56 protein-coding genes, 3 tRNA genes and 1 pseudogene are annotated in these 55,367 nt (G+C 74.0%); 49 read left to right on the forward strand and 11 right to left on the reverse strand.

The features are described 5' to 3' along the window. The first annotated feature begins 278 nt into the window (after window positions 1-278). Both ACA514_RS24710 and ACA514_RS24715 read left to right on the forward strand, forming a co-directional pair. A complete protein-coding gene (locus ACA514_RS24710; RefSeq protein WP_375043604.1) occupies window positions 279-512 on the forward strand; it encodes a hypothetical protein in 234 nt (77 codons plus the stop codon). A 158-nt stretch (window positions 513-670) separates the two neighbouring features. Continuing rightward, window positions 671-949, forward strand: coding sequence for an HU family DNA-binding protein (locus tag ACA514_RS24715; RefSeq protein WP_151542535.1), 279 nt, complete (start codon window positions 671-673; stop codon window positions 947-949). A gap of 57 nt (window positions 950-1,006) precedes the next feature. Here ACA514_RS24715 and ACA514_RS24720 read toward each other — a convergent pair whose 3' ends face one another. Together ACA514_RS24720 and cofC are read right to left on the reverse strand one after the other, a co-directional pair. Next, complete coding sequence (locus tag ACA514_RS24720; protein WP_344285345.1) at window positions 1,007-1,219, reverse strand: hypothetical protein; 213 nt, start codon at window positions 1,217-1,219, stop codon at window positions 1,007-1,009. A gap of 10 nt (window positions 1,220-1,229) precedes the next feature. Next, window positions 1,230-1,916, reverse strand: coding sequence for a 2-phospho-L-lactate guanylyltransferase (gene cofC, locus ACA514_RS24725; protein WP_375043605.1), 687 nt, complete (start codon window positions 1,914-1,916; stop codon window positions 1,230-1,232). Between the two features lie 85 nt (window positions 1,917-2,001). Between cofC and ACA514_RS24730 the strand changes: the two genes are divergently transcribed. The 4 genes from ACA514_RS24730 to ACA514_RS24745 all read left to right on the forward strand — a co-directional run bounded on the left by ACA514_RS24730 (window position 2,002) and on the right by ACA514_RS24745 (window position 6,002). Next, window positions 2,002-2,955, forward strand: coding sequence for a lysophospholipid acyltransferase family protein (locus tag ACA514_RS24730; protein ID WP_375043606.1), 954 nt, complete (start codon window positions 2,002-2,004; stop codon window positions 2,953-2,955). A gap of 17 nt (window positions 2,956-2,972) precedes the next feature. Continuing rightward, window positions 2,973-3,962, forward strand: coding sequence for an NAD(P)H-dependent glycerol-3-phosphate dehydrogenase (locus ACA514_RS24735; protein WP_375043810.1), 990 nt, complete (start codon window positions 2,973-2,975; stop codon window positions 3,960-3,962). 86 nt (window positions 3,963-4,048) lie between these two features. Continuing rightward, window positions 4,049-5,173, forward strand: a complete 1,125-nt coding sequence (locus ACA514_RS24740; RefSeq protein WP_375043607.1) for a D-alanine--D-alanine ligase family protein — start codon at window positions 4,049-4,051, stop codon at window positions 5,171-5,173. A gap of 133 nt (window positions 5,174-5,306) precedes the next feature. Then, window positions 5,307-6,002: an acetamidase/formamidase family protein gene (locus ACA514_RS24745; RefSeq protein ID WP_375043608.1), complete on the forward strand. Its 696-nt coding sequence runs from the start codon at window positions 5,307-5,309 to the stop codon at window positions 6,000-6,002. Here ACA514_RS24745 and ACA514_RS24750 read toward each other — a convergent pair. Beyond that, window positions 5,999-6,712, reverse strand: a complete 714-nt coding sequence (locus ACA514_RS24750) for an enoyl-CoA hydratase-related protein (protein ID WP_375043609.1) — start codon at window positions 6,710-6,712, stop codon at window positions 5,999-6,001. The two genes, ACA514_RS24745 and ACA514_RS24750, sit on opposite strands and share 4 nt — an antisense overlap. 80 nt (window positions 6,713-6,792) lie before the next feature. Here ACA514_RS24750 and ACA514_RS24755 point away from each other — a divergent pair, with 80 nt between their 5' ends. The 8 genes and pseudogenes from ACA514_RS24755 to ACA514_RS24790 all read left to right on the forward strand — a co-directional run. Further along, window positions 6,793-7,368 carry a TetR/AcrR family transcriptional regulator gene (locus ACA514_RS24755; protein WP_375043610.1) on the forward strand — a complete coding sequence of 192 codons (576 nt, stop codon included), beginning with the start codon at window positions 6,793-6,795 and terminating at the stop codon, window positions 7,366-7,368. 110 nt (window positions 7,369-7,478) lie between these two features. Further along, window positions 7,479-8,372 (forward strand): metal-dependent hydrolase, encoded by an 894-nt coding sequence (locus ACA514_RS24760; RefSeq protein ID WP_375043611.1) that lies wholly within the window; start codon window positions 7,479-7,481, stop codon window positions 8,370-8,372. Further along, complete coding sequence (locus tag ACA514_RS24765) at window positions 8,369-9,400, forward strand: PDR/VanB family oxidoreductase (RefSeq protein ID WP_375043612.1); 1,032 nt, start codon at window positions 8,369-8,371, stop codon at window positions 9,398-9,400. The genes ACA514_RS24760 and ACA514_RS24765 overlap by 4 nt, the downstream gene beginning before the upstream one ends. Before the next feature lie 74 nt (window positions 9,401-9,474). Beyond that, entirely contained in the window at window positions 9,475-10,968 is a 1,494-nt protein-coding gene (locus ACA514_RS24770) for a protein kinase (protein ID WP_375043613.1), read from the forward strand. A 241-nt stretch (window positions 10,969-11,209) separates the two neighbouring features. Next, window positions 11,210-11,283: transfer RNA gene (locus tag ACA514_RS24775), tRNA-Leu, on the forward strand. Window positions 11,284-11,288: 5 nt separating this feature from the next. Further along, window positions 11,289-11,361 (forward strand) — tRNA-Leu (locus tag ACA514_RS24780). 27 nt (window positions 11,362-11,388) lie between these two features. Continuing rightward, window positions 11,389-11,470: transfer RNA gene (locus ACA514_RS24785), tRNA-Tyr, on the forward strand. A 29-nt stretch (window positions 11,471-11,499) separates the two neighbouring features. Further along, window positions 11,500-11,613 (forward strand): annotated as a pseudogene (locus tag ACA514_RS24790) (DUF1264 domain-containing protein); the annotation flags it as partial. Window positions 11,614-11,683: 70 nt separating this feature from the next. On the opposite strand, the gene hpnR reads toward ACA514_RS24790, so the two are convergent. Continuing rightward, complete coding sequence (gene hpnR / locus ACA514_RS24795; RefSeq protein ID WP_375043614.1) at window positions 11,684-13,159, reverse strand: hopanoid C-3 methylase HpnR; 1,476 nt, start codon at window positions 13,157-13,159, stop codon at window positions 11,684-11,686. 133 nt (window positions 13,160-13,292) lie between these two features. Between hpnR and ACA514_RS24800 the strand changes: the two genes are divergently transcribed. Further along, on the forward strand, window positions 13,293-13,898 hold the full coding sequence (locus ACA514_RS24800) for a TetR/AcrR family transcriptional regulator (protein ID WP_375043615.1): 606 nt from the start codon (window positions 13,293-13,295) through the stop codon (window positions 13,896-13,898). On the opposite strand, the gene ACA514_RS24805 is transcribed toward ACA514_RS24800, so the two are convergent. Then, window positions 13,895-14,371 (reverse strand): DUF3515 domain-containing protein, encoded by a 477-nt coding sequence (locus ACA514_RS24805; RefSeq protein WP_375043616.1) that lies wholly within the window; start codon window positions 14,369-14,371, stop codon window positions 13,895-13,897. The two genes, ACA514_RS24800 and ACA514_RS24805, sit on opposite strands and share 4 nt — an antisense overlap. Beyond that, complete coding sequence (locus tag ACA514_RS24810; RefSeq protein WP_151542521.1) at window positions 14,358-14,591, reverse strand: Lrp/AsnC family transcriptional regulator; 234 nt, start codon at window positions 14,589-14,591, stop codon at window positions 14,358-14,360. Before ACA514_RS24810 ends, ACA514_RS24805 begins: the two co-directional genes overlap by 14 nt. A 187-nt stretch (window positions 14,592-14,778) precedes the next feature. Here ACA514_RS24810 and ACA514_RS24815 point away from each other — a divergent pair, with 187 nt between their 5' ends. The 3 genes from ACA514_RS24815 (at window position 14,779) to thiD (ending at window position 17,707) form a co-directional block, all read left to right on the forward strand. Continuing rightward, window positions 14,779-15,699 (forward strand): thiamine-phosphate kinase, encoded by a 921-nt coding sequence (locus tag ACA514_RS24815; protein ID WP_375043617.1) that lies wholly within the window; start codon window positions 14,779-14,781, stop codon window positions 15,697-15,699. 101 nt (window positions 15,700-15,800) lie between these two features. After that, complete coding sequence (locus ACA514_RS24820; RefSeq protein WP_375043618.1) at window positions 15,801-16,829, forward strand: cellulose binding domain-containing protein; 1,029 nt, start codon at window positions 15,801-15,803, stop codon at window positions 16,827-16,829. A 65-nt stretch (window positions 16,830-16,894) separates the two neighbouring features. After that, the gene (thiD, locus tag ACA514_RS24825) at window positions 16,895-17,707 is read left to right on the forward strand and encodes a bifunctional hydroxymethylpyrimidine kinase/phosphomethylpyrimidine kinase (RefSeq protein WP_375043619.1); all 813 of its coding nucleotides are present in this window, start codon (window positions 16,895-16,897) and stop codon (window positions 17,705-17,707) included. A gap of 65 nt (window positions 17,708-17,772) precedes the next feature. Here thiD and rpmB read toward each other — a convergent pair whose 3' ends face one another. Then, window positions 17,773-17,967: a 50S ribosomal protein L28 gene (gene rpmB, locus ACA514_RS24830; RefSeq protein WP_067632165.1), complete on the reverse strand. Its 195-nt coding sequence runs from the start codon at window positions 17,965-17,967 to the stop codon at window positions 17,773-17,775. Between the two features lie 202 nt (window positions 17,968-18,169). On the opposite strand from rpmB, the gene ACA514_RS24835 reads away from it, so the two are divergent. From ACA514_RS24835 to ACA514_RS24855, 5 genes are all read left to right on the forward strand, one after another. Continuing rightward, complete coding sequence (locus tag ACA514_RS24835) at window positions 18,170-19,753, forward strand: DAK2 domain-containing protein (protein ID WP_375043620.1); 1,584 nt, start codon at window positions 18,170-18,172, stop codon at window positions 19,751-19,753. Between the two features lie 33 nt (window positions 19,754-19,786). Continuing rightward, complete coding sequence (gene recG, locus ACA514_RS24840) at window positions 19,787-21,976, forward strand: ATP-dependent DNA helicase RecG (protein ID WP_375043621.1); 2,190 nt, start codon at window positions 19,787-19,789, stop codon at window positions 21,974-21,976. A gap of 62 nt (window positions 21,977-22,038) precedes the next feature. Then, window positions 22,039-22,107, forward strand: coding sequence for a putative leader peptide (locus ACA514_RS24845; RefSeq protein ID WP_353070652.1), 69 nt, complete (start codon window positions 22,039-22,041; stop codon window positions 22,105-22,107). A gap of 64 nt (window positions 22,108-22,171) precedes the next feature. Then, window positions 22,172-23,032 carry a HEAT repeat domain-containing protein gene (locus tag ACA514_RS24850; RefSeq protein ID WP_375043622.1) on the forward strand — a complete coding sequence of 287 codons (861 nt, stop codon included), beginning with the start codon at window positions 22,172-22,174 and terminating at the stop codon, window positions 23,030-23,032. A 271-nt stretch (window positions 23,033-23,303) separates the two neighbouring features. Then, window positions 23,304-25,046: a serine/threonine protein kinase gene (locus ACA514_RS24855; RefSeq protein ID WP_375043623.1), complete on the forward strand. Its 1,743-nt coding sequence runs from the start codon at window positions 23,304-23,306 to the stop codon at window positions 25,044-25,046. A gap of 55 nt (window positions 25,047-25,101) precedes the next feature. Here ACA514_RS24855 and ACA514_RS24860 read toward each other — a convergent pair whose 3' ends face one another. Further along, entirely contained in the window at window positions 25,102-26,076 is a 975-nt protein-coding gene (locus tag ACA514_RS24860) for a hypothetical protein (protein WP_375043624.1), read from the reverse strand. Between the two features lie 258 nt (window positions 26,077-26,334). Between ACA514_RS24860 and rsmD the strand changes: the two genes are divergently transcribed. The 26 genes from rsmD to ACA514_RS24990 all read left to right on the forward strand — a co-directional run bounded on the left by rsmD (window position 26,335) and on the right by ACA514_RS24990 (window position 52,037). Then, the gene (gene rsmD / locus ACA514_RS24865) at window positions 26,335-26,901 is read left to right on the forward strand and encodes a 16S rRNA (guanine(966)-N(2))-methyltransferase RsmD (protein ID WP_375043625.1); all 567 of its coding nucleotides are present in this window, start codon (window positions 26,335-26,337) and stop codon (window positions 26,899-26,901) included. Window positions 26,902-26,985: 84 nt separating this feature from the next. Continuing rightward, window positions 26,986-28,440 carry a penicillin-binding transpeptidase domain-containing protein gene (locus tag ACA514_RS24870; RefSeq protein WP_375043626.1) on the forward strand — a complete coding sequence of 485 codons (1,455 nt, stop codon included), beginning with the start codon at window positions 26,986-26,988 and terminating at the stop codon, window positions 28,438-28,440. A 151-nt stretch (window positions 28,441-28,591) separates the two neighbouring features. Next, the gene (coaD, locus tag ACA514_RS24875; protein WP_375043627.1) at window positions 28,592-29,074 is read left to right on the forward strand and encodes a pantetheine-phosphate adenylyltransferase; all 483 of its coding nucleotides are present in this window, start codon (window positions 28,592-28,594) and stop codon (window positions 29,072-29,074) included. A gap of 120 nt (window positions 29,075-29,194) precedes the next feature. After that, window positions 29,195-29,836: a DUF177 domain-containing protein gene (locus tag ACA514_RS24880; protein ID WP_375043628.1), complete on the forward strand. Its 642-nt coding sequence runs from the start codon at window positions 29,195-29,197 to the stop codon at window positions 29,834-29,836. Between the two features lies 1 nt (window position 29,837). Then, entirely contained in the window at window positions 29,838-30,017 is a 180-nt protein-coding gene (rpmF, locus tag ACA514_RS24885) for a 50S ribosomal protein L32 (RefSeq protein ID WP_151545395.1), read from the forward strand. 355 nt (window positions 30,018-30,372) lie between these two features. Continuing rightward, complete coding sequence (gene rnc, locus ACA514_RS24890; RefSeq protein WP_375043811.1) at window positions 30,373-31,188, forward strand: ribonuclease III; 816 nt, start codon at window positions 30,373-30,375, stop codon at window positions 31,186-31,188. Further along, window positions 31,181-32,074, forward strand: a complete 894-nt coding sequence (mutM, locus tag ACA514_RS24895; RefSeq protein WP_375043629.1) for a bifunctional DNA-formamidopyrimidine glycosylase/DNA-(apurinic or apyrimidinic site) lyase — start codon at window positions 31,181-31,183, stop codon at window positions 32,072-32,074. The genes rnc and mutM overlap by 8 nt, the downstream gene beginning before the upstream one ends. 30 nt (window positions 32,075-32,104) lie before the next feature. Continuing rightward, a complete protein-coding gene (locus ACA514_RS24900) occupies window positions 32,105-32,413 on the forward strand; it encodes an acylphosphatase (RefSeq protein ID WP_375043812.1) in 309 nt (102 codons plus the stop codon). Window positions 32,414-32,591: 178 nt separating this feature from the next. Next, entirely contained in the window at window positions 32,592-32,789 is a 198-nt protein-coding gene (locus tag ACA514_RS24905; protein WP_021598747.1) for a hypothetical protein, read from the forward strand. A gap of 347 nt (window positions 32,790-33,136) precedes the next feature. Then, window positions 33,137-36,805: a chromosome segregation protein SMC gene (gene smc / locus ACA514_RS24910; RefSeq protein ID WP_375043630.1), complete on the forward strand. Its 3,669-nt coding sequence runs from the start codon at window positions 33,137-33,139 to the stop codon at window positions 36,803-36,805. A gap of 287 nt (window positions 36,806-37,092) precedes the next feature. Continuing rightward, window positions 37,093-37,506, forward strand: coding sequence for a globin domain-containing protein (locus ACA514_RS24915; protein WP_375043631.1), 414 nt, complete (start codon window positions 37,093-37,095; stop codon window positions 37,504-37,506). Between the two features lie 7 nt (window positions 37,507-37,513). Beyond that, window positions 37,514-38,782, forward strand: a complete 1,269-nt coding sequence (locus tag ACA514_RS24920) for a globin domain-containing protein (protein ID WP_375043632.1) — start codon at window positions 37,514-37,516, stop codon at window positions 38,780-38,782. Between the two features lie 5 nt (window positions 38,783-38,787). Next, window positions 38,788-39,480: a DivIVA domain-containing protein gene (locus tag ACA514_RS24925; RefSeq protein WP_375043633.1), complete on the forward strand. Its 693-nt coding sequence runs from the start codon at window positions 38,788-38,790 to the stop codon at window positions 39,478-39,480. Between the two features lie 102 nt (window positions 39,481-39,582). Continuing rightward, window positions 39,583-40,746, forward strand: a complete 1,164-nt coding sequence (ftsY, locus tag ACA514_RS24930) for a signal recognition particle-docking protein FtsY (protein ID WP_375043634.1) — start codon at window positions 39,583-39,585, stop codon at window positions 40,744-40,746. Between the two features lie 268 nt (window positions 40,747-41,014). Continuing rightward, window positions 41,015-42,358: an ammonium transporter gene (locus ACA514_RS24935; RefSeq protein ID WP_375043635.1), complete on the forward strand. Its 1,344-nt coding sequence runs from the start codon at window positions 41,015-41,017 to the stop codon at window positions 42,356-42,358. Next, window positions 42,355-42,693 carry a P-II family nitrogen regulator gene (locus ACA514_RS24940; RefSeq protein WP_131764050.1) on the forward strand — a complete coding sequence of 113 codons (339 nt, stop codon included), beginning with the start codon at window positions 42,355-42,357 and terminating at the stop codon, window positions 42,691-42,693. Before ACA514_RS24935 ends, ACA514_RS24940 begins: the two co-directional genes overlap by 4 nt. Window positions 42,694-42,700: 7 nt before the next feature. Then, entirely contained in the window at window positions 42,701-45,157 is a 2,457-nt protein-coding gene (locus ACA514_RS24945; protein ID WP_375043636.1) for a [protein-PII] uridylyltransferase, read from the forward strand. Between the two features lie 145 nt (window positions 45,158-45,302). Then, the gene (gene ffh, locus ACA514_RS24950) at window positions 45,303-46,883 is read left to right on the forward strand and encodes a signal recognition particle protein (RefSeq protein ID WP_375043637.1); all 1,581 of its coding nucleotides are present in this window, start codon (window positions 45,303-45,305) and stop codon (window positions 46,881-46,883) included. A 371-nt stretch (window positions 46,884-47,254) separates the two neighbouring features. After that, window positions 47,255-47,704: a 30S ribosomal protein S16 gene (gene rpsP / locus ACA514_RS24955; RefSeq protein WP_375043638.1), complete on the forward strand. Its 450-nt coding sequence runs from the start codon at window positions 47,255-47,257 to the stop codon at window positions 47,702-47,704. Between the two features lies 1 nt (window position 47,705). Continuing rightward, the gene (locus tag ACA514_RS24960; protein WP_021598307.1) at window positions 47,706-47,948 is read left to right on the forward strand and encodes an RNA-binding protein; all 243 of its coding nucleotides are present in this window, start codon (window positions 47,706-47,708) and stop codon (window positions 47,946-47,948) included. Window positions 47,949-48,106: 158 nt separating this feature from the next. After that, entirely contained in the window at window positions 48,107-48,619 is a 513-nt protein-coding gene (gene rimM, locus ACA514_RS24965; protein WP_375043639.1) for a ribosome maturation factor RimM, read from the forward strand. Next, on the forward strand, window positions 48,616-49,398 hold the full coding sequence (trmD, locus tag ACA514_RS24970) for a tRNA (guanosine(37)-N1)-methyltransferase TrmD (protein WP_375043640.1): 783 nt from the start codon (window positions 48,616-48,618) through the stop codon (window positions 49,396-49,398). The genes rimM and trmD overlap by 4 nt, the downstream gene beginning before the upstream one ends. A gap of 114 nt (window positions 49,399-49,512) precedes the next feature. Next, the gene (gene rplS / locus ACA514_RS24975) at window positions 49,513-49,863 is read left to right on the forward strand and encodes a 50S ribosomal protein L19 (protein WP_067461562.1); all 351 of its coding nucleotides are present in this window, start codon (window positions 49,513-49,515) and stop codon (window positions 49,861-49,863) included. A gap of 216 nt (window positions 49,864-50,079) precedes the next feature. Further along, window positions 50,080-50,919, forward strand: coding sequence for a signal peptidase I (gene lepB, locus ACA514_RS24980; protein WP_375043641.1), 840 nt, complete (start codon window positions 50,080-50,082; stop codon window positions 50,917-50,919). Between the two features lie 78 nt (window positions 50,920-50,997). Further along, window positions 50,998-51,726: a ribonuclease HII gene (locus ACA514_RS24985; RefSeq protein WP_375043642.1), complete on the forward strand. Its 729-nt coding sequence runs from the start codon at window positions 50,998-51,000 to the stop codon at window positions 51,724-51,726. Beyond that, on the forward strand, window positions 51,723-52,037 hold the full coding sequence (locus ACA514_RS24990) for a DUF2469 domain-containing protein (RefSeq protein ID WP_375043643.1): 315 nt from the start codon (window positions 51,723-51,725) through the stop codon (window positions 52,035-52,037). The genes ACA514_RS24985 and ACA514_RS24990 overlap by 4 nt, the downstream gene beginning before the upstream one ends. Before the next feature lie 129 nt (window positions 52,038-52,166). Here the strand turns inward: ACA514_RS24990 and dprA are convergent, their stop codons facing one another. Genes dprA through ACA514_RS25005 form a run of 3 tightly spaced genes read right to left on the reverse strand, consistent with a single transcriptional unit; the run spans window position 52,167 to window position 55,225 of the window. After that, window positions 52,167-53,321, reverse strand: a complete 1,155-nt coding sequence (gene dprA / locus ACA514_RS24995; protein WP_375043644.1) for a DNA-processing protein DprA — start codon at window positions 53,319-53,321, stop codon at window positions 52,167-52,169. Continuing rightward, complete coding sequence (locus tag ACA514_RS25000; protein WP_375043645.1) at window positions 53,318-54,871, reverse strand: YifB family Mg chelatase-like AAA ATPase; 1,554 nt, start codon at window positions 54,869-54,871, stop codon at window positions 53,318-53,320. Before ACA514_RS25000 ends, dprA begins: the two co-directional genes overlap by 4 nt. Then, on the reverse strand, window positions 54,872-55,225 hold the full coding sequence (locus tag ACA514_RS25005; protein WP_375043646.1) for a YraN family protein: 354 nt from the start codon (window positions 55,223-55,225) through the stop codon (window positions 54,872-54,874). It abuts the gene before it with no gap. Window positions 55,226-55,367: the final 142 nt, after the last annotated feature.

Raw genomic sequence — 55,367 nt, forward strand, 5'->3', positions numbered from 1 at the left:
GCCGTCGGGCAGGCCCGCTCCGCTCGCTGCACTCGCTCCGCGTGCCTGCCCGTGATGGTGGCTGGGCCTCAAACTTTCCGGCTGGGCCTACGACTTCCCGGCTGGGCTTCGAACTTCGCGGCTGGACCTCTGGCTTCCCGGCTGGCTTTTGAGCTTCTCGGCCGGGGTTCGGGCTCCCGCTACGGGGCTTCTGGCCACCCCGGGGCGGGGGTCGCGTAGCCTCGCGCGGGAGAATCCCGTCCGAGGGGACGATGATGCCCGAGCGTTGGGGGGCTTTCGTGGACGCCACGCCGTGGACCGCACCGCAGTGGGACGACCCGGCGCTGACGCGGCTCGCCCGGCAGTTGCGCGACGCGCACCGGGCCGTGGCGCCGCTGCCGCCGCAGACCCGCCGGCGGCTGATCCGCCACCTCCTGGCGATCACCGATCTGGCCAAAAGGGACTCCGACCTCGCCGCCCGCAGGCTGGAGGCGTTCCTGGCCGATTTCCACGAGGCGCCCGACGTCCGTTAGCGTGCGCAGTGGCCGGATCCGGTCCGGTCACCCGGCGAGACGGGGGCGAGGCCGACAAAAACGCCAGCGACACGGCAACTTCTGCGTGCAGGTGATTGTGTCCATGCTGAGGGTCCCTTAGTTTCGTTCGGGCAAGGGGGGAACTAGAGGAGTAACCCATGAACAAGCGTGAGCTGGTCGACGCCATCTCAGACCGGCTGGGCAGCAAGAAGGCCGCAGCCGAGGCCGTCGACGCGATCCTGGAGGCGATCCAGTCCGCGGTCGCCAAGGGCGACAAGGTGGCGATCACCGGGTTCGGTTCGTTCGAGAAGGCCGACCGGCCTGCCCGTACGGCCCGCAACCCCGCAACGGGCAAGACCATCGAGGTTCCCGCGACGTCCGTGCCGAAGTTCAAGGCCGGCGCGGACTTCAAGAACCTGGTGGCCGGCAAGAAGTAGCCTGCCGCGACAGCGCCCGGGACCGTTTTTCGCAACGGTCCCGGGCGCTGCCGCTTTTCACGCCTCCCGGGCCGGCAGCGGGAACGTCGACAGCGTCACCACCGAGACCCGGCCGCCGTCCAGCGCCAGGTTCACCCGCTGCCCGAAGCGCAGCAGCCGCAGGCCGCCCGCCGCGAACGCCTCGGCGTCGAACGGCAGCTCCGTCCCGTCGTCCAGCAGCACGCTGCCGGTCCGCGCGGCCGCGTCGAAGTCCTTCACCGTCCCCTGCATGCCCGGAACACTATCCCCGGCCGTGCCCGGCGGACGGCGCGAAGTCGGGGAGCAGGGCGGCGACGGCCGCGGTGCGGGGGCCGGTGCCGAGCGCCAGGGCGGCGCGCAGGTCGTCGGGGGTGTCGACGTCGCGGCGCACGCTGTCGGTGCCGGGCAGCAGCAGTTCGCGGGCGCCGCGCGCGCGGTGGGCGGCGCGGGAGTCGCCGCCGAACGCGGGGGAGAAGGGGACGCCGGGACGCGCCGTGTAGAGGGTGGTGCCGATTCCCGCCGCGTCCGGGACGAACGCCTCCGGCGCCCGCGCGGCGGCGTCGAGGACGCGCGCGAGCTCGTCCGGCCGCAGCGCGGGCAGGTCGGCGGACAGCGCGCCGACCCCCGTGTGCGGGAACCACTCGCGGCCGCGGCCCGCGCCGTGCACCAGGGCCGGGTTCAGCCCGGCGTCCGGCTCGTCCGGGACGATCCGCGCGCCGAGCGCGGCCAGTTCCGCGGCGGGGAGGGGATCGTCGGTGACCACTATCACATCGCGGACGCGGGCGCAGCGCAGCGCCGCCGCGACGGTGTCGGCGGCGACCGCCAGGGCCAGTGCCGCGCGGTGCGGCCCCGCCGCGGCGGACATGCGGGTCTTGGCCCTCGCCAGCACCTTGACCGGCACGACGAGCGACCACTCGGGATGAGGCGCGCTGGGCGCTGGGGTAGACATGGCAACTCGACACTATGCGCAGACAACCGCGACACTTGAGGACACCCCGCGTTCACGCCGGGTACCGATGGAGGAGGGACGGATCATGGGCCACGGGTACTCGCCTGGCTGGCGCAAGCTCACGATCGTCGTCCTGCGGCCCCTGCTGTTCGGGTTGCTGAGACGGGACTGGCGCGGCCGGGGCAACGTGCCCAGGACGGGCGGCGTGATCATCGCCGCCAACCACATCTCCGAGTCCGACCCGCTGGCCCTCGCCCACTTCGTCTACGAGGCCGGCCGCTACCCCGTCTACCTGGCCAAGGCCGCGCTGTTCAGCACGCCGATCGTCGGGGCCGCGATGCGCGGCACCGGCCAGATCCCGGTGTACCGCGACAGCGCCGACGCCGCGCTCGCGCTCAGGGACGCCGAGAAGGCGCTGGTGGACGGCGAGTGCCTGATGTTCTACCCGGAGGGCAGCTGCACCCGCGACCCCGAGCTGTGGCCGATGACCGGCCAGACGGGCGTGGCGCGGATGGCGCTGCAGACGGGCGCGAAGGTCGTCCCGGTCGCGACGTGGGGCGCGCACGAGCTGCTGCCGTACAAGAAGGCCGAGCAGCGCGGCCTCGCCGGGAGCCTGAAGAAGGGCTTCCACCCGTTCCCGCGCAAGACGATGAAGGTGATCGCGGGCCCGCCGATCGACCTGTCGAAGTACGAGGGGCGCCCCCTCGACAAGGAGACGCTGCGCGCCGCCACCGACGACATCATGGACGTGATCAGCGAGCTGGTCGGCGAGCTGCGCGGCGAGCGGCCGCCCGCCGAGCGCTACGACCACCACAAGGTGCTGGAGGAGCGGCGCCGCGCCGCCGGGGGCGGCGAGGCCGCGAAGGCCGCCGGGGTGCCAGGCCAGGCCGGGCCGGCGGACCGCGGCGACGTCGCCGCCCCGGACGCCGCCGTCTCCGACGCGGCCGCGGCGCGGGCGGAGCCGCCGGCGGCCGCCGCGGGCGGTGACCCCACCGGGAAGTCCGGCTCCACCGAGACCACGAAAGCGGGTGACTCGTGACCTACCGCACCGCGGTGATGGGCGCCGGGTCCTGGGGGACCACGTTCGCCAAGCTGCTGCACGACGCGGGCGGGGAGGTCACCCTGTGGGCGCGCCGTCCCGGGCTCGTCGAGGCGATCAACGAGCGGCACGAGAACACCGACTACCTGCCCGGCGCCCCGCTGCCCGAGCCGATCCGGGCGACCCTCGACCCGGCCGAGGCGCTGGACGGCGCCGACTTCGTGGCGCTGGCCGTCCCGGCGCAGACGCTCCGCGACAACCTGTCCGCGTGGGTGCCGCTGCTGCCGCCCGGCGCCGTCCTGGTCAGCCTGATGAAGGGCGTGGAGCTCGGCACCACCCGGCGGATGTCGGAGGTGATCCGCGAGGTCGCCGACGTCCCGGAGGAGCGGGTCGCGGTGTTCAGCGGGCCGAACCTGGCGCGCGAGATCGTGATGGGCGAGCCGAGCGCCGCCGTCGCCGCGTGCGTGGACGAGGGGGCCGCGCGGCAGCTGCAGGCCGCGACCATGACCCCCTACTTCCGCGTCTACACCTCCACCGACGTGATCGGCGTCGAGCTCGGCGGGGCGATCAAGAACGTCGTCGCGCTGTGCGTCGGGATGTCGGTCGGCCTCGGCTTCGGGTCCAACACCCAGGCGGTGCTGATGACCCGCGGGCTCGCCGAGACCGCCCGGCTCGGGATGGCGCTCGGCGCCGACGAGCACACGTTCGCCGGCCTCGCCGGGATGGGCGACCTCACCGCCTCCTGCGTGTCGCCGCTGGCCCGCAACCGGACGTTCGGCGAGAACCTCGGCCGCGGGATGACCCTCGAGCAGGTCATCGCCGTCACCAAGCAGACCGCCGAGGGCGTGAAGTCCTCGGAGGCGGTGCTGGAGCTGGCCCGCAAGCACAGCGTCGAGATGCCGATCACCGAGGCGGTCGTCTCGGTGCTGTACCACGGCACCCCGATCAAGGAGGCGGCGATCTCGCTGATCTCCCGCTCGCCGAAGCCGGAACGGTACGGGGTATGACGTCCCCGCCGGTGGGCGGGGACGGCCGGGGCGCGCCCGGATCGTTCGTGGCCGCGCCGTAGTGATCACCGATAGGGTCGGGAATCATGTCCGAGGTTTCTAAGACGCGCGTGGCCGTGGTGTTCGGCGGGCGCAGCTCCGAGCACGCGATCTCCTGCGTCACCGCGGGCGCCGTGATGGCGGCGATCGACCGGGACCGCTACGAGGTGCTGCCGATCGGCATCGCCCGCGACGGCCGCTGGGTGCTCGCCCCGGCGGACCAGCGGCTCGCGATCGAGGACGGCCGGCTGCCCGAGGTGTCCGGCGGCGGCAGCGCGCTCGCGCTGCCGTTCGACCCCGACAGCCGCGGGCTGATCGTCGTCGAGCCCGGGACGGTCCCCGCCACGCTCGGCGAGGTCGACGTCGTCCTGCCGCTGCTGCACGGCCCGTACGGCGAGGACGGCACCATCCAGGGGCTGCTGGACCTCGCCGGCGTCCGCTACGTCGGCGCCGGGGTGCTGGCCAGCGCGGTCGGCATGGACAAGGGGTTCATGAAGCTGGTCTGGCAGGCGCGCGGGCTGCCCGTCGGCCCGTACGTGCTGATCGGCGACCGGGAGTGGCGGCGCGAGCGCAAGCGCAAGCTCGACGAGGTCAAGGAGCAGCTGGGGCTCGCCGCCGGCCGCGCGGTGTTCGTCAAGCCGGCCCGCGCCGGGTCCAGCATGGGCATCACCCGGGTCGCCGACGAGGCGGACCTGGAGGCGGCGGTCGAGGCGGCCCGCGAGCACGACCCGAAGGTGATCGTGGAGGCGGCGATCGAGGGCCGCGAGATCGAGTGCGGCGTGCTGCAGGGCCTGGACGACGGCCCGCCCGAGGCGAGCCTGCCCGCCGAGGTGCTGACGGCGAGCGGCCACGACTTCTACGACTTCGAGACGAAGTACCTCGACGCCGGCACCCGGATGGTCATCCCGCCGGACCTGCCCGCCGAGGCGATCGAGGAGGTCCGGTCGGTCGCGGCGCAGGCGTTCGAGGCGCTGGACTGCGAGGGCCTCGCCCGGGTCGACTTCTTCCACACCCCCGACGGCCGCTGGATCCTCAACGAGATCAACACGATGCCGGGCTTCACCCCGGCGTCGGCGTTCCCGCAGATGTGGGCCGCGACCGGCCTGGACTACCCGTCCCTGGTGGACCGGCTGATCCAGACGGCGCTGCGCCGCCCCGTCGGCCTGCGCTGACGCGGCGCCGGGCGATGTCCCGCCGGTGGTGAAGGCGGGGTGACCTGACGTTCGCGGCGGTGAAATCGTGCCGAAACGGGGCCGGGACAGGATCGGGTCGTTCCCGGTCGCCGTTCTGGAAGGACGTCCCGCCTTGACGCTCTCACCTGCCGTGCCCCTCCTGCCCACCACGACCGGCAGGCCCGCGCGGCGCCCCGCCGCCGAGGGGCCGCGGCCGGTCCCCGGCCACAACCGGTGGCATCCCGCGATCCCCGGCGTCGCCGAAGTGATCACCGGCGGGTCGGTCCGGATGGAGTGCGCGGGCCGCGAGCCGGGCGCGGACGCGATGCTGTGCGGCCCCCTCGTGGTCGTCGGCGCCGAACCCGGCGACGTGATCGTGGTGGACGTCCTCGGTGTCGGCCGCGCGGACGGGCTGTACTGCGCGTCCGGTCATCCCGGCGTCATCGGATGCGCCCCGCCGGAGCGGTCCGTCCGCGCGGCGGCTCCGGACGGCGACGACGGCCCGGTGCTGCTCGGCGGCGTGCATCCGGCGATCCGCGCGCGGGTCGCCGCGGAGGCGGTGCGCAGCGAGGCGCGCGGCCGGGAGATCGGCGGCTGCGCCATCGCGCCGCTCACCGCCGGGTCGCGGATCCTGCTGCCCGTCCACGTGCGCGGCGCGAAGCTGTCGGTGGGCGACCTGCACTTCCCGGCGCGCGGCGCGCTCGACTGCGGGACGGCCGCGCTGCGCGGCTGGATCGACCTGCGCATCAACCTGACCCGGCGCGGCATCGAGCGGTTCCGGGTGGGCGGGCCGATGCTGATGCCCTCGCCGTCCCCGCGGATCGCCTAGCGGACGCCGGGGGCGGGGCCCATGGCCTGGAGGGCCAGGGCGGTCTCGTGTTCCAGGGCCGCGCGCTCGTCGCGTCCGGCCTGATCGAGGATGGAGGCGCGGACGGCCTGGAGCGCGGGTTCCGGCAGGGACGCCAGGCGCGCGGCCAGCGTGAGCGCGGCCGGGAGCGCCTGCCCGGCGGGGGTGAGCTCGCTGATCAGGCCGCAGTCGAGGGCCTCGCGGGCGGGGACGCGGCGCGCGGTGAGGGCGATGCCGAGGGCGCGGGCGGTGCCGATGAGGCGAGGTAGGCGGACCGTGGCGCCGTCGAGTGACGGGAGGCCGTGCTCGAGGTTGAGGAGTCCGAACTCCGCGGTCTCGGACGCGACGCGCAGGTCGCACCAGAGGGCCAGTTCGAACCCGCCGCCGAAGCAGTAGCCCTCGATCGCCGCGATCACCGGCTTGGCGGGCGGGGTGCGGGTCACCGCCATCGGCGGCGGGCCGTCGATGGTGGGGGCGGGGAAGTCGCCGGCGGCCATCGCCTTCAGGTCGTTGCCCGCGCAGAACGTCCCGCCGGCGCCGGTCAGGACGGCGACCCGCGCGTCCCCGGCCGCGAAGTCGCCGAAGGCGCGCGCCAGCCCGGCGGCGGCCGGGCCGTCGACCGCGTTGCGGCGGGCGGGCCGGTCGAGGGTGATGATCTGGACGGCGCCGTCGCGCTCGGTCCGCACGGTCATGGAGGTTCTCCCTGTCTGGATGGATCGATCGTCATACTAGATAGATCGATCTAGCGGCGACAAGGACTAGGGTGTGGGCCATGGCGCGCGACACCCGTACCCGGCTGCTGGAGGCGAGCGCTCAGCTGTTCCGCGAGCAGGGCTACGCCGGAACCGGGTTGAAGCAGATCACGGCGGCGGGGGAGGCCCCCTGGGGCTCGCTGTACCACTTCTTCCCGGGCGGGAAGGAGCAGCTCGGCGCCGAGGCGGTCGCGCATTCGGGCGGTCGGTACCTGAAGCTGTTCGACATCGTCTTCGACGGGGCGGACGGCGACCTCGCCCGGTCGGTGCGCGACTTCTTCCAGCTGAGCGTCGAGGCGCTGGAGCGGTCGGGCTGGGCGGACGGGTGCCCCATCGCCACCGTGGCGCTGGAGACCGCGAGCACCAGCGAGCCGTTGCGGCACGCGTGCGCCGAGGTGTTCGCGGCGTGGCAGGAGGCGGTCGCGCGGCGGCTGCGGGCGGCCGGCGTGCCGGACGGCCGGGCCGCCGACCTCGCGACCTACGTGCTCAGCGCCTTCGAGGGCGCGCTGGTCCTCGGCCGGACGGCGCACGACGCGCGGCCGCTGGAGGTGACCGGCGGCATCGTCGCCGAGACCGTCCGGGCCGCCCTTCCCTGACCGGGACGGGGTGACGCTCCTCACCGGTGCGTGCCATTGTTGGGCGCCGGAGCCGCCGGTAGTTTACTGGACAGTCCGTCAATAGTCCGTGGCGCGCGGGAGGGAAGCCCATGTCGGTTCAGCGTCCGCCGGTGCGGCCCCCGGAGCCGGAGAACATCGTCCTGCGGGCGCGGGACGTCCGGTTCGACTGGTCGGACGTCCCGCTGCACTGGATCCCCCGCGACCCGGTGGCGACGCACCTCATCAACGTCCTGCACATGCTGCTGCCGGCCGGTGAGGAATGGTTCGTCAAGGTCTTCAAGGAGGCCGTCCCGTACATCAGGGACGACCGGCTCCGCGAGGACGTGCTCGGCTTCATCGGCCAGGAGGCCATGCACGCGGCCTCCCACGACGCCGTCCTCGACCACTTCGTCGAGCAGGGCCTCGACGTGCGGCCGTTCGTCCGGCAGGTCGAGTTCGTCTTCGAGGACCTGCTCGGCGACCGCGGCCTGGAGGGCGAGCGCCGGCGCGCGTGGCTGTTCGAGCGGATCGCGCTGATCGCCGCGATCGAGCACTTCACCGGCGTGCTCGGCGACTGGATCCTGAACGCGCGGGCGCTGGACGAGGCCGGCGCGCACCCGATGATGCTCGACCTGCTGCGCTGGCACGGCGCCGAGGAGGTCGAGCACCGGCACGTCGCGCACGAGCTGTTCATGCACCTCGACGGCTCCTACGGGGCCCGGCTCCGCGCGATGGGCGAGACGATCACCATGCTGGGCGCGCTGTGGCACCGCGGGCACCGCTTCCTGATGGCCCGCGACCCGCTCGTCAGGGGCCGGATCAAGGGCGGCATGCGGCATCTGCGCCGCACCGGCCCGGCGGGCCTCACCCCGGACGGCCGGATGGTCGGCGCGTCGGTCGTCCGCTACCTCAAGCGCTCCTACAGCCCGCTGAACGAGGGGTCCACGAGCCAGGCGCTGGCCTACCTCGCCTCCTCCCCGGCGGCGCGGGCGGCGCAGCGATGATCCCGCCCGACCTGCGGGGGCGCCGCGACCGCGACCCGTTCTGGGTGGCGGTGAACGCCGCGTTCAACGGCATCCAGCGCGTCCGGTCGCTGCGCGACCCGGTGCCGCCGCGCGTCCGCCCGGTCGACCGGACGATGCGGCTGACCGTCCTGGAGGTGCGCGAGGAGGCCGAGGACGTGGCGGCCATCCGACTCGGCGCCGCCGGCGGGCGGGCCCTGCCCGGCTGGCAGCCCGGCTGCCATCTGGACGTGCTGCTCCCGTCCGGGCGCCGCCGCCAGTACTCGCTGTGCGGGGACCCGGCCGACCGGCGCGCGTACCGCATCGCCGTCCGCCGCCTGCCCGGCGGGGGCGGCGGCTCCGTCGAGATGCACGGCCTGAGGGAGGGCGCGTCGCTCGCCGTCCAGGGGCCGCGGAACGCCTTCCCGTTCCTGGCGCACGACCGGTACCTGTTCCTCGCGGGCGGCATCGGCATCACACCGATCCTGCCGATGGTGACGGCCGCCGAACGGTTCGGCGCGGACTGGCGCCTCGTCTACACCGGCCGGACCCGCGCGTCCCTGCCCTTCCTCGACGAACTGCCCGCGGGACGCGTGACCGTCCGCACCGACGATGAGCACGGCGTTCCGTCCGCCGCCGACCTCCTCGGCGACGTGCCCGCCGGGACGGCCGTGTACTGCTGCGGTCCCGCCCCGATGATCGACGCCGTCCGCGGGGCCGTCGGCGGGGACGCGACGCTGCACTACGAGCGGTTCGCGCCGCCGCCGATCGTCGGCGGCAAGCCGTTCGAGGTGGAGCTGGGGCGCAGCGGCCGGGTCCTCGCGGTGCCCGCCGACCGGTCCGCCCTCGACGTGATCCGGGACGTGCTGCCGGATGTGGCCTACTCCTGCCGGCAGGGGTTCTGCGGCACCTGCCGGACCGGCGTGCGCGCCGGCGGCGTCGACGACCGCGCGCCGTCCGACCAGGGCGACGCCACCATGCTGACCTGCGTCTCGCGCGCCACCGGCGGCCGGATCACCCTCGATCTGTGATCCGGCGGCGGCCCCGGCCGCCGCCGGAATATGCCAGTCTTGGAGGACTGGTCCCGTCCCGAGGAGAACGCGCCGTGCCGCCTGCCGACCTGCCGGATCGCATCGGCCCCTACCGGGTGGTGGACCGGCTCGGCGAAGGCGGGATGGGCACGGTCTACGTCGGGCTGGACGGGACCGGCCGCAAGGTCGCGATCAAGGTGATCCGGCGCGAGTACGCCGCCGACCGGCAGTACCGGGCGCGGTTCCAGGCGGAGGTGGCGGCGGCGCAGCGCGTCCGCCCGTTCTGCACCGCGCCGGTGCTGGACGCCGACCCGGCCGCCGACCCGCCGTACCTGGTGACCGAGTTCGTGAACGGCCCCAGCCTGGACGCCGCCGTCGACAAGGACGGCCCGCTGCGCGGCGCCGACCTGGAGGCCGTCGCGGTCGGCATCGCCACCGCGCTGACCGCGATCCACGACGCCGGCGTCGTGCACCGCGACCTCAAGCCGGCGAACGTGCTGCTGTCCACCTTCGGCCCGCGCGTGATCGACTTCGGCATCGCCCGCTCGGTGGACGGGACGCGCCTCACCGCGACCGGCGGCATCGTCGGCACGCCCGCGTTCATGGCGCCCGAGCAGCTGGACGGGCGCGGGGCGGCCCCCGCGTCCGACGTGTTCGCCTGGGGCGCGACCGTGGCGTTCGCCGCGCGCGGCGGCCCCTGCTTCGGCGGCGACTCGCTCCCGGCGATCATCCACCGGATCATCAGCGGCGAACCCGACCTGAGCGGGCTGAACGGGGCGCTGCTGAGCGCCGTCGAGGCCGCGCTCGCCAAGGACCCGGCGCGCCGCCCGTCCGCCCAGGCGCTCCTGGACCGCCTGATCTCCGGCGGCGCCCCGCGGCCGGTCCCGTCCGCGCCGTCCGCCGCGGCCGCGGCGGCGCAGGTCGGCGCGCCACAGCGGGGCCCGCAGACCCCGCCGCCCGCGCGGCACACCGGCCTGTCGCAGACTCCGCCCCCACCGCACGCGCAGACCCCGCCTCCATCGCACGCGCCGACGCCGCCGCCCGGCCCCGCGCCGTCGCCCGCGCTGGCGGCGGGCGAGGCCGACGCACTCGTCGAGCGGCAGTACCGGCAGGCCGCGCAGGCGGGCGACCCGTCCGCGATGCGGAACCTCGCGGCGCTGCTGGGCATGCAGGGCCGCACGGCCGAGGCCGAGTCGTGGCAGAAGTACGCCGACGCGGTCGCCTCCCGGCCGGCGCCGTACGCGGGGCCCACGGCCCCCGGCGCGTTCGGCCCGCCGACGCAGCCGCCGCACGCCGCCGGCGCCCGGCCGGACCCGTACGCCAAGCCGTCCTACAACCACGCCTCGATCTACGCGCTGACGTGCGGGCTGGTCGGGCTGATCTCCTGCGGCCTGACCTCCATCCCGGCGATCGTCGCCGGGCACATCGCGTGGGCGCGGGTGCGCCGCTCCCGGCAGCGGGGCCTCGGCTTCGCGATCACCGGGATCACGCTCGGCTGGCTGATGGTCGCGTTCTGGCTGCTGGTCCTGCTCGGCTGGGCCCTGCCGGACGACACCTCCGGCGGCTGAGCACCGCCGCCGGCGGTAAATGCGTTGCGGACTCCGCGCGGCGGCTGGCACCGTGGAACACGTCAGCCCGTCCAGGACGGCGACACGAGACCTAGAGAGGAGGACCGGCCATGGCGATGGAGCAGCTACGACTTCGACTGCCTTCGGCGTCGCACGCCCGCCCCGGCCGGTATTCCCTCTCCTAGAGGCCCTTCCCGGAGACCTCGGCCGAGCCGCCGCGAGCGACGCCTCGCACAGACCTGCGGCTCTACCCCAACCGGCAGAGGGGCCATCCCCAGATGGTGGACGTTCCGGGTTCGAATCCCGGGAGCCGCACGCAGGCCTCCGTAGTCCAATGGCAGAGACAGCGGCATGAGGTGCCGTGTGCTGGGGGTTCGAATCCCTCCGGAGGTACGGCGCGGGCCATTCAGCCCGCCGCACGGGGCGGCGCCGACGCGGGAGAGTCGGGCCTGTCTGTAAAACAGGTGCATTGTCTGAGCGGGTTCGAATCCCGCCCGCCCCACCGTGATTTCCCCCTCCTTCGACGTCTACGTGGTCGGGTTCCACTGCGCGAAGGACGAGCCGGACGCGCAGATGGAGGCGCACCACTACTGCAAGGTCGTCAACGACGACATGTTGCAGTGCGTGCTGTTCGACGGCAACACGCGCGACGCCCATCCCCGGCGTCACCGACGTCGACGGCCGGGCCTCCGGATAGCCCTGGCGACCCGCCGGGTCAGCGCTGGCGTTCGTGGATGTAGAGCTCCTTGCGGCCGGCGGGCCCGACGGAGCGGTGGTCCGGGATCGGCAGCTCGTAGCGGACCTTCCGCAGGTGGTCGCCGTACTGCCGGTCGGCGTTGTAGACGGACCGGAACTTCCAGATCGACCGGGCGAAGTTCGTCTGCCCGCGCCACAGGTGGCGGCCCATGATGCCGAGCGTCTGGGCCGCCGCGGCGACGCCGAGATGCTTGCGGTTCATCACCGACTGGGTCTTCACCAGCTCGCGGTAGAACTCGTGGAGCGGCAGGTTCGTCGGCACGACGGCGTGCTGGATGTCGAAGAGCCGGTAGTCGCGCGTCGTCAGCTTGCGCGACTCGGTGTGCCAGATCTCCGTGCCGGGATAGGGCGTCATCACGGTGAGGTTGACGATCTCGGGCACCGACAGCGCCCACTCGCGGACGAGCTGGAACTGCCGGGTGTCCCAGGTCGGGTCCACGATCAGGTTGACGGCGACGGTGAGGCCCATCTTCCGCGCGAGCTCCAGGGCCTTGATGTTGGTGTCGGGGCTGGTCCGCTTGCGGTAGCGGTCGAGGCCCTCCTCGTCGAGCGCCTCCATGCCGAGGAACATGTAGTTCAGGCCGAGCCGCCGCCAGCGCTCGAAGACCTCGGGGTGGCGCAGCAGCACGTCCGCGCGGGTCTCCAGGTAGTACTCCTTGCGGATGCCGCGCCGCTCCACCTCGGCGGCGATCGCGTCGCCGTGCTCCGGCTTGATGAACGCGACGTCGTCGACGATGAACAGGCCGGGCTCGCGGACCGAGGCGATCTCCTCCGCGGCGGCCTGCGCCGACACCTTCCGGTAGGTGCGGCCGTAGAACGTCCAGGCGCTGCAGAACGAGCAGTCCCACGGGCAGCCGCGGGTGAACTCGATGGACGCGGCCGGGTCCAGGACGCCGATGAAGTACTTGTGGCGGCGCCGGGTGAGGTCGCGCGCGGGCCGGGGCGCGTCCAGGCTGTCGAGCAGCAGCGGCACCTTCTTGCAGGTGCCGTCGGCGGTCACCGCGCCCGGCACCTCGCCGAGGCCGCCGTCGCGCGCGGCCTCCAGCAGCATCGGCGCGGCCACCTCGCCCTCACCGCGCAGCACCGCGTCCAGCGCCCCGTTCGACTGGTCGAGGACGTGCCCGGCGATGAACGACACGCTGTGCCCGCCCGCGAACACGAAGCAGCGCGGCAGCCGGCGCTTGACCTCCTTGGCGAGGTCGAGCACCTCCGGCACGTTGGCCAGGTAGTTCACCCCGAAGCCGACCGCCTCGGGCTCGAACTCGCGCAGTTCGCGGCGCAGGTCGTCGTGCGTGAAGACCTGCAGGTCCAGCAGCCGCACCTGGTGGCCCGCGGTGCGCAGCGCGGCGGCGACCCGTTCGACGCCGAGCGGCTCCAGCCGCAGGAAGATCTCCGAGTACATCAGGCCGCTGGGATGGACCAAGAGGGTGCGCATCGGTTCCTTTTCCGGCTCATCGGAAGTTCCCGCCGGTGCCGGGACGTCCGGCCCGCACAGCGGACTGTTACCCCTGACCACGGAGAGTTAACGAATTTGCCGGAGCGTCGTCGCTGATCTAATGTCCGGACACGTGTCCGGAGATCTGACGACCGAGCCCACCCGCCGCCGCCTCACGCCGCGGCAGGCCGACACGGTGCGGCGGCTCACCGACGCCGCCGTCGAGGAGGTCCGCGACACCGGCTACGAGGGGCTGACCGTCCGCAACGTGGCCCGCCGCGCGGGCGTCGCCCCGGCCACCGCCTACACCTACTTCGCGTCCAAGAACCACCTGATCACCGAGGTGTTCTGGCGGCGGCTCAGCGCGCTGCCGGACATCGAGGCCGGCGGCGCGGACGGCGGCGCGGACGGCTCCGACGCGGCGGCGGCGCGGGTCGTGCGGGTGCTGCGGGAGATCGTGCTGCTGGTCTCCGACGAGCCGGAGCTCGCGGCGGCGTGCACCACCTCGATGCTCGGCACCGACCCCGACGTCCGGGAACTGCGCGGCCGCATCGGCGCCGCGATCCGCGCCCGGCTGCGCGCGGCGCTGGGCGAGCACGCCGACCCGGCGGTCCTCGGCGCCCTGGAGATGGCCTACTCCGGCGCGCTCCTGCAGGCGGGCATGGGCTACACCTCCTACGCCCGCATCGCCGACCGGCTCGCCGAGGCGGCGCGGCTCATCCTGCCCGGCCCGCGCTAGATCTGGCCCTCGGGCTTGGCCGGGATCGTCGCCTTGATCGCGGGGGTCAGCTCGATCAGCACGTCCCCGGCCGGCCGGTACTTCGCCGGGACGGTCACCTCGACGTAGGCCTGCCGTCCGACCGCCGTCCAGGTCACCGGGCGGTCCACCGGCTGGCCGAACCAGCTGATCCCGTTGATGTCGACCAGCTGCGAGGTCTGCCGCAGCGCGGACGGGATCGGCACGCCGCAGCGCAGCGCGATCGCTGGCGACCCCCACGCGGCGGTCAGCTGCGAGTCCGGCCTGGTGTCGCGCAGCGACTGGCCGTGCACCTTCGCCGGAAGCCGCAGTCCCTCGCAGAGCCGCTGCGTCGCCGCGTCCGGGTGCGGCACCGGCACCTCCACGGCGCCGTCGCCGCACGCCGCGGGCAGCAGCGCGAGCGGGACGAGAAGGACCGGCGCGAAGCGGAACCTGAACCGGTCAGATGTGAACAATGGGGCACGTGAGGGTGCGCGTGATGCCCTCCACCGTCTGGATCTGCGCGACGACGAGCTTGCCCAGCTCGTCCACATTCCGCGCCTCCGCTCGGACGATCACGTCGTAGGGTCCCGTGACGTCCTCCGCCAGGGTCACGCCGGGAACGCCGGAGATGTGGCCCGCGACCTCGGCCGCCTTGCCCACTTCAGTCTGGATGAGGATGTAGGCCTGCACCAACACGTCCTCCCCGGGCGGAGAAATAGCCGTCGGACGGTCACCGTATCGTGTTACGCGCCGCCGCGGGGGTCCGGGGTGCGCACAGTGCGGGCCACGGTCACGGGCACGGTGCGCGAACGCGACCGGACGGGACCCGACGGGGCGGACGGGACAGGGTCGCGAAGCGGGAACGGCGGGAACGGGGCGGATGGGCACCATCGGGGAGCTGGGGGAGTTCGGGCTGATCGGCCTGCTGACGCGCGGGCTGCCGCGGGGAGCGGACGTCCGGCTCGGCCCCGGCGACGACGCCGCGGTGGTCGCCGCGCCGGACGGGCGCGTCGTCGCCACCACCGACCTGCTCGTGGAGGGGCGGCACTTCCGCCGCGACTGGTCCGGCCCCTACGACATCGGCCGCAAGGCCGCCGCGCAGAACCTCGCCGACGTCGTCGCGATGGGCGCCCGCCCGACCGCGCTGCTCGTCGGGTTCGCGGCGCCGCCGTCCACCGACGCCGACTGGGCCGTGCGGCTCTACGACGGGCTCGCCGACGAATGCCGCCGCGCGGGCGCGTCCGTCGCGGGCGGCGACGTGGTCGGCGCGCCCGCGATCACCCTCGCCGTCACCGCGCTCGGCGACCTGGGCGGCGGGCGCCCGCTCACCAGGTCCGGCGCGCGCCCCGGCGACGTCGTCGCCGTGCGGGGCAGGCTCGGGTACGCCTCGGCCGGGTGGGCGCTCCTCGCGGAGGGACGCGACGGGCCGCCGGAGCTGCTCGGCGCGCACCGCCGCCCCGAGCCGCCCTACGAGGCGGGAGCGGAGGCGCGGGAGGCCGGCGCGACCGCGCTGCTCGACGTCAGCGACGGCCTCGTCCAGGACCTCGGGCACATCGCCGCCGCGAGCGGGGTGCGGATCGACGTCGACTCCGCGACACTGGTCGTCCCGGAGGTCCTCGGCCCGGACGGGCTGCGGCACGTGCTCACCGGCGGCGAGGACCACGGGTTCGCGGGGACCTTCCCGCCGGATTCGCCGCCGCCCCCGTCCTGGACGGTGATCGGATCCGTACGGGAGGGGGACGGGGTGCGCGTCGACGGGCGCGTTCCGGACGCCGCCGGATGGGACCATTTCCGGGGGTGAACACCCCATTGACGCAGAAGGTCCACCGGTGCGCTTTCCCTCATCCGGTAGGCATGTTTGGTACTGGTTTGGTATACATCCTGTGATCGAAGAGGAATGGGATGGGACGACACACCAAGCGCGAGCAGTCCGCTGACGAGCCCGTGCCGGACGATCCGGTGCCGGCGGGATCGTTCTACGGCGCTCCCTCCGCCCCGTCCTTCGAGGCCTTCTCCGGTCCCACCGACGACCAGGTGTTCTTCTCCGAACCCTTCCCGCCCGCCTCCCCGGCAGGGACCCCCGCCGGCCCGCCGCCCGCCGCGCAGCGCCAGCACGGCCCCCCGGAGCAGCACGGGTTCGAGCCCTATCCCGGTGACTATCCGGGCGGCCTCCCCGCCTCCGTCGCCGGCCCCGACGGCCGCACCTACGGCGAGGACCGCATCCAGGGCTACGCCGACGACCCCGCTCCCTTCCCCGCCGCCGCTCCCGCCCCCGGTCACCTGGACGACCGCGCCGCCGGCACCGCCGAAGACCGCGTGCCCGGCCCACCGCCTCCGCCGCTTCCGCCGCAGCCTCCGCCGCCTCCGGCCGCCGGCTCCGGCGACGACTCCGCCCAGCACTCCTCGGCCCGGACCCGGGTCGCCAGGCTGGTTTCCGCGCTGCCCGTCCCGATGCTGCCGATCGTCGCGCTCGTCATCGCCGTCGGCGTCGTCGCGTACGCGCTGAGCACCCAGCAGATCTCCCTCAACTTCGCGGGCGGCGCCCCCAAGGACCCGATCGACAACCCGCGCGACAGCCAGGTCTCCCAGCGCGGGCCCGGCAGCCGCGCCAGCCGCGCGAGCCGCCCCGACGGGCTCGTGATCGCCTTCCACGTGACGTCCCGCACCCGTACGGCGTTCCGGGCCACCGCCACCATCACCAACAAGGGCCAGAAGCCCGTCGGCAGCTGGGCGCTGGCCTTCGGGATCCCGGACGTGACGACCCGCGCGGTCAGCGGCGCGACCGTGGTGAAGACCGGGAAGCTCCTCTACGTCCGCGGCCGGACGGGGATCGCGCCGGGCCGCTCGGTGCAGTTCGTCTTCACCGCGGACGGCACGCCGCGGAAGCCGACCTACTGCCTCATGAACAAGCTGGCCTGCACCATCCTGTGACACCCGGGCCCGCGACGCCCGGCCGGCAGCGGCACCGCCCCGCAGATCGCCATAAAGTGGACGTCATGCAGCAGAACGCGTCCGCGCCCCGGCAGGCCCCGCCCCTCGTGCTCACCATCGCGGGCTCGGACTCCGGCGGCGGCGCCGGGATCCAGGCGGACCTGAAGACGATGCTCGCCCTCGGCGTGCACGGGATGAGCGTCATCGCCGCCGTCACCGCGCAGAACTCCCTCGGCGTCCAGGGCTACTGGGAACTGCCGGCGGAGGCCGTCCGGGCGCAGCTGGACTCCGTGCTGTCCGACATCGGCGTGCACGCGATCAAGACCGGGATGCTGGCGTCGACCGCGCTGGTCGAGACCGTCGCCGAGGCGCTGGCCGCCTCGGACGCGCCGTCCGTCGTGGACCCGGTCGGCGTCTCCAAGCACGGCGACCCGCTGCTGGCACCGGACGCCGTCGACGCGGTCCGCACGGCGCTGCTGCCCGCCGCCACCGTCGTCACCCCGAACCTGTACGAGGTCGAGCAGCTCACCGGCGTGAAGGTGGTGGACGAGGCGGGCCTGCGCGAGGCCGCCGAGGCGGTCAAGGCGCTCGGCCCGCACTGGGTGCTGATCAAGGGCGGCCACCTGCCGGGCGAGCCCGCCGACCTGCTGTTCGACGGGGAGCGGGAGCACCGCTTCACCGCGCCGAGGCACGACAACCGGCACACCCACGGCACCGGCTGCACCCTCGCGTCCGCGATCGCCTCGCAGCTGGCGCTCGGCGACGACGTCCCCACGGCGGTCGGCAAGGCGAAGGAGTACGTCACCGGCGCGATCGCCGCGGGGTTCCCGCTCGGCGCCGGGATCGGCCCGGTCGACCACGGCTGGCGGCAGCGCTGAGGCGGTCCCGGACATGCGAAAGTCGGCTCACCGGGCTGTCCCGATGAGCCGACTCGGCCCCGTGCTCAGACGGTCGGCTTGACGATCTTGCCGGCCTTGATGCAGGAGGTGCAGGCGTTGATCCGCTTGGTGCTGCCGTTCACGACGGCGCGCACGCGCTGGATGTTGGGGTTCCAGCGGCGCGGGGTGCGGCGGTGCGAGTGGGAGACGCGCATGCCGAAACCGGGTCCCTTGCCGCAGACGTCGCAGACGGAAGCCACGGGAAACTCCAAGTGGGTGTCGATGCTCTACCGGAGCGCCACCCGTCGCCGCCGCCGGCGGCCCGGGCACGATGTGCGCTCGCTGATGAGCGCCTCGGACGAGGCGCACGGATCAGACTAGCCGAACGGCCCACGACTAAGCGAATCGATGCTGTGGTCGGGCGTCTGGCGCCCGGGAGGGAGCGCACTGCAAGATAACGCGATGGTCCTTGATGCGGTGGCGGTGCGGCGGTGGTGCAGGCTCGCGGCGGACGCGCTCGGCGGCACCCGCGGGGAGATCGACGCCCTGAACGTGTTCCCCGTCCCCGACCGGGACACCGGGACGAACCTGCACCTGACGGTGCTCGCGGCGGCCGACGCCGCGGACGCCCTGCCCGCCGGCGCGGGCGCGGCGGAGACGTGGCGGGCGGTCTCCCAGGCCGCGCTGCTGGGCGCCCGGGGAAACTCCGGGGTGATCCTCAGCCAGGTGCTGCGTGGCATGGCCGAGGTCCTCGGAGCGGCGGCGCGGCCGGACGGCGAGGCTCTGGCGGAGGCGCTGAAGCATGCGTCCGCGGTGGCCAGGACGGCGGTCGAGCACCCGGTCGACGGCACGATCCTGAGTGTGCTGGACGAGGCGGCCTCCGCCGGGTCGGCGGCGTCCGGCGCGGGCCTCGCCGGGACGGCCCGCGCGGTGGCGGACGGGGCACGACGGGCGCTGCGCCGCACCACCGGCCAGCTCGACGTGCTGGCCCGCAGCGGGGTGGTGGACGCGGGCGCCGCCGGGATGTGCGTGGTCCTCGACGCGCTCGCCGCCGTGATCACCGACGAGTACCCGGAGCACTACGACGTCCCCGCCCGCACCGCCGGGACGGCGCCGCCGCCGGCCGAGGCCCCCGGCCCGCAGGGCCCCGGTTACGAGGTCATGTACCTGCTGGACGCGCCGGACGCGGCCGTCCACCGCCTGCGGGAGACCCTCGACGGCCTCGGCGACTCGCTCGTCGTGGTGGGCGGCGACGGCCTGTGGAACGTCCATGTGCACGTCGACGACGCGGGGGCGGCGATCGAGGCGGGCATGGCCGCCGGGCGCCCGCACCGCCTCCGCGTCACGTACCTGCACGCCGCCACCGGCGAGGGGCATCCGCCGCACACCGGCCGGGCGGTGATCGCGGTGACCGCCGCCGATGGGCTGGCCGCCCTGTTCGAGGAGGCCGGCGCCAGGGTCGTGCGGCGCGAGCCCGGCGGGGTGCCGCCGCTCGCGGTGCTGGCCGAGGCGATCCTGGCGGCCGGCGACGAGGTGGTGGTGCTGCCGAACGAGCCGGAGGTCCTCGCGCTGGCGGAGGCCGCGGCCGAGCGCGCCCGCGACGGCGGCGCCCGGATCGCGGTGGTGCCCGCCAAGGCGTCCGTGCAGGGGCTCGCGGCGCTCGCGGTCCACGACCCGCTGCGCCGCTTCGGCGACGACGTGATCGCGATGACGCGGGCCGCCGGCGCCACCCGGTTCGGGCACCTGGAGGTGGCCGCGCAGGAGGCGGTGACGAGCGTCGGCCTGTGCCGGCCCGGCGACGTCCTCGGCCTGATCGAGGGCGACGTCGCGACGATCGGCGGGGACGTCGCGCAGGTCGCCCGGCACGTCCTGGACCGGATGCTGTCCGGCGGCGGCGAGCTGGTCACGCTGGTCGCCGGGCGGTACGCGCCGTCCGGGCTGGCCGAGGCGCTGGAGGAGCACCTGCGCGGCGCCCATCCCGATGTGGAGGTCGGCGTCTACGACGGCGCGCAGCATCGCTACCCGCTGCTCATCGGAGTCGAGTGATGGGTGTCCGCGCCATGGGCTAGAAAGGTGTCCGTGGCGAATCTCGACGAGCCGTTGCGCAACGTCCTGGGCGACAAGACCGCCAAGGTGCTGGAGAAGGGCCTCGACCTGAGCACGGTCGGCGACCTCCTGCACCACTATCCGCGCCGCTACGCCACCCGCGGCGAGCTGACCCCGCTGAACGAGCTGCTGGACGGCGAGCACGTCACCGTCATGGCGGAGGTCGTCAAGGTGCAGGGGCGGACGCTGACCCGCAGCCCCGGCTACGTCCTGGAGATCACCGTCACCGACGGGACCGGCCAGCTGAAGCTGAGCTTCTTCGGCCGCAAGGGCTCCTACCGGCCGGAGAAGGACCTCTCGCCCGGCACCCGCGGCCTGTTCGCCGGCAAGATCAGCACGTACCGGCCGCGCAGCGGGAACGTCCAGCGCCAGCTCACCCACCCGCAGTACAAGGTCGTCGCGGAGCGGACCGCCGAGCAGGCCGCGCAGGAGTGGGCCGACGAGATCATCCCGATCTACCCGTCCACCAAGGGCCTGGACATCGAGACCATCGGCAAGTCGGTCGAGCTGGTCCTGGACCAGCTCGACCTTTCCGCCGACCCGATGCCCGGGACGCTGCTGCGCCGCCGCGACCTGATCGGCCTGCGCGCGGCGTACGAGGGCATCCACCGGCCGAAGAGCTGGGACGAGCTGGGCCGCGCCCGCGCCCGGCTGAAGTGGGACGAGGCGTTCGTCGTGCAGGTCGCGCTGGCGCAGCGCCGGCTGGCCGCCGCCGCGCTCCCGGCCAAGCCGCGCCCGCCGTCCTTCGGCGGCGTCCTCGCCGAGTTCGACGCCCGGCTGCCGTTCGAGCTGACGAAGGGCCAGCGCGAGGTGGGCGACGAGATCGCCGCCGACCTCGCCCTCGAACACCCCATGCACCGCCTCCTGCAGGGCGACGTCGGCGCCGGCAAGACCGTGATCGCGTTGCGGGCGATGCTGCAGGTGGTCGACGGCGGCGGGCAGGCGGCGCTGCTCGCGCCCACCGAGGTGCTCGCGCAGCAGCACTACCGGTCGATCACCGGGATGCTCGGCGACCTGGCGCAGGCGGGGCAGATCGGCGGCGCCGAGAACGCCACCCGGGTCGCGCTGCTCACCGGGTCGCAGGGGGCGAAGGCGCGCAAGGCGGCGCTGCTGGACGCGGCGTCCGGCGCGGCCGGGATCGTCGTCGGCACGCACGCGCTGCTGCAGGAGACCGTGCAGTTCGCCGATCTCGGCCTCGTGGTGGTGGACGAGCAGCACCGGTTCGGCGTCGAGCAGCGGGACGCGCTGCGCGAGAAGGTCGACGGCGGCCGTCCGCACGTGCTGGTGATGACGGCGACGCCGATCCCGCGGACGGTGGCGATGACGGTGTTCGGCGACCTGGAGACGTCGGTGCTGGGGCAGTTGCCCGCGGGCCGTTCGGAGATCCGGACGCACGTGGTGCCGCCGGAGCGGCCGAACTTCCTCGCGCGGACGTGGGAGCGCATCCGGGAGGAGGCCGCGCAAGGGCGGCAGATCTACATCGTCTGCCCGCGCATCGGGGAGAAGGAGGGCGACGAGGGCGACGCCGTCGCCGCCGACGAGGACGGCCGCCGGTCCCCGCTCGGCATCATGGAGCTGCTGCCGCAGCTGGAGGAGCTGCTGGCCGGGCTGCGGATCGGCGTCCTGCACGGCAAGCTCCACCCCGACGAGAAGGAAGCGGTGATGCGCCGCTTCACCGAGCGGGAGCTGGACGTCCTGCTCGCGACCACGGTGATCGAGGTCGGCGTGGACGTGCCGAACGCCACCGTGATGGTGATCATGGACGCGGACCGGTTCGGGGTGTCGCAGCTGCACCAGCTGCGCGGGCGGGTCGGGCGCGGCTCGCTGCACGGGCTGTGCCTGCTCGTGACCGACGCCGAGCCGGGGAGCAGGGCGCGCGAGCGGCTGGACGCGGTGGCCTCGACGACCGACGGGTTCGAGCTGTCCCGGCTCGACCTGGAGCAGCGGCGCGAGGGCGACGTGCTGGGGGCCGCGCAGGCGGGCCGCGCGTCCAGCCTCCGGCTGCTCACGCTGCAGCGCGACGAGGACGTCATCCGGGACGCCCGGGACGAGGCGACGTCGCTGGTCGAGGCCGACCCGGACCTGTCCGGCCACCCGGGCCTGGCGACCGTGCTGGCGTCGCTGCTGGACGAGGACCGCGCCGGCTTCCTGGAAAAGACGTAATTCCTACCTATTAAGTTGACTTTGGGGGCGTTCGCCGCCACCATGGACGTGTGACCCCCACCGTGGCCCTCATCGCCCGGCTGCACGTCGACCTCCGGCGCGTGGCCAGCGCCCTGTGTTCCCGTCGCTGATCCCGCCACGGGCCCGGCGCCCGCCAGGCCCGCTCAGGACCGACGGCTTCCAGGAGGCCACACCATGACGATCACCCGTCTCGACGACGTGGAGGAATCCCTCCGCGCCCCCGACCCCGCGACCCGCGCCGCCGCCGTCACCGCGCTCTCCGCGGCCGTCCGCGCCGGCGACGCGCCGCGCGGCGCCGGAGACACCCTCGCCTGGGCGCTCGCCGACGACGACGAGCAGGTCCGCGCCGCCGCCGCCGACGCGCTCCGCCGGCTCCCCGAGCTGTACATCGGCGAGGACGGCATCGGCGCGCTGCGGCTCGCCGCCGCCCGCGGCCGCGACCCGCTCGTCCGCGACACCGCCGCCGAACTGCTCGCGATCCTCGCCCGGGGCGCCGGCGAGCTGTACGCGCAGGGCCTGCAGGACGACGAGCCGCAGGTCCGCATCCAGGCCGTGCTCGGGCTCGCCGCGCTGGGCGCCGTGCCGGAGGTCGCCGACGCCGCCGACGACCCGTCCCGCGAGGTGCGGGTCGCCGTCGCCGAAGGGCTCGCCCGGCTCGCCGGCCCGGCTGCCCTGACCGCGCTGGAGCACCTGCTCGGCGACCACGACCCGGTCGTCCGCATGGCCGCCCTCGACGCCGCGGCCGAGCTGGGCGTCCCCGAGCAGCTGGAGTCCCGCGTGGCGGCGTCCACCGCCCACGCCGGCTGGCAGGTGCGCCGCCGCGCCGTGCGCGCGCTCGGCAAGGCGCGGGCCGACGCCGCGATCCAGCCGCTCGTCCTGGCCCTCGGCGACCGCGTCGTCGACGTGCGCCGCGCCGCCGTCCGGGCCCTGGAGCAGTGGGCGGCCGACCGTCCCGAGGTCCTCACGGCCCTGACCGAATCGCTCACCGACCCGGACCCGGGTGTGCGCACCCAGGTCCGCTGGGCGCTCGCGTAGGCGTACGCGAGCGTGCGGGCGGACCGCCGGCGTGGCACGGCGCCGGCGGCCCGCCCGCTCCCCACCGCGCCGGTCTCGATGCGGGCGGGACGTTCTGGGGTGGGACGCCCTGCTCGCTTCAAGGTCGGCGCGGCACGGGCGCCGCGACGGACCGGAACCGAGAACTCACCGACGATCACCGACGTCTAACGTGATACCGGAAGGTAAGGGCCGGACGGTGCCCGCGCGGGTAGGTGTTCCCGTGGCGGGTCCACGCGACGGAGGAGGGCCGATGACGCCCGTTGCCCCACTGCGCCCGAGCGACCCGGTGCGGCTGGGGCGCTACGAGCTGCTCGGGCGGCTCGGCGAGGGCGGGCAGAGCGTCGTCTACCTGGGCCGCCGCGACGACGGGATGCACGGGGCGGTCAAGCTGCTGCACGCCCAGCTGAGCCGCAGCCCCGAGTGGCGGGCCCGGTTCCAGCGCGAGCTGAGGCTCATCGAGCGGGTCGCCGGGTTCTGCACCGCTCAGGTCGTCGACGCCGACGTGTCCGGGGAGACGCCGTACGTCGTCAGCGAGTACGTGCCCGGTCCGTCGCTGACCGGGCTGGTCAACGAGCGGGGTCCGCGCGTGGGCACCGACCTGGACCGGCTGGCCATCGGCACGGTCACCGCGCTCGCGGCGATCCACCGGGCGGGGATCCTGCACCGCGACTTCAAGCCGTCGAATGTGCTGATGGGGCCGGACGGCCCGCGCGTCATCGACTTCGGCATCGCGCGCGTCATCGGCGCCTCGGCGGCCAAGGGCAGCGGCGTCGTCGGGACGCCGTCGTACATGGCGCCCGAGCAGGTGACCGACGCCGAGCTCGGCACCGGCGTCGACATGTTCACCTGGGCCGCGACGATGCTGTTCGCGGCGACCGGGCGGCACCCGTTCGGCAACGACTCGATCTCCGCGGTGTTCAACCGGATCCTGCACCAGGAGCCGGACCTCTCGCCGCTGCCCGGGACGCTGCGCGGCGCCGTCGCCGCCTGCCTGGCCAAGGACCCGGCGCGTCGCCCCGAGGCGCAGCAGGTGCTGCTCGGCCTGATCGGCCGCGACCCCTCGTCCGCGCCGCGGAACGGCGCCGCGCTGAGCACCGGCGCGCAGCTGGCCGGCGACCGGCGGACCCCGCCCGCGCCGGACCGGTCCGCGACGGCGGGGACGGGACCGGAGCCGGCGACACCGGAGACGGTTCCCCGCGCGCGGAGCCGCGCGGGCCGCCGGGTGGCGCTCGTCGCCGTGCCGCTGGCCGTCCTCGCCGCCGGCGGGACGGCCTGGGCCCTGGTGGCGCACGGCTCTCCGGACGCGCCCGCCAAGGCGTCCACCGACCAGGCGGCCCCGTCCGCGGCGGCGGCCTCGGCGATCGCCCCGGCCGCGCAGGCGGTCACGTCGGTGCTCAGCTTCGACCACTCCTCGCTCGACCGGAACGTGGCGGCCGCGCACCAGGTGTCGACGCCCCGCTACGGCGCCGACTACGACCGGCAGCTCGCGGCCAGCGGCTACCGCAAGGAGCTCGAGGACAAGAAGGGGTCGGTGGCCACGGACGTCGTCGACTCCGCGGTCGTCGGCGCGACCACGGACAAGGTCACCGTGCTGTCGCTGGTCAAGCGGACGGTGCGGGCCGAGAACGCCTCGCCGCGGCAGCTGGCGGATCCCATGCGCGCGACCATGGTCAAGCAGGGGGACCGGTGGCTTCTCGACACCCTCTACACGCTCAAGGCGGGGTCGCAGCGCGCCGACACGTCGGGGTCCGCGTGGCCGGGCGCGCAGGCGCGCGGCGCTCTCGGCGCCGCCTACGCGGATCCGTCCGTCGCGTCCGGGACGCCGGTGGAGGTGGGCCTGCGCTCCGGTGACCGGCCCGGAACGCTGTCCGCGCTCGTCGCCGTCGGCGACTGCAAGGGCGCGTGCACCGACAAGGACCCGATCTCGTTCCGCCGTCTGCTGCTGCAACGTTCCGGCGGCACGTGGAAGGTGACGTCCTCCGAACGGCTCTGACGCCGGAACGGCCCGGGGGCGCCCGGTACGGCGCGCCCCCGGAACGTGCGGCGCGTCAGGACTCGCGTGCGGCGGCCCGCCTGCGGGTCGCGGCGATCGCCACGCCGCCGGCCGTGATCGCGGCCAGGCCGAGTGCGGCGATGGGCAGCGCGTCCGTGCCGGTGAACGGCAGGCCCTTCTTCGGGACGAACGCCGAGGCCGTGGCCCCGGAGCCCAGCCCGCCGTGGGCGGACGGCAGGTCGGGCAGCAGCGGCGCCGACGGCGGCAGCGCGGGCGGCGCCGGGGCGGGGCTCGGCGGAGTGGGGCTCGTGGGCGGCGGAGGGGTGGGCGGCGAGGGCGGCAGCGGCGACGTCGGCGGCGGCGTAGGCGGCGTAGGCGGTGGGGTCGGCGGGCTGGGCGGAGTGGGCGCCTGCGCGCAGCCGCCGCCGATGCACGCGCCGAGGTTCAGGTGCGCCGACACGGGTGTGCCGCTCGCAGGGGCGAGCCCGACGGCGAGCTCCGTGTGCCCCTGGACCAGCTGCCGGCCCGCCGACAGGGTGCCGCCGGTCGCCACCTTCAGGTTCGCGCTTCCGGCCGCCGTCGTGGCGTGGCCGTCCACGCGTGCGCCGGCCCTGAGGGTGGCGTCGTTCAACCCCACGCTCGCACCGGTCCGGAGCCGGAGGCCGGCGTCGCCGCCGGGCGTCCTGACGCCCGCCCCCAGGTCGAGACCGGCGCCGACGGTGTTCGTGCGCTGGTCGTAGGCGAGGGTGGCGGACAGGTGGACGTCCAATGCGGGCGCCGCCGGCTTCGCCTTCTTGACGGACGCGGCCGGCCTGGCGTGCTTCTCGGCCTTCTTCGGGGCGGCCCTCTTCGGGGCCGCCTTCGCGGGATGGCGAAGCTTGACGGGATGGGCCGGGCGCTTGTGGGCGTGCGCCGGAACCTTGGCGGACGCGAGCCGGAGGGGGGAGTGTTCGGCGGGGGGCCGGGAGGTGTCGGCGTTCGACACGCCGCTCATGGCGGCGATGCCGAGCACCGTCGCCCCGGCCGTCACCGCGATTCTCCTACCGTGGTGCACGGGTGCTCCTGAGGGGATGGGTTGCACAACCTGCGAGCACGTTTACACGTCAGGTAGTCGAAGTGAACCGCGATCCCCGTATTTGGGGAGACGTTCACAACGGTCCCAGCGGTCGTTTGTGCACCTTCTTCAACGACTGGTCCTGGTCGGCCGAGTCAGTACGCCGAGTCGGAGCCGCCGGGAGCCGGGGAGAGCCCGGCGCGGCGGGTCCTCCGGTCCTGCGAGACTGGACCGATGACCAGGGTCATCGCGGGCAGCGCGGGGGGACGGCGGCTGGCCGTCCCGGCGGGAAAGGACACCAGGCCGACGAGCGACCGGGCGCGGGAAGGGCTGTTCTCCACCGTGCAGGCGCTGCTCGGGCCGCTGGACGGGCTGCGCGTCGCCGACCTGTACGCCGGGTCGGGCGCGGTCGGGCTGGAGGCGCTGTCGCGGGGCGCGGCGCACGCCCTGCTCGTCGAGTCGCACCCGCGGGCGCTGAAGGTGATCCGGCAGAACGCCGCCGCGCTCGGGCTGCCGGGGGCCGTCCCGCTCGGCGAGAAGGCGGAGCGGCTCGCGCGCACCGCGCCGGACGAGCCCTACGACCTGATCTTCGCCGATCCGCCGTACGCGCTGCCGGACGCCGCCGTCACCGGATTGCTGGAGGACCTGCGCGACCACGGCTGGGCGGCCGCCGACGCGCTGGTCGTCGTCGAGCGTTCGACCCGCGGCCCTGATCTGGTCTGGCCGGACGGATTCGAGGGGGAGCGGGATCGACGGTACGGGGAGGCCGTGTTCTGGTACGGCCGGGCGGTCGGAGGCTGAACGTCCGCTGAACGTCCGCCGGAGGTTCCCTGGGAGTACGGAGGCGCGGCGGGTCGTGCGGCGCCGCGCGGGTAGGTGTCGGGCATGAGACCCGGGATCGACCGCGCCTTGGGCGCCACGTGGGTCGTCGCGCTCGTGATGACGGTCGCCCTGCTCGCCAACGTGACCTACGTGCAGGGGTTCCAGGCGCAGGATCTGCGGGACAGCAGCCTCAACGCGCGCCGCCTGCTGGACCGCAACAAGGTCGAGCGCGGCACGATCGTCGCGGACGGGCAGCGGCTGGCCTGGTCCGAGCTCACCTCGGACGACAAGACCTATCAGCGGCACTACGCCGACAGCAAGATCTTCTCCCCGGTCACGGGGTACTTCTCGCCCTTCACCCAGACCGGGCTGGAGGGCGCCGAGAACCACTTCCTGGACGGCAGCGACGCGCGGCTCGCCACGACCAACCTGGTCGACAAGCTCATCGGCAAGAAGATCCCCGGCGGCACCGTCGAGACGACGATCAACGTGAAGGCGCAGCGCGCCGCCTACGAGGCACTGCAGGCCACCGGCGCGCGCCGTGCCGCGGCCGTCGCGATCGACGCCGGGACCGGCGCGATCCTGGTGATGGCCTCGACGCCGTCCTACGACGCCAACGACGTCTCGGTGCTGAGCGGGGACAAGGCGCAGGCCGCCTTCAAGGAGCTGAACTCCGAGCCGCTCAAGCCGCTGCTGGACAAGGCGACCGGCGAGGTCTACCCGCCCGGCTCCACGTTCAAGACGATCGTCGCCTCCACCGCCCTGAACGCGGGCAAGAGCGAGGACTCGCAGGTCCGCGCCGGACGCAGCTACCAGGCGCCGGGCGGCGGGCAGCCGATCAACAACGACGCCGGCGACATCGGCGGCGAGTGCGACGAGAACCCGATCCCGCTGATCGACGCCTACGCCCAGTCCTGCAACACCACGTTCGCCTACATGGGCGGGCAGAGCCCGGGCAACGCGGCCGTCCGCGCGCAGGCGCGCAAGTTCGGGTTCGGCGACCGGATCGAGATCGAGGACGGGATGTCCGCCGCGCCCAGCTCGTTCCCCCAGACCGACCAGCCGGTGCTCAGCGCGCTCGGCTCGATCGGGCAGGGCAGCACCGTCGCCACGCCGCTGCAGATGGCGCTGGTCGCCGCCGGCGTGCTGAACGACGGCAAGATCATGAAGCCGTACCTGGCGGACAAGCTGCGCGCCTCCAGCGGCACCGTGGTCGACCGGGCGCACCAGGACGTGCTGGCCCGGCCGCTGACGTCCGACCAGGCGGGCCAGATGCGGGACCTGATGGAGGCCGTCGTCAAGAAGGGCACCGGCAAGACGCTGCAGGGCACCTCGGTGCTCGGCGGCAAGACCGGTACGGCCGACGTGGCGAACGCCTCCTACAACGACCGGTGGTTCATCGGCTTCGGACCCCGGCCGGACGCCAAGTACGCGGTCGCGGTGATGACCGAGAAGTCCGGCTACGGCATCGAGTCCGGACCGATCGCGGCGAAGATCATCGATGCGCTGGGCGGCTGACCCCCGCCTGCGGGCGACCGGCGGGCGCCCGCGGGCGCCGGGGCGCCGCGAGCGCGCGGACGGCCGCGGCGAGCCCGGGTGAAAGCGGGCCGAACCGGATTTGGTACGTTCGCGCCGCAGGTCAGAAACCGGGACCGAAGGGGTTCGCGCCGTGCGCCGTGTCGTCTGTCCGGGATCGTTCGACCCCGTTACCAACGGGCACCTCGACATCATCAGCCGCGCCTCCCGCCTCTATGACGAGGTGGTGGTGGCCGTGCTGATCAACAAGAACAAGAAGAGTCTCTTCACCGTCGACGAGCGCGCCGACATGATCACGGCCGTGGTCAAGGAGTACGGCAACGTCAAGGTGGACAAGTTCTACGGGCTGACCGTGGACTACTGCAAGGAGCAGGACATCCCGGTGATCGTCCGGGGGCTGCGGGCCGTCAGCGACTACGAGTACGAGCTGCAGATGGCGCAGATGAACCACCGCATCGCGGGCGTGGAGACCCTGTTCATGGCGACCAACCCCGAGTACGCCTTCCTGTCCTCCAGCCTGATGAAGGAGGTCGTGAAGTTCGGCGGCGACATCTCCGGCCTCGTCCCCGACAGCGTGCACGACCGGCTGGTGGAGCGCCTCCAGCAGCAGGCGTAGCGGCCGGCCCCGGCAGCGGTCTCCGGGGCCCGCCGCAGGTGGCGGGGACCGCGAGTTGGGGGCATCGCCCGGTCTTCGGTACCCTGGGACATCGGCCATCACCGGCGGCCGCAGTTCGCCATGCCTCACGAAAGCAGGATTCCGCTGACTCGCCTCGATCCCAACGCCCCGCTCGTGCTCGACACCCGAGCTCTCAGCAGGCAACCCGGGTCGTCGCGGGAGATGCGCCTGTCCGTGCCGGCCCCGGAGGACTTCGGCGTCGAGATGGTGGGCGTCCCCGAGGGCGCCGCGATCGAGCTGGACCTGCGGCTCGAGGCGGTGCTGGAGGGGGTGCTCGTCACCGGTACGGCGACGGTCCCCCTGGAGGGGGAGTGCGCCCGCTGCCTCGACCCGATCGCCTCGTCCTTCGAGGCGGACTTCCAGGAGCTCTTCGTCTATCCTGACACCCGCTCCGGCGGGAACGCCGAGGACGACGAACTCCGCCTCGAGGACGACCTGATCGACCTCGAGCCGGTGCTACGGGACGCGGTGCTGCTCGCGCTGCCGCTCTCGCCGCTGTGCCGGGACGACTGTCCCGGGCTGTGCGCGGAGTGCGGCGCACGGCTGGCCGACGACCCGGACCACCACCACGACGTCGCCGACCCGCGTTGGGCGGCGCTGCAGGACCTCGCCGGCGAGCCCTCGCCGGAGCCTCCCGAGGGGGGACGCGGGGACTCCGGTCCCCGTGGATCAGTCGACCAACAAGGAAAGCAGGAGGGCTGACGTGGCCGTCCCGAAGCGGAAGAAGTCGCGCAGCAACACGCGGCACCGGCGCTCGCAGTGGAAGGCCACCGCGCCGACCCTCGTCGAGTGCCCGACGTGCCGTGACAAGAAGCTGCCCCACACCGCGTGCGCGACGTGCGGCACCTACGACCGGCGGCAGGTCATCGCCCCGTCGGCCTGAGCCTTTTCGCATCCTCGGGGGGCGGATCCGCCGGCGGCGCGCCACACGCGCGGCGCCGGCGCCCGCCCCTCGCGGGTGCGCGGCAACCCCGACCACCCGGCGCGTGACGTCGGCGTGGTGAGCGGCGCGGACCCTGCGCCCGGAGCCGTGGTGCACGCCGGGATGACCGACCGGCGCGCACCTCGTCTTCGCGGACGGCGTCCTTCCGGGGCGACCCGGACGCGTCGTGCTTGCTCGCCGTCGCGGCCTCCACGGCCGCCGCGCCCCTGCGGCGACCGCGCCCTGCGCGGAGCCCGGCCTGCGAGGAGGGCCTGTGAGCAAGAAGTCGTCCGACCCCGCCCCCGACCGCGCGGAGCTGTCCCGCGCCCTCGGCGTGGAGGTCACCCCCGACCTGCTGGAACGGGCGCTGACGCACCGTTCGTACGCCTACGAGAACGGCGGCCTGCCCACCAACGAGCGGCTGGAGTTCCTCGGCGACTCGGTGCTCGGCCTGGTCGTCACCGACACGCTGTTCCGGGGGCACCCCGACCTGCCCGAGGGGCAGCTGGCCAAGCTGCGCGCCGCCGTGGTGAACATGCGGGCGCTGGCCGGCGTCGCGCGCGCGCTCGGCGTCGGCGCGCACATCCGGCTCGGCCGGGGCGAGGAGGGCACCGGCGGCCGCGACAAGGCCTCGATCCTCGCCGACACGCTGGAGGCGCTGATCGGCGCCGTCTACCTCGACCAGGGGCTGGACGAGGCGTCCGCGCTCGTGCACCGGCTGTTCGACGCGCTGATCGCCCGGTCGGCCGGGCTCGGCGCCGGGCTGGACTGGAAGACCTCGCTGCAGGAGCTGACCGCGGTCGAGGAGCTGGGCGTCCCCGAGTACCACGTCGTCGAGAGCGGCCCCGACCACCAGAAGACGTTCCGCGCCTCGGTGCGGGTCGGCGGGACGACCTACGGCGACGGTGAGGGCCGCAGCAAGAAGGAGGCCGAGCAGCACGCCGCCGAGGCCGCCTGGAACGCGATCCGCGAGATCGTCGTCGCGCGGGAGGCCGGCGAGCAGGCCGCCGGCCCGGACCGGCCCGAGCTGCCCGGCCCGGACGAGGCCGCCGCGGCGGAGCCGGGCGAGCAGCCGAAGGCCCGCCGGGCGGGCGCCAACGGGTCGCGCTCGGCGGGGCTCGCCGGTGCCTGAGCTCCCCGAGGTCGAGGTCGTCCGGCGGGGACTGGACCGCTGGACGGCCGGCCGGACGATCGCCGCCGCGGAGGTGCTGCACCCGCGGTCGGTCCGCCGGCACGAGGCGGGCCCGGCCGACTTCGCCGGGCGGCTCGCCGGGCGCACCGTGCTGAGCCCGCGCCGCCGCGGCAAGTACATGTGGCTGCCGCTGCGCGCCGGCGCGCAGGACGAGCCGGGGGAGGCGCTGCTCGCCCACCTCGGGATGAGCGGGCAGCTGCTCGTCGGCAAGCCCGACCGGGAGCGCGAGAAGCACCTGCGGGTCCGGATGGTCTTCGACGACGGCGGTCACGACCTGCGCTTCGTCGACCAGCGGACGTTCGGGCACCTGATGGTGACCGAGCTCGTGCCGGACGCGTTCGACGCCGGCGCGCTCGTCCCCGAGCCGATCGTGCACATCGCCGCGGACCCGCTGGAGGAGGCCTTCGACGCGGAGGCGTTCTACCGGGCGCTGCGCCGCCGCAAGACCGGGATCAAACGTGCGCTGCTCGACCAGTCGCTGATCAGCGGGGTCGGCAACATCTACGCCGACGAGGCGCTGTGGCGGGCGAGGCTGCACTGGGCGCGGCCGACCGAGACCATGACGCGGGCGGAGGCCGCCCGCGTGCTGGAGGCAGCCAGGGAGGTCATGGGGGCCGCCCTGGCCGTCGGCGGCACCTCGTTCGACGGCCTGTACGTCGACGTCGACGGGGAGAGCGGCTACTTCGAGCGGTCGCTGGAGGCCTACGGCCGCCGCGACGAGCCCTGCCGCCGCTGCGGGACGCCGATCCGGCGCGACGAGTTCATGAACCGTTCGTCCTACAGCTGCCCGGTGTGCCAGCCGAAGCCCCGCCGCGCGCGGTACTAGGCTTCCCGGGTGCGCGATCGAGGGGACGCCATGGACGACCGGGAGCAGGAGACCGTGCGGCTGACCGCGTGGGTGCGGGGGCACGTGCAGGGGGTCGGTTTCCGCTGGTGGGTGCGCTCGCGGGCGCTGGAGCTGGGCCTGGCGGGCAGCGCGGCGAACCTGGCCGACGGGCGCGTCGAGGTCGTGGCGGAAGGCCCGCGTGAGCGCTGCGAGCTGCTGCTGGACCTGCTGGCGGGCGATGCGCCCGGCGGCGTGCCGGGCCGGCCGGGCAAGGTCACGGGCGTGGCGCGGCGGTGGAGCGAGCCGCGCGGCGAGGCCGCCGGTTTCCTGGAACGGTGACCGGGTAGGGAGTTCCGGTTTTTACCTGCTAAACTAGTAGAGGAAGGTTGTTACCGGCCTGTGATGTCCGTCTTGACCAGGACACCGGCCGGTGCGACTCTAGACGGTACGCGCACCGACTTCAGTTGCTTATCGTGCGCGATCCCTGCTGGTTACTCAGCGTGGAGGACCCTTAGTCATGGCGAAGGCTCTACTCGGCCACGTCGGCGGTCCCGACCCCCGGATGGTCGCGGAGATGCGGCGCCTGCAGCAGCGCGTACGTGACCTGGAGGCCGAACTCGTACGGCTCCAGGCGGAGAACGACGCGCTTGCGACGGCGACGGACGACGACGTGATGTCGCTTGCGGTGAAGGACCGTGAACCAGCGCTGACCTGATCGGCGCCTTTATTCTCGAAGTGGACACAGGGGACGCCGCTCACCAGGCGTCCCTTCTGTTTTGCCCGTCGCCGGCCGTCCGTTCCGGCGACCCGTCCGTCCAGGTGGTCAATGGTGCGGCGGGCCGCGGAACGGTCGGCCTCCGGTCAAACCTTCGTCCCTTTTCGGTCTGACCGGCTTCGAGTGCTCCGCGGCGTCCGCCGCATTAACGGGCATGTGTCCGGCGTCCCGGGTCCCGCCCCGAATCCGCCTCCCGTCCGTGCGGGTGCCGTGCCCGCACCGCCCGCGGCCGGTATCGTTCGTTCGGATTCCCGGAGCCGGCAGCGCAGGAGGAGGACGACGGGCGCGTGTACCTGAAGACCCTGACGCTGCGCGGCTTCAAGTCCTTCGCGTCCTCGACGACGCTGAAGTTCGAGCCGGGCATCACCGCGGTCGTCGGCCCGAACGGGTCGGGCAAGTCCAACGTCGTGGACGCGCTGGCGTGGGTGATGGGCGAGCAGGGCGCCAAGTCGCTGCGCGGCGGCAAGATGGAGGACGTCATCTTCGCCGGCACCGCCAGCCGGGCGCCGCTCGGCCGCGCCGAGGTCGTGCTGACGATCGACAACGCCGACGGCGCGCTGCCGATCGACTACACCGAGGTCACGATCAGCCGGCTGATGTTCCGGTCCGGGTCCAGCGAGTACGCGATCAACGGCGACTCGTGCCGGCTGCTGGACATCCAGGAGCTGCTGTCGGACTCCGGCATCGGCCGCGAGATGCACGTCATCATCGGGCAGGGGCAGCTCGACCGCGTCCTGCACTCCGGCGCCGAGGGCCGCCGCGCGGTCATCGAGGAGGCGGCCGGCGTCCTCAAGCACCGCAAGCGCAAGGAGAAGGCGCTGCGCAAGCTGGACGCGATGCAGGCCAACCTCGCCCGCGTCCAGGACCTCACCACCGAGCTGCGCCGCCAGCTGAAGCCGCTCGGCAAGCAGGCCGAGATCGCCCGCCGCGCCGCCGTCATCCAGGCCGACCTGCGCGACGCCCGGCTGCGGCTGCTCGCCGACGACATGGTCACCCTGCGCACCAGGCTGGAGCAGGAGGCCGCCGACGAGGCCGCCATCCGCGAGCGCCGCACCGAGACCGAGCGCGCGCTGAACGAGGCGCAGGAGCGCGAGGGTGTGCTGGAGGCCGAGGAGGCCGAGCAGGCGCCCGAGCTCGCGCAGGCGCAGGACACCTGGTTCCGGCTGTCGGCGCTCAAGGAGCGGCTGCGCGGCGTCGCCGACCTTGCCGCCGAGCGGCACCGCAACGCCTCCGAGGCGCGCGAGGAGGAGCGGCGCGGCCGCGACCCCGAGGACATGGAGCGCGAGGCCGCCGAGATCCGCGAGCAGGAGGAGATGCTCCGCGCCGCTCTCGACGAGGCGCAGGACGCCCTGGCCGGCGCGGTGCAGGAGCGCACCGGCGCCGAGGAGGCCCTCGCCGCCGAGGAGCGCCGGCTGCAGGCCGCCGCCCGCGCCGCCGCCGACCGCCGCGAGGAGCTGGCCCGGCTGCGCGGCCGCGTCGAGGCGCTGCGCAGCAGGGCGCAGGCGGGCCGCGCGGAGATCGGCCGGCTCGCGGACGCGCGGGACGAGGCCGGGCAGCGCGCCGAGACCGCGCAGGCCGAGTTCGAGGCGTTCGAGGCCGAGGTCGTCGAGGACCCGGCGCTCGCCGCCGAGCACGAGGCGGCGCAGCAGGCGCTCGCCGCCGCCAAGGACGCCGCCGAGGCCGCCCGCGCCGCCGTCGACGAGCCGCGCCGCGCGCTCAAGGAGGCGCGGTCCGCCGTCGCCGCCGCCCGGTCCGCCGACCAGGCCGCGCAGAAGAGGGTCACCGCGCTGCAGGCCCGGATCGAGGCGCTGAACCTGACGCTCGCGAGCGCGGCCGACGGCGGCGAGGCGCTGCTCGCGGCCGGCGCCGACGGCTCGGTCGAGGGCGTGCTCGGCACGGTCGCCTCGCTGCTGACCGTCCGTCCGGGATACGAGACCGCGGTGGCCGCCGCACTGGGCGACGCCGCGCAGGCCATCGCCGTCGGGTCGCTCGACACCGCCGAGGCCGCGCTGGGGCTCCTGCGCGCCCGCGACGCCGGCCGCGCCGGGCTGCTCGTCGGCGGGGGAGACCCCGACCGGTCCGAGCGCGTGCCGGGCGTCGACCACGCGGCCGACGCGGTGACCGTCCCCGACGCGGTGCGTCCCGCGCTGGAGCACCTGCTGCGCGGCGTCGCGGTGGTGGACGACGTTCCCGCCGCCGCCGCGCTCGTCCGCCGCGAGCCCGCGCTGCGCGCCGTCACCCGCGACGGCGACCTCGTCGGCGCGCACTGGGCGCAGGGCGGCCCCGCCGGCGGCGGGCAGAGCCTGCTGCAGATGCGCGCCACCCTCGACCAGGCCACCGAGGACCTCGCCGCCGCGGAGACCGCCGCCGAGACCGCCGCCGAGGAGCTCACCGCCGCGGCGGAGGCCGAGCAGTCCGCCCAGACGGCCCTGGACGCGGCGCAGGCCGCCGCCAACCAGTCCCAGACCGGGGTGAACCAGGCCCAGGCCGAGCTCGACCGGGTCCGCGCGCGGGTCCGCGAGTTCGACGCGCAGGCCGCGCAGGAGGCCAAGCGCGCCGCCCGGCTGGAGGCCGACGTGCGCGCCGCGCGCGGCGAGGCCGAGCGGCTCACCAAGGCGCTCGACGCGGCGAACGAGTCGCTGGAGCGCGACACCGAGGCCGCCGAGGAGCTGGCGATGCGGCTCGCCGAGTCGGAGGAGGCCGCGGAGGTCGCCGACGAGGCCGGGGACGACACCGACGCCCGCGACGAGCTCGCCGAGCGCTGCCGGGTGCTGCGCTCGGCGGAGATGGAGGCGCGGCTGTCCGTCCGCACCGCCGAGGAGCGCGTCCAGGCCATCACCGGGCGCGCCGACGCGCTGGAGCGCGGCGCCCGCCGCGAGCGCGAGGAGCGGGCCCGCGCCGCCGAGCGCCGCGCCCGCCGCGAGGTCCAGGCCAGGACCGCCAAGGCCGTCCTCAAGGCCGCGCGGACGGCGCTGGAGCGGATCGAGCTGTCGCTGGCCGCCGCGGTCCGGCGGCGGGAGGCGGCCGAGCAGGCCAAGGCGGCCCGCGAGGCCGAGCTGAAGGTCGTGCGCACCCAGGTCCGGGAGCTGTCGGGCACGCTGGAGCGCCTGGTCAACGTCGTGCACGGCAACGAGGTCGCGCGCGCCGAGCAGCGGCTGCGCCTCGAGCAGCTCGAACAGCGCGCGCTGGAGGAGTTCGGCCTGGAGGTCGACTCCCTCGTCAACGAGTACGGCCCCGAGCAGCCCGTCCCGCCCGACCCCGACCTGGGGGAGGACGCCGTGCCCGTGCCGTACGTCCGGGCCGTCCAGGAGAAGCGCGCCAAGGCCGCCGAGCGCCAGCTCAACCAGCTCGGCAAGGTCAACCCGCTCGCGCTGGAGGAGTTCGCGGCCCTGGAGGAGCGGCACGCGTTCCTCACCTCCCAGCTGGACGACCTGAAGAAGACCCAGCGGGAGCTGCTCGCCCTGGTCAAGGAGGTCGACGACCGGGTGCAGCAGGTGTTCGCCGCCGCCTACGACGACACCGCCCGCGAGTTCGAGCGGATCTTCGCGCGGCTGTTCCCCGGCGGCGAGGGCAGCCTGTCGCTGACCGAGCCGGAGGACATGCTGGCCACCGGCGTCGAGGTCGCGGCCCGCCCGCCCGGCAAGAAGGTCAAGCGCCTGTCGCTGCTGTCGGGCGGCGAGCGGTCGCTGGTCGCGATCGCGTTCCTGGTCGCGGTGTTCAAGGCCCGCCCGTCGCCGTTCTACGTGCTGGACGAGGTCGAGGCCGCGCTGGACGACACCAACACCCAGCGGCTCATCACCGTGTTCGAGGAGCTGCGCGAGTCGTCCCAGCTCATCGTCATCACGCACCAGAAGCGCACCATGGAGGGCGCCGACGCCCTCTACGGCGTCAGCATGCGCGGCGACGGCGTCACCCAGGTGGTCAGCCAGCGGCTGCGCGAGCAGGAACGCGCCTGATCTTTCATTTGCTGACAATGCCGGGCCATTTCCGATGTGCGGCGCCATAGGGCGCCGTCTCGTCATGTGGACGCGTTGAAGTTATTTCCCGGTCCAATGGCGCACGCCCCGCCGGCATTCTCGCCGGTGACGGGTGAACAGGGGCCGCCACGTGCACCGACCGTGACGCGGCGGCGACGCTGGCGGCCTTGTGCCCCTCCCGGGGCATCCACTAGTCATGTGGCCCGTGGTTCCCCGGACTCCCTTCCCGGACACCCCGCCCGGGTGCGGCGGACCACTGGAGAGGCATGCTCGTGGACCCGCAGAACCTCAAAGATAATTTCGCTCAGGTGGGCGCCAACGGGATTGTCGTCGCCGAATATTTCTACGCCGATCTGTTCGCCCGGGAACCGCAGCTCAGGACCATGTTCCCGGCCGCGATGAGCAAGCAGCACGAGGTGCTGCTGGGCGCGCTGTCGCAGATCGTGTCGTCGGTCGACGACACCGACGCGCTCGTCCCGTTCCTGCAGGACCTCGGCCGCCGGCACCACGGTTTCGGCGTCGTCGCCGACCATTACGCCCCCGTCGGCGCCAGCCTGCTGGCGACCCTCGCCCACTTCAGCGGTCCCGACTGGAACGAGGAGCTGGAGCGGGACTGGGCCGCCGCCTACGGCCTGGTCGCCCAGGTCATGACGGAGGCCGCCGCCGAGCCCGTCGCCTGACCGCGGCGTGGACGCCCAGCGCCTCAAGGACAACTTCGCCGCCGTCGCCGAGCAGGGCGACGCCGTCGCGTTGTTCTTCTACTCCGACCTGTTCGTGCGCAACCCGCATCTGCGCGACATGTTCCCGATCGGGATGACGGGGCAGCGGGACAAGCTGCTGCGCGCCCTCGGCCAGATCGTCGCCAAGGTCGATGACCTGCCCGGCCTCGTCCCGTTCCTGCAGCAGCTCGGCCGCGACCACCGCCGGTTCGGGATCGTCGCCGAGCACTACCCGAACGTCGGGGCGAGCCTGCTCGCCACGCTCCGGCACTTCTCCGGCCCGGCCTGGACCGAGGACGTCGAAAGCGACTGGAACGCCGCCTACAGCCTGGTCGCCAAGGTCATGCTGGAGGCCGCCGACGAGAACGCGCTGTCCAGCCCCGCCTGGTGGAACGGCCAGGTCGTCGCGGCGGAACGGCGCCGCTTCGACATCGCCGTGCTGCGGATCCGGCCGGACCGCCCGCTGCCCTACGCGCCCGGGCAGTCCGTCGCGCTGGAGGTGCCGTCCCGGCTGCGGCACTGGCGGTACTACTCCATGGCGAACGCGCCCCGCCCCGACCACACCGTCGACTTCCACGTCCGGCTGGTGGACGGCGGGCCGGTCAGCCCCGTGCTGGTCCGCGCGACCCAGCCCGGCGACCGCGTCCGGATGGGGGCGCCGATCGGCACCCTCACGCTGGACGAGTCGTCCGACCGGGACGTGCTGCTCGTCGCGGGCAGCACCGGGCTGGCGCCGCTCAAGGCGATCCTGGAGCAGATCGCCGGCCGTCCCGCGCCGCCGCGCGTGCACCTGTTCTTCGGCGCCCGCGACCGCGACGGCCTGTACGACCTGGAGCACCTGAGCAAGCTGGCCGCCGAGCTGCCCTGGCTGACCGTCGTGCCCGCCGTGTCCGACGAGGCCGTGCCGGACGAACCGGGCGGGCACGGCTTCTCCGCGCTCCTGGGCTCGGGCGGCGGCTTCGGTCAGGCGGGCCCCGGTCAGGCGGGCCCCGGTCAGGCGGGCTTCGGCCAGGCCGGCCCCGGCCACGCGGGACCCGGCCACGCCCGGGCCGACCATGACGGCATCGAGTACGGCGACCTGCCCGACGTGGTCGCCAGGCGCGGCCCCTGGCCCGGGCACGACGCCTACGTGTGCGGGCCGGCGGCGATGGTCGAGCCCGCCGTCGAGCGGCTCGCCGCGGCCGGCGTCGCACGCGACCGCATCCGCCTGGAAACCTTCGCCGACGCACAGAGGTGACCGCCGTGAACTCCCCGAACCTGCCCGTCGTCCCCGACGGCTCCCGGCTGACCCCCGGCGAGCTGCAGTCGGTGGTGTTCGCGCGGGCCGCCCTCGGCCGCCGCGGCTACGACGAGGACCAGGTCCGCGGCTTCCTGCAGTACGTCGAGCGGGAACTCGTCCAGATCCTCAACCACAAGGCCGCGCTGGGCGAGGAGGTGAACCGGCTGCGCGCCCAGGCGGGCCGCGGCGGCGGTGTCATGGCGCCCGAGGACGCGCACTTCCAGGCCGTCCGGATCCTGTCGCAGGCCCAGCAGACCGCCGACCTGTACGTCGCCGACGCCGAGCGCTACACCCGCGAGCTGGCCCACGAGGCCCGGCTGCACCGGGAGGCGATCCTGTCGGACGCCAAGGGCCGCGCCGAGCAGCTGCTGGAGGACGCGCACCGCAAGGCCGCCGAGGTCGCCGACGCCGCGGTACGCTCGGTGCCGCCGCCCGCCGGCACGGCGCCCTCCGGGTCGCAGGCGGCGGGTGCGCTGCCGGACGACGAGCGGCGCGACCTGGAGCGCGAGATCGCCTACCTGCGCACCTACAGCGAGGTCTACCGCACCCATCTGCGCTCCTATCTGGAGGCCCTGCTGCGCAACGTCGACGAGTGGGAGAGCTCGGAGCGGGCATCGGTACCGGGGGAGACGCCGGGGCGGCCGCTCCGGGGCTGATCGAGCACGCCCGCGAGGGGCGTGCTCTTCGCGCGTGCTGAGAGCGGGGGCGGCCGGCGGGTGTTCGGCCCAGCGGCCCCCGTCTGGAAAACTGGGGACGCTATGGAATATGTGATCGTCATCGTCGCGCTGTGCGCGGTCGCGCTGATCGTCGGCGGGGTCACGCTGCTGCGCCGCCCGGTCCGCCGCCGCCGTCCGCCGGTCCCGCCCGCCGAGCGGCCGCCCGCCGAGCAGCACGGCGCGACCGCCGTCGACGAGGCGGAGGCCGCGGCCCCCACCCTCGAGCGCGCGCCGCCGACCGAGGCGCCGGCGCCGCCGCCCACCATCGAGATCGAGCAGCCGCCGCCCGGCGCGGGACGGCTCGTCCGGCTCCGGGCCCGGCTGGCCCGCTCCCAGAACGCGTTCGGCAAGACCCTCCTCGGGCTGCTGTCGCGCGACACCCTCGACGACGACGCCTGGGAGGAGATCGAGGACACCCTCATCACCGCCGACATGGGCGCCGCCGTCGCCCGCCAGGTCACCGACGACCTGCGCACCCGGGTGCAGGTGCTCGGCACCCGCAGCCCGGGGGAGGTCCGCGCGCTGCTCAAGGAGGAGCTGGTCAAGCAGATCGGCGCCGATCTGGACCGGTCCCTGCGCACCGAGCGGCACGGGGACCGCCCGGCGGTGCTGATGGTCGTCGGCGTCAACGGCACCGGCAAGACCACCACCTGCGGCAAGCTCGGCCGCGTCCTGGTCGGCGACGGCGGCACCGTGCTGCTCGGCGCCGCCGACACCTTCCGCGCCGCCGCCGCCGACCAGCTGGAGACCTGGGGCTCGCGGGTCGGCGCGCAGGTCGTCCGCAAGGACGAGGGCGCCGACCCGGCCAGCGTCGCCTTCGACGCGGTCAAGCAGGGCATCGACACCAAGGTCGACGTGGTGATCATCGACACCGCGGGCCGGCTGCACACCAAGACCGGGCTGATGGACGAGCTCGGCAAGGTCAAGCGGGTCGTGGAGAAGCAGGCCGAGGTGGACGAGGTGCTCCTCGTCCTGGACGCCACGACCGGGCAGAACGGCATGCAGCAGGCCCGCGTGTTCGCCGAGGTCGTCAACGTCACCGGCGTGGTGCTGACCAAGCTGGACGGCACCGCCAAGGGCGGCATCGTGGTGCAGGTGCAGCGCGAGCTGGGCGTCCCGGTGAAGCTGGTCGGCCTGGGGGAGGGCCCCGACGACCTGGCCCCCTTCGAGCCGGAGGCGTTCGTGGACGCGATCCTCGGGGACTAGCGCGCATCGGCCGCCCGGCGCCCCGCGACCCATTGCGGTCGCGGGGCGCCGGCCTTTTCGGCCGTCCGCGCGTTCCCTCCGGGCCATGACCCGCAGAAAAGGAAACCGTCACCCACTCCGGGGTAAGGCGGTGAGTGTTCCGAAACACTCCGGAAACATCCCGTGGAGGGGTTTCACACCCCGGAAACACCGGAGCCGTCCGGGCGAAACGGCCGCACAAGAATCTCTGAGCATCCACGTTTCCGGTCGAGGAGGGGCACTCTCCGAGATGAAGATCGATACAGGCGCGACCGCCTGGATGCTGGCGGCAGCGGCGCTGGTGCTGCTCATGACACCCGGGCTTGCCTTCTTCTACGGCGGCATGACCCGGGCCAAGAGCGTCCTCAACATGATGATGATGTCGTTCGGCGCCATCATCAGCGTCACCATCCTCTGGGTCCTCTTCGGGCACACCATCGCGTTCACCGACAACGGCAGTTCCTTCGTCAACAAGTTCATCGGCGGATTCGACGCCTTCGGACTGAAGGGCGTCGCGACGCAGGTGTCCGAAGGACTGCTGCCGGACCAGAGCGACAACATTCCGACCATGGTCTTCTCGATGTTCCAGCTGACGTTCGCGATCATCACGGTCGCGCTCATCAGCGGCGCCATCGCGGACCGTGCCAAGTTCGGCGCCTGGATGGTGTTCACCGTCGTCTGGGCCTCGCTGGTGTACTTCCCCGTCGCGCACTGGGTGTGGGGCACCGGCTGGCTGAACAAGCTCGGCATCGAGGACTTCGCGGGCGGCACCGTCGTGCACGTCAACGCCGGGGCCGCGGGCCTGGCGCTGGCGCTCGTGCTGGGCAAGCGGCGCGGCTGGCCGAAGGAGCCGATGCGGCCGCACAACCTGCCGTTCGTGCTGCTCGGCGTCGGCCTGCTGTGGTTCGGCTGGTTCGGCTTCAACGCCGGCTCCGAGCTCGCCGTGGACGGCACGACCGGCCTCGCCTTCATGAACACCCAGATCGCCACCGCGGTCGCCGCCGGCGCCTGGGCGCTGGTGGAGAAGCTGCGCGACGGCCACGCCACCACCCTCGGCGTCGCGTCCGGCGCCGTCGCCGGGCTGGTCGCGATCACCCCGGCGTGCGGGTTCATCGACCCCTGGGCGGCCATCGTCCTCGGCGCCATCGCCGGCACCGCCTGCGCCTACGCGATCGGCCTGAAGTACAAGCTGGGCTACGACGACTCCCTCGACGTCGTCGGCGTCCACCTCGTCGGCGGCGCGATCGGCGCCCTGTCGCTCGGCTTCCTGGCCGCGTACCCGTTCCTGCCGGGCCAGCACAAGGGCCTGTTCTACGGCGGCGGCGTGCACCAGCTGGGCCTGCAGGCGCTCGGCCCCGTCGTGATCGGGCTGTACTCGTTCGTCATGGCCTGGGTGATCGGCAAGATCATCGACAAGACGATCGGGTTCCGGATCTCCGCCGACGACGAGGCCGCGGGCGTCGACGTCACGGCGCACGCCGAGACCGCGTACGATCTCGCTCCCGCGGGAGGCGGCGGCGGACGCATCGCCGGTTCCGGCACCGCGGCACCGCGTACGGTGTCGCCCGACAAGAAGGTGGAGGCCGAGGCGTGAAGCTGATCACCGCCGTCATCAAGCCGTTCAAGCTGGACGAGGTCAAGGCGGCCCTGGAGACCTTCGGGGTCAAGGGGATGACCGTCAGCGAGGCCAGCGGCTACGGCCGGCAGAAGGGCCACACCGAGGTCTACCGCGGCGCGGAGTACAAGGTCGACCTCGTGCCCAAGCTGCGGGTCGAGGTGCTGGTGGACGCCGAGGACGCCGACGACATCATCGACGTCATCGTCAAGGCGGCCCGCACCGACAAGATCGGCGACGGCAAGGTCTGGGCGGTCCCGGTGGACACCGTGGTCCGCGTCCGGACCGGCGAGACCGGCCCGGAAGCCCTCTAGGAGCGGTGTGACCCTCGTCCATCCTCCGGCCGGAGACCGGGCTCCCGAGGCCGCCCGCGCCGCCCTGGCGGCGGCGCGGGCCGCCCGCGCCGCCGAGCTGGACCGCCGCCTGGCGGCCCTGCTCGCCGACGCCGAGGCCGACGGCCGGTCAGCGCCCCCCGCCACCGGGCCCCCCGACACCTCCTCCGAACCCGCGGCGAGCGCCCTCCACGGACCGGGCGTGACGCCGCCGGAACCGTCCGAGCCGGACGGGACGCCGCCGGGGTCGTCCGGGCCCGACGGGACGCCACTGGGATCGTCCGAACCGGGCGGCGTCGCGCTCGCCGCCGTGGGCAGCCACGGACGGCGCGAGCTGACCCCCGGCGGAGACCTCGACCTGGTGCTGCTGCACCGCGGACGCCCCGACATCGCCGAGATCGCCGACCGCGTCTGGTACCCGATCTGGGACTCCGGCCTGCGCCTCGACCACTCCGTCCGCACCGTCGCCGAGGCCAGGACCGTCGCGCGCGGCGACCTGAAGGCGGCGCTCGGACTGCTGTCCGCCCGCCGCATCGCCGGCGACCACGTCCTCGTGGACGAGCTGCGCGCCGCCGTGCTGGCCGACTGGCGCGCCGACGCCCGCGCCCGGCTGCCGGAACTGGCCGCGATGTGCCGCGAGCGCTGGGAGAAGCAGGGCGAACTGGCGTTCCTGCTCGAACCCGACCTCAAAGAGGCCCACGGCGGCCTGCGCGACGTCCACGTGATGCGGGCGGTCGCCGCCTCCTGGATCGCCTCCGCGCCGGACGGCCGGGTCATGGCCGCGCACGACCTGCTCCTGGACATCAGGCACGCCCTGCACGAGGTCACCGGCCGCGCCACCGACCGGCTCGTCCTGCAGGAGCAGGAGGCCGTCGCCCGCGCGGTCGGCATGCCGGACGCCGACGCGCTGCTGCGCGCCATCGCCGGCGCCGCCCGCACGATCACCTACGCGGCCGACCAGCTGTGGCGCCGCGTCGAGCGCGCCACCCGGCACCGCCGCGCGCCCCTCGAACGCCGGCCGGTGGGCGACGGCGCCGTCGAACACGACGACGAGGTCGTCCTCGCCCGCAACGCCGACCTGGACGATCCCGCGCTGATCCTGCGCGTCGCCGCCGCGGCGGCCCAGGCGGGCCTGCCGCTCGCGCCCGCGACCGTCGCCCGCCTCGCCGCCGACGCCGCCGTGCCCGCCGTGCCCTGGCCCCGCGAGGCCCGCGGCGCGCTGGTCGCGCTGCTCGGCGCCGGGCCGCCCGCCATCGGCGTCTGGGAGGCCCTCGACCAGGCCGGGCTGATCGTCCGGCTGCTGCCCGACTGGGAGCACGTCCGCAACCGGCCGCAGCGCAACCCCGTGCACCGCTTCACCGTCGACCGGCACCTCGTGGAGACCGCCGCCGGCGCCGCCGCCCTCACCCGCGAGGTCGCCCGCCCCGACCTGCTGCTCGTCGGCGCGCTGCTGCACGACATCGGCAAGGGCCGGCCCGGCGACCACTCCGCCGCCGGCGCCGCGCTCGCCCGCGACCTCGGCGCGGGACTCGGCTTCCCCGGCGGCGACGTCCAGGTCCTGGAGACGGTCGTCCGGCACCACCTGCTGCTGCCCGAGACCGCCACCCGGCGCGACCTCGACGACCCGGTCACCATCGAGACCGTCGCCGCCGCCGTCTCCGAGGTCCCCGGCCGCGGACGCGAGGTCCTCGAACTGCTCGCCGCCCTCGCCGTCGCCGACGGCAACGCCACCGGCCCCGCCGCCTGGGGGCCGTGGAAGGCCCGCCTCGTCGCCGAACTCGCCCGCCGCGCCGCCGCCGCGCTGGCGGGCGGCACCCCGCCGCCCCCGCCCGCCCTCGGCCCCGACCGGCTCGCCCTCGTCCGCCACGACGGCGCCGCCGTCCGCGTCACCGGGTCCCGGATCACCGTCGCCGCCCCCGACCGCGCCGGGCTGCTCTGGCGCGCCGCCGGCGTCCTCGCCCTGCACCGCCTCGCCGTCCGCACCGCGCACACCGTCTCGTCCCCGGCCACCGGCGCCGACACCGCCGTCCTCGACTTCACCGCCGTCCCCGAGTACGGCACGCCGCCCGACCCCGCCGCCCTCGAGGCCGACCTGCGCCGGATGCTCGCCGACCGGCTCGACGTCGCCGACCGGCTCGACCGCCGCGCCCGCTCCGTCCGGATCCGGCCCGGCGCCGCCGTCCCGCCGCCGCGCGTCATGATCGTGGAGGACGCGTCCGACACCGCCACCGTCGTCGAGGTCCGCGCGCACGACCGGCCCGGCCTGCTGTGGCGGATCGGCCAGGCCCTCGGCGCCTGCGGCCTGCACATCCGCGCCGCCCAGGTCGACACGCTGGGCGCCGAGGCCGTGGACGTCTTCTACGTCGTGGACGGCGCCGGCGCCCCGATCACCGACTCCGCCGAGCTCTCCGCGGTCCGCGAGCGGGTCCTGGACGCGCTCGGCTGACCGCCCGGTGAGGGCCGTTTCCGCGGATCGGCACCGCCGTCACCGGGCGCCGGGAGAGGGGATCGGCGCGAGCGGGCGGGGACCGGCCCGCGACCCTATACGCTGATAGGCGATCCCTGAAGCTTTCCAAGGACGGTCCAGACACGTGTTCGAGACGCTCTCCGACCGGTTGACGACGGTCTTCTCGTCGCTGCGCAGCAAGGGCCGGCTCTCCGAGGCCGACATCAACGCGACGGCCCGCGAGATCCGCATCGCGCTGCTCGAGGCAGACGTCGCGCTGCCCGTCGTCAAGGACTTCATCGCGCAGGTCAAGGAGCGGGCGCGCGGCGCGGAGGTCTCGCAGGCGCTGAACCCGGCGCAGCAGGTCGTCAAGATCGTCAACGAGGAGCTCATCAACATCCTCGGCGGCGAGACCCGGCGGATCCGGTTCGCCAAGACCCCGCCGACCGTGATCATGCTCGCCGGCCTCCAGGGCGCGGGCAAGACCACCCTCGCCGGCAAGCTGGCCCGGCACCTCAAGGCCGAGGGCCACACGCCGATGCTGGTCGCGGCCGACCTGCAGCGCCCGAACGCCGTCCAGCAGCTCCAGGTCGTCGGCGAGCGCGCCGGCGTCCCGGTGTTCGCGCCCGAGCCCGGCAGCGGCGTCGGCGACCCCGTGGACGTGGCGCGCCGCTCCCTCGACCAGGCCCGGCACGCCCTGCACGACGTCGTCGTCATCGACACCGCCGGCCGCCTCGGCATCGACGCCGAGATGATGCAGCAGGCCATCGACATCCGCGACGCCGTCGAGCCCGACGACGTGCTGTTCGTCGTCGACGCCATGGTCGGCCAGGACGCCGTCAACACCGCCCAGGCGTTCATGGACGGCGTCGGCTTCGACGGCGTCGTGCTGACCAAGCTCGACGGCGACGCCCGCGGCGGCGCCGCGCTGTCGGTGCGGCACATCACCGGGCGCCCGATCATGTTCGCCTCGACCGGCGAGAAGCTCGAGGACTTCAGCGTCTTCCACCCGGACCGGATGGCCGGCCGGATCCTCGACATGGGCGACATCCTCACCCTGATCGAGCAGGCCGAGCAGGCGTTCGACGCCGAGCAGGCCGAGCGGATGAGCAGCAAGTTCGCCTCGGGCGAGGACTTCACCCTCGAGGACTTCCTCGAGCAGATGATGATGATCCGCAAGCTCGGGCCGATCGGCAACCTGCTCGGGATGATGCCCGGCATGGGGCAGGTCCGCGACCAGATCAGCCAGATCGACGACAAGGACCTGGACCGGATCGCCGCGATCATCCGCTCCATGACCCCGCGGGAGCGCTCCGAGCCGAAGATCATCAACGGTTCCCGGCGGGCCCGCATCGCCAAGGGCTCCGGCGTCTCCGTCGGCGAGGTCAGCAGCCTGGTCACCCGGTTCTTCGACGCGCAGAAGATGATGCGGCAGATGGCCGGCGGCATGGGGCTGCCCGGCATGCCCGGCGGCCGCCGCAAGGCCGTCAAGGCGGCCAAGGCCAAGAACAAGAAGGGCAAGCAGCGCAGCGGCGACCCGCGCAAGCGCGCCGGCGGCGGCAAGCGCCCGCAGGAGCAGCAGCCCGCGGCCGACGGCATGCCGAAGGGCCTGCCGCCCGGCCTCGGCGGCCCCGGCGGCGGCCTGCCCCCGGGCCTCGGCGGCCAACTCCCGCCCGGCTTCCAGATGCCCGACCTGGGCAAGCTCCAGAACCGCAAGAACAAGTAACCCGCCCCACCGCAACGCCCCACGCAAGCCGAGAAACCCCCAGCCGCCGACCGGCACCACAGACACAACAGCGCCCGCCCCACGGCGCCGTACGCCGACCCGCAGCACCCCAGGCACCACAGCGGGGCGGCGCCTGGGGGCGCGGCGGGCGTGCGTGGGGCTGGGAGAAGGCGTGGCCGGGCGGGCAACACGGCGTCCGCCGATTGCGCGTTCACGGTGTCGATCTGGCAGAATGACAGGCTGGAAACCCGGACTCGCGAGGCGCCCTCTCTCGTCCTGCGCGGCCGGAGTCCATCGGGCGGCGGTGAGCCGGTGTTCCCCACCTGGCACGGGCCGCCCACCCGTAATGAAGTCTGGAGTACACCACACCCGTGGCAGTCAAGATCAAGCTCAAGCGTCTGGGGAAGATCCGGAACCCGCAGTACCGGATCGTCGTCGCCGACGCCCGCACCAAGCGTGACGGGCGGGCCATCGAGGAGATCGGGCTCTACCAGCCCAAGCAGGAGCCGTCGCTCATCCAGATCGACTCCGAGCGCGCGCAGTACTGGCTCGGCGTCGGCGCGCAGCCGACCGAGCCCGTGCTCAACCTGCTGAAGATCACCGGCGACTGGCAGAAGTTCAAGGGCGAGCCCGGTGCCGAGGGGACCCTCAGGGTCGCCGAGCCCAAGGCCGACCGGAAGGCCGCCTTCGAGGCCGCCGTCAAGGAGTCCATGGGCGACGACGCCGCCGAGGGCACCGCCACCCGCGCCAGGAAGAAGGCCGAGCCGAGGAAGTCCGAGGCGAAGGCCACCGAGACCGACGAAGCCAAGAGCGAGGGCTGACGTGCTCGAAGAAGCGCTCGAGCACCTGGTCCGCGGGATCGTGGAGAACCCGGACGACGTCCGGGTCCGCGCCCGGCGGATCAGGGGCGGCCGGGTCCTGGAGGTGCGCGTGCACCCCGAGGACCTCGGTAAGGTCATCGGCCGCAGCGGTCGTACCGCCAAGGCCCTGCGCACCGTGATCAGCGCCCTCTCCGGGGGCCGTTACGTGCGCGTGGACCTGCTCGACGTCAACGAGGTCCGCTGAGTGAGCCCCTGGCATCGCGTATGCCGGGGCCCGCTCGCCTCGGCGGCGGCCGCCTTGACGGCCACCGCCGAGGGCGGCTCTCCGACGGGCCCGCGGCTCGTCGCGCTTCCCGGCCCCTTCGCCGCCTCCCTCCGGGGCGGCCGGGTCCGGCGGGGCCGATGAGCGAGCCGCTCGTCGTCGGACGGATCGGACGCCCGCACGGGATCCGCGGCGAGGTCACCATCGACGTCCGCACCGATGATCCCGGTGGCCGATTCGCCGTAGGCGCGCGGATCGCGACCGATCCCGTGTCCGCCGGCCCGCTCACCGTCGAGCGCGCCCGGTGGCACTCGGGCCGCCTGCTCCTGCGCTTCTCCGGAGTCGACGACCGCGACGCCGCGGAGGACCTCCGCGGCACCTGGCTGGTCGTCGACTCCGGTGACATCCCCCCGTCCGCCCACCCGGACGAGTACCACGACCAGCAGCTGATCGGGCTCGCCGTCGTCACCGCCGGCGGCGCCGCGGTCGGCGAGGTCGCCGACATCCTGCACCACGGCCAGGACCTGCTGGTCGTCCGCGGCCCGGAGGGCGAGATCCTCGTCCCGTTCGTCGCCGCGCTCGTCCCCGAGGTGGACGTCCCCGGAGGCCGGCTCGTGATCGACCCGCCCCCCGGACTGCTCGACGGATCATGAAACTCGACATCGTCACGATCTTCCCGGAGTACTTCGCCCCGCTGGAGATCTCCCTGCTGGGCAAGGCGCGCCGTGCCGGGCTGCTCGACGTGCACGTGCACGACCTGCGCGGCTGGACGCACGACCGGCACCGCACGGTGGACGACACCCCGTACGGCGGGGGTCCCGGCATGGTGATGAAACCCGAACCCTGGGGTGAGGCACTCGACGCCATCGCGCCACCCGGTTCGGCGCCCCGCCTGGTCATCCCGACGCCCAGCGGCCGGCCGTTCACCCAGGCGCTCGCCACGGCGTACGCCGCCGAGCCGTGGCTGCTGTTCGCCTGCGGCCGCTACGAGGGCATCGACTCCCGCGTCGCCGAGGAGGCCCGCGCCCGCATGCCCGTGGACGAGGTCAGCCTCGGCGACTTCGTCCTCGCCGGCGGCGAGGTCGCCGTGCTGGTCATGGTCGAGGCGGTCGGGCGGCTGCTGCCGGGCGTCCTCGGCAACGCCGACTCCGTGGCCGACGACTCCTTCGCCCCCGGCGCGATGGAGTCCCTGGTGGAGGGCCCCGTCTACACCAAGCCGCCCGTCTGGCGGGACCGCGCCGTCCCGGACGTCCTGCTGTCCGGCCACCACGGCGCGATCGCCCGCTGGCGCCGCGACGAGGCGCTGCGCCGCACCGCCCGGCACCGTCCCGAACTGCTGCCCCGCCTGGCCTCCGGCGCCCTCGACGAGCATGATCGCCGAGTGCTGCGGGAGGCCGGTTTTCCGGTTGACGCCGAAGATATGGCAGACTGAGGCGTCCGTGCGCTCGTACGCGCGGCACGAAGACCACTCTCCGCGGCGCGACGCCCCCACCCATGTCCCATGGGGCCTCTCGACGCCCGCGTTCGACCCAGAGGAACCGCTGCGATGCACACCCTGATCCAGGAGATCGAGAAGGCCGCCATGCGCGCCGACGTCCCGGACTTCCGTCCGGGCGACACGCTGAAGGTGCACGTGCGCGTCACCGAAGGCAACCGGAGCCGTATCCAGGTCTTCCAGGGCGTGGTGATCCGGCGGCAGGGCGGCGGCGCCCGCGAGACCTTCACCGTCCGCAAGGTCAGCTACAGCGTCGGCGTCGAGCGGACGTTCCCGCTGAACAGCCCGTCGATCGACAAGATCGAGGTCGTCACCCGCGGCGACGTGCGCCGCGCCAAGCTCTACTACCTGCGCAACCTGCGGGGCAAGGCCGCCCGCATCAAGGAGAAGCGCGACTTCTGATCGCGCGGCGTCGGCCGACGCCCCGGGAACCCGTCGCGGTGCCCGGGGCGTTGCCCGTTTCGGGCTGATACGACGGTCGGGGCGCAGGGCGACACGCCCAGCCGACCGGTGCGCGGGGCCCGCCGCCGCTAGGCTTTGTCCCTGATGGCAGAAGAGGACGATCGGAGAGACGTGCGATCCGAAGCCGAGGGCGCGGTGCCCGATGAAGAGGAGACCGTGACCTCCGCAGAGGAGACGGCCGACGACGACTCCGCCGAGGACGACGGCAAGGCGAAAAAGAAGAAGCAGGGGTCGTTCTGGAAGGAACTGCCCATCCTGATCGTCGTCGCGGTCGTCCTCGCCCTCGTCATCAAGGCGTTCGCGGTGCAGGCGTTCTACATCCCGTCCGGGTCCATGCAGAACACCCTCCAGATCGGTGACCGGGTCCTGGTCAACAAGATCGTCTACCACACCCGCGACATCCGCCGCGGGGACGTCGTCGTCTTCAACGGCCTCGACTCGTGGGACCCCGAGACCCACATCGCCAAGCCGACGAACCCCTTCTCCAAGGCGCTGCGCGCCGTCGGCACCGCCTTCGGCGTGGCGCCGAACGAGAAGGACTACATCAAGCGCGTCATCGGCGTCCCCGGCGACCACGTGCACTGCTGCGACGCCCAGGGCCGCATCACGGTCAACGGCGTCCCGCTGGAGGAGAAGTCCTACCTCTACACCGACCCGGTGACCCACGAGCAGAACAAGCCGTCCAACGAGCCCTTCGACGCCTACGTGCGGAAGGGCCAGCTCTGGGTCATGGGCGACCACCGGGACCTGTCCTACGACTCCCGCTCGCACCGCGGCGACCCCGGCGGCGGCACCATCCCCACCGACCGCGTCATCGGCCGCGCCTTCGTCATCGTCTGGCCGCTGAACCGCATCGACTCGCTCCCGATCCCGGACACCTTCAAGCAGGCGGGCTTCAAGACCGCCTCCATGGGCGCTCCGGAGACCCCCGTGGCCCTGGGCGTCGTCGGCACGCTCCCCATCGCCTACCTCCGGCGCAGGCGCCGGCGCAGGTGACCCGGCCGCCCGCCCGCATGCCCGGAAGAGTGGGGTTCGGGGGGCGGCGGGGTATCGGGGGGACGTACGCTGCGGGGCATGAAGGGTCGTCCGCTTCGCTTCACGCCGCGCCGTGACGCGGGCCTCCACGCCTACGAGCGCGCGTTGGAGCACGCCGGGTTCAGCCCCGTGGCGGGCGTCGACGAGGCGGGCCGCGGAGCCTGCGCCGGGCCGCTGGTCGTCGGCGCCGTGATCCTTCAGGGTGGGCGCGGCGGCCGCATCGAGGGGCTCACCGACTCGAAGATGCTGACCCCGGCGCGCCGCGAGGAGCTGTACGCCGATATCACCGGGCGGGCGCGCGCGTGGAGCGCGGTGATCATCCCCTGCCATGACATCGACCGGATCGGGCTGCATCGCTGCAACGTCGCGGGGATGCGGCGGGCCCTGGCGGCCCTGGACACCCGTCCCGCCTATGTGCTCAGCGACGGCTTCCCGGTGCCGGGGCTGGAGGCTCCGGGGCTGGCGGTGATCAAGGGCGACCAGGTCGCCGCGTGCGTGGCGGCCGCCTCCATCGTCGCGAAGGTCACCAGGGACCGCATCATGGTGGATCTCCACCGGCGCTACCCCGAGTACGGCTTCGACGTGCACAAGGGATACGTGACGCGAGCGCACGGCGCGGCCCTGGCCGAGCACGGGCCCTGTCCGGAGCATCGGTTCTCCTACGTCAATGTCGGGCGTGCCTTGCGTAACAATGGGGAAGTGGCCTTGGGGGAGGAGACCGAAGGGGAGGTCCCCGGCGAGGGCCGTACGGAAGGGGCACGCGTGTGAGCGCCGAGGATCTCGAGAAGTACGAGACCGAGATGGAGCTGCAGCTCTATCGCGAGTACCGCGACGTCGTCGGGCTGTTCACCTACGTCGTCGAGACCGAGCGCCGGTTCTACCTCACCAACTCGGTCGACCTGCAGGTGCGGGGCGTCGACAACGGCGAGACGTTCTTCGAGGTCACGATGCAGGACGCCTGGGTGTGGGACATGTACCGCCCTGCCCGCTTCGTCAAGAACGTGCGTGTCGTCACGTTCAAGGACGTCAACATCGAGGAACTGGCGAAGAGCGAGTTCGAACTCCCCTCCGATCAGTGATGTCCGGCCGCCCGCGGGCGGCCCTCGGGACGCGGCCCTCGGATGCGGTCTCGCTCGCCGCGGCCGTGGGGGAGCCGCGCGGTGTTCGGTTTCGGGCATGTCCGCTCCTGTTCGCCGGGGTTTCGCAGGTCAATGGGGCGACTTGGCGGATCTGGCGAGCCGCCAGCCGCTGGCGGCGCGTTCGATGAAGCCGGACGCCGCCAGCAGGCCGAGCTTGGCGTTGACGGTGGTCAGGTCCATTCCGGCCTTGACGGCCAGGGCGGCCGGACCGGTCGCGCCCCGTGCCGGGAAGGACTCCAGGACGGCGCGGGTCACCGGTTCCAGCCGGTCGCGGGGGAGAACGGGCGTCCGCGGCGGCGGAGCCAGGTCGGCGCCCAGCCGGCCGACGGCCTCGACGATCTCCTCGGTGCGGCTGACCAGGACGGTGCCCTCCTGCCGTAGCAGCTGATGGCAGCCGACCGATGACCTGGAGGTGACCGGCCCGGGCATCGCCATCACGACGCGGCCGAGCCGGCGCGCCCACGCGGCGGTGTTGAGCGCACCGCTGCGGGCCTCCGCCTCGACGATCACCGAGCCGCGGGACAGGGCGGCGATCACCCGGTTGCGGACCAGGAAGCGCAGCCGGTGCGGATGGGTGCCCGGCGGCGACTCGCTCACCAGCAGGGACCGGCGCGCCATCTCGGCGAACATGCCCTCGTTGGAGGCCGGATAGGGGACGTCCACGCCGTTGGCGAGAACCGCCACCGTGCGCCCGTCGGCGGCCAGGGAGCCGCGATGGGCGGCGGCGTCGATGCCGAGCGCGCCTCCGGAGACCACCGTCCAGCCGTCGTCTGCGAGTTCGGAGGCGAGGTCGGAGGCCATCCGCCGCCCGTACGGGGAGGCGGCGCGGGAGCCGACCATGGCGACCGACCGCAGGCAGGCGTGCCGCAGGTCCTCGGGGCCGCGGAGCCAGAGCGCGTAGGGGCGCTCGCCGCCGAGGTCGTCCAGGGTGGTGGGCCATTCCGGCTCGTCCGGGCAAACGAGGCGCCCGCCGAACCGCGCGCAGACGGCCAGATCCCGGTCGGGTTCGGCGGCGGCCAGCCGGATGCGCCAGTGTTCCAGCCGCTGGACCTCCTTCGGAGCGGCGGGAAGATCGGGAGGGACGGTCCCGGACCGGATCGCGTCGAGCGCTCCCTCGGGGCCGCAGTGGCCGATGAGGCGGTTGAGGAACGCGTCCCCGGGCTCCGCGACGGCCGTGAGCGTGGCGCGGGCGGTCCGCTCCGGCGTCATGGGGATCATGGTCATGACCGCCCCGCGTGCCAGAGCGCCAGGGCGCCGCCGATGTCGTCCGCGTCGGGCTCGTCGTGACCGGAGAGATCGGCGATCGTCCACGCGACGCGCAGCACGCGGTCGAGGCCGCGTGCGCTGAGGATGCCCCGTTGCAGCGACTCGTCCGCCATGCGCATCGCGTCCTGACCCGGGGTGAAGCGGCGGCGCAGCTCCGGCCCGGGGATCTCGGAGTTCGATCTCCACGGAGTGCCGGTCAGGCGTTTCAGCGTCCGCTCCCTGGCGAGCAGAACGCGCTCGGCGACCACCTTGCTGGCTTCGGCGAACTCCAGGTCGTACCGCAGCTCGGCCCTGGTCGCGGGCGCCAGCTCCAGTTTGAGGTCGATGCGGTCGAGGAGCGGCCCGGTGACCCGGGTGCCGTACTTGCGGCGCACCCCGGGGGCGCAGGAGCAGTCGACCTGCTTGGCCGCCGCGCAGGGGCACGGATTGGCCGCGAGGACCAGGGTGAAGCGCGCGGGGAAGCGCGCGGTGCCCTCGGCCCGGCTGATCCGCACCTCGCCCGCCTCGAGCGGCTGGCGGAGGGCGTCGAGGGTGCCCCCCATGAACTCGGGCGCCTCGTCGAGGAAGAGGATGCCGCGGTGGGCGAGGGAGACGGCGCCCGGTTGCAGCACCCGGCCCGATCCGCCGCCGACCATGGACGCCCGGCTGGCGGTGTGGTGCGGCGCGTGGAACGGGGGCTGGGTGATCAGCGGCTGCCCGGGCGGGAGCGTCCCCGCGACGGAGTGGATGGCGGTGACCTCCAGCGCGGAGTCGGGCTCCAGCGGCGGCATCAGCGTCGGCAGCCGCTCGGCCAGCATGGTCTTGCCGCAGCCCGGCGGGCCGCTGAAGTAGAGATGGTGGCCGCCCGCGGCGCTGATCTCCAGGGCCCGCCTGGCCTCCGCCTGGCCCCGGACGTCGGCCAGGTCGAGATCGGCGGGGGCGTCGGTCCGCCGGACCGCCGGCCCCTCCACCGCCACCGAGGCGTCGTCGGGCTCGGTCTCCTCGATGGGCGGCGGCTCGTCCCGCAGGATGCACAGCAGGCCGCGCAGCGTCGCCGCGGAGACCACGTCCACGCCCGGCACCAGCTCCGCCTCGGCGGCGTTGGCCCGCGGCACGACGACCGTGCGGCAGCCGTAGTTCGCGGCGGCCAGCACCGCGGGCAGCACGCCCTGGATGGGCCGGAGCCTGCCGTCGAGGCCGAGCTCGCCGATCAGCACCAGCCCCGCGCAGGACCGCGCGGGGACGACCTCGGCCGCCGCGAGCAGCGCTACGGCTATGGCGACATCGAAGATCGACCCCTTCTTCGGCATGCTCGCGGGGAACAGCGACACGGTCACATGGCGGTTGGGCCAATCCTCGCCGGAGTTGAAGATCGCCGCGCGGACGCGGTCGCGGGCCTCGCTGAGCGCGGTGTCGGGCAGCCCGACCAGGTGCAGGCCCGGCACCCCGCTGGTGAGGGCCGCCTCGACGTCCACGACGAAGCCGTCCATCCCGACCAGGGAGACCGAACGGGTCTTGGCGAGCGTCATTCAGCACACCTCCTTCAGGTGATCGATCGAGAAGCCGTCCCCTTCGACGACCAGGCCGAGCACGTCCACCCGGACGGTGCTGCCGCTCACGCCGTGCGCGGCGGCCCACCGCCAGGCCAGCCGCCGTAACCGCGCGGACTTGGCCGTGGTGATCGCCTCCAGCGGGTCGCCGAACAGCGCCGAGCGGCGCGTCTTCACCTCGCAGACGACGTGGGCGCGGCCGTCGTGGGCCACGATGTCGAGCTCCCCTTCGGGGCAGCGCCAGTTGCGGTCGAGGACCTTCCAGCCGAGCCCGGCCAGATAGGCGGCCGCCGCGTCCTCCCCGCGCCGGCCCAGTTCGATGTGGGCTTTCATGTGCCTCACCTCCGGCCTCCGACGCTGCCGGATCCGCGATCCGCGGAATAGGCGAACGTCGTTCTGTGGAAAACCCCTCGGCAATTGCGGTGATTCGACGAAAACGGTCTTTTGGTGCTTGCTTCGGGACGGCGGGTGCCGC

Source organism: Actinomadura sp. NTSP31 (genome assembly GCF_041951385.1).
Lineage (GTDB): Bacteria > Actinomycetota > Actinomycetes > Streptosporangiales > Streptosporangiaceae > Spirillospora > Spirillospora napierensis.

What these genes read in the sequence shown, in the direction of transcription:
- ACA514_RS24715 (WP_151542535.1), top strand. Translation starts at nt 671, where the DNA reads ATGAACAAGCGTGAGCTGGTCGACGCCATCTCAGACCGGCTGGGCAGC.
- ACA514_RS24720 (WP_344285345.1), bottom strand. Translation starts at nt 1,219, where the DNA reads ATGCAGGGGACGGTGAAGGACTTCGACGCGGCCGCGCGGACCGGCAGC.
- cofC (WP_375043605.1), bottom strand. Translation starts at nt 1,916, where the DNA reads ATGTCTACCCCAGCGCCCAGCGCGCCTCATCCCGAGTGGTCGCTCGTC.
- ACA514_RS24730 (WP_375043606.1), top strand. Translation starts at nt 2,002, where the DNA reads ATGGGCCACGGGTACTCGCCTGGCTGGCGCAAGCTCACGATCGTCGTC.
- ACA514_RS24735 (WP_375043810.1), top strand. Translation starts at nt 2,973, where the DNA reads ATGGGCGCCGGGTCCTGGGGGACCACGTTCGCCAAGCTGCTGCACGAC.
- ACA514_RS24740 (WP_375043607.1), top strand. Translation starts at nt 4,049, where the DNA reads ATGTCCGAGGTTTCTAAGACGCGCGTGGCCGTGGTGTTCGGCGGGCGC.
- ACA514_RS24750 (WP_375043609.1), bottom strand. Translation starts at nt 6,712, where the DNA reads ATGACCGTGCGGACCGAGCGCGACGGCGCCGTCCAGATCATCACCCTC.
- ACA514_RS24755 (WP_375043610.1), top strand. Translation starts at nt 6,793, where the DNA reads ATGGCGCGCGACACCCGTACCCGGCTGCTGGAGGCGAGCGCTCAGCTG.
- ACA514_RS24760 (WP_375043611.1), top strand. Translation starts at nt 7,479, where the DNA reads ATGTCGGTTCAGCGTCCGCCGGTGCGGCCCCCGGAGCCGGAGAACATC.
- ACA514_RS24765 (WP_375043612.1), top strand. Translation starts at nt 8,369, where the DNA reads ATGATCCCGCCCGACCTGCGGGGGCGCCGCGACCGCGACCCGTTCTGG.
- hpnR (WP_375043614.1), bottom strand. Translation starts at nt 13,159, where the DNA reads ATGCGCACCCTCTTGGTCCATCCCAGCGGCCTGATGTACTCGGAGATC.
- ACA514_RS24815 (WP_375043617.1), top strand. Translation starts at nt 14,779, where the DNA reads ATGGGCACCATCGGGGAGCTGGGGGAGTTCGGGCTGATCGGCCTGCTG.
- ACA514_RS24820 (WP_375043618.1), top strand. Translation starts at nt 15,801, where the DNA reads ATGGGACGACACACCAAGCGCGAGCAGTCCGCTGACGAGCCCGTGCCG.
- thiD (WP_375043619.1), top strand. Translation starts at nt 16,895, where the DNA reads ATGCAGCAGAACGCGTCCGCGCCCCGGCAGGCCCCGCCCCTCGTGCTC.
- ACA514_RS24835 (WP_375043620.1), top strand. Translation starts at nt 18,170, where the DNA reads ATGGTCCTTGATGCGGTGGCGGTGCGGCGGTGGTGCAGGCTCGCGGCG.
- ACA514_RS24850 (WP_375043622.1), top strand. Translation starts at nt 22,172, where the DNA reads ATGACGATCACCCGTCTCGACGACGTGGAGGAATCCCTCCGCGCCCCC.
- ACA514_RS24855 (WP_375043623.1), top strand. Translation starts at nt 23,304, where the DNA reads ATGACGCCCGTTGCCCCACTGCGCCCGAGCGACCCGGTGCGGCTGGGG.
- rsmD (WP_375043625.1), top strand. Translation starts at nt 26,335, where the DNA reads ATGACCAGGGTCATCGCGGGCAGCGCGGGGGGACGGCGGCTGGCCGTC.
- ACA514_RS24870 (WP_375043626.1), top strand. Translation starts at nt 26,986, where the DNA reads ATGAGACCCGGGATCGACCGCGCCTTGGGCGCCACGTGGGTCGTCGCG.
- ACA514_RS24880 (WP_375043628.1), top strand. Translation starts at nt 29,195, where the DNA reads ATGCCTCACGAAAGCAGGATTCCGCTGACTCGCCTCGATCCCAACGCC.
- ACA514_RS24900 (WP_375043812.1), top strand. Translation starts at nt 32,105, where the DNA reads ATGGACGACCGGGAGCAGGAGACCGTGCGGCTGACCGCGTGGGTGCGG.
- ACA514_RS24905 (WP_021598747.1), top strand. Translation starts at nt 32,592, where the DNA reads ATGGCGAAGGCTCTACTCGGCCACGTCGGCGGTCCCGACCCCCGGATG.
- ACA514_RS24915 (WP_375043631.1), top strand. Translation starts at nt 37,093, where the DNA reads ATGCTCGTGGACCCGCAGAACCTCAAAGATAATTTCGCTCAGGTGGGC.
- ftsY (WP_375043634.1), top strand. Translation starts at nt 39,583, where the DNA reads ATGGAATATGTGATCGTCATCGTCGCGCTGTGCGCGGTCGCGCTGATC.
- ACA514_RS24935 (WP_375043635.1), top strand. Translation starts at nt 41,015, where the DNA reads ATGAAGATCGATACAGGCGCGACCGCCTGGATGCTGGCGGCAGCGGCG.
- rimM (WP_375043639.1), top strand. Translation starts at nt 48,107, where the DNA reads ATGAGCGAGCCGCTCGTCGTCGGACGGATCGGACGCCCGCACGGGATC.
- trmD (WP_375043640.1), top strand. Translation starts at nt 48,616, where the DNA reads ATGAAACTCGACATCGTCACGATCTTCCCGGAGTACTTCGCCCCGCTG.
- rplS (WP_067461562.1), top strand. Translation starts at nt 49,513, where the DNA reads ATGCACACCCTGATCCAGGAGATCGAGAAGGCCGCCATGCGCGCCGAC.
- ACA514_RS24985 (WP_375043642.1), top strand. Translation starts at nt 50,998, where the DNA reads ATGAAGGGTCGTCCGCTTCGCTTCACGCCGCGCCGTGACGCGGGCCTC.
- dprA (WP_375043644.1), bottom strand. Translation starts at nt 53,321, where the DNA reads ATGACCATGATCCCCATGACGCCGGAGCGGACCGCCCGCGCCACGCTC.
- ACA514_RS25000 (WP_375043645.1), bottom strand. Translation starts at nt 54,871, where the DNA reads ATGACGCTCGCCAAGACCCGTTCGGTCTCCCTGGTCGGGATGGACGGC.
- ACA514_RS25005 (WP_375043646.1), bottom strand. Translation starts at nt 55,225, where the DNA reads ATGAAAGCCCACATCGAACTGGGCCGGCGCGGGGAGGACGCGGCGGCC.